Annotated in this window: 43 protein-coding genes; 29 read left to right on the top strand and 14 right to left on the bottom strand. The window is 70.6% G+C overall.

What is annotated here, in order from left to right; all coding sequences use genetic code 11:
- The 11 genes from VNT59_RS12740 to VNT59_RS12790 all read left to right on the top strand — a co-directional run.
- Window positions 1-302 (top strand): class I tRNA ligase family protein (locus VNT59_RS12740; RefSeq protein WP_325498783.1); only part of this gene is annotated, 302 nt, incomplete at its 5' end.
- A complete protein-coding gene (gene lptE / locus VNT59_RS12745; protein ID WP_325498784.1) occupies window positions 302-802 on the top strand; it encodes an LPS assembly lipoprotein LptE in 501 nt (166 codons plus the stop codon). The genes VNT59_RS12740 and lptE, both read left to right, overlap by 1 nt.
- A gap of 4 nt (window positions 803-806) precedes the next feature.
- Window positions 807-1292, top strand: a complete 486-nt coding sequence (locus VNT59_RS12750) for an Lrp/AsnC family transcriptional regulator (RefSeq protein ID WP_325498785.1) — start codon at window positions 807-809, stop codon at window positions 1290-1292.
- Window positions 1293-1470: 178 nt separating this feature from the next.
- Window positions 1471-2772 (top strand): ornithine--oxo-acid transaminase, encoded by a 1302-nt coding sequence (rocD, locus tag VNT59_RS12755; protein ID WP_325498786.1) that lies wholly within the window; start codon window positions 1471-1473, stop codon window positions 2770-2772.
- Between the two features lie 80 nt (window positions 2773-2852).
- Window positions 2853-3944 carry a DNA polymerase III subunit delta gene (gene holA / locus VNT59_RS12760; RefSeq protein ID WP_325498787.1) on the top strand — a complete coding sequence of 364 codons (1092 nt, stop codon included), beginning with the start codon at window positions 2853-2855 and terminating at the stop codon, window positions 3942-3944.
- 8 nt (window positions 3945-3952) lie between these two features.
- Window positions 3953-5233, top strand: a complete 1281-nt coding sequence (locus VNT59_RS12765) for a glutamate-5-semialdehyde dehydrogenase (RefSeq protein WP_325498788.1) — start codon at window positions 3953-3955, stop codon at window positions 5231-5233.
- A 139-nt stretch (window positions 5234-5372) separates the two neighbouring features.
- Window positions 5373-6674 (top strand): glutamate--cysteine ligase, encoded by a 1302-nt coding sequence (gene gshA / locus VNT59_RS12770; RefSeq protein WP_325498789.1) that lies wholly within the window; start codon window positions 5373-5375, stop codon window positions 6672-6674.
- Between the two features lie 130 nt (window positions 6675-6804).
- Window positions 6805-8673: a potassium transporter Kup gene (locus tag VNT59_RS12775; protein ID WP_325498790.1), complete on the top strand. Its 1869-nt coding sequence runs from the start codon at window positions 6805-6807 to the stop codon at window positions 8671-8673.
- Window positions 8674-8854: 181 nt separating this feature from the next.
- A complete protein-coding gene (locus VNT59_RS12780) occupies window positions 8855-9526 on the top strand; it encodes a GntR family transcriptional regulator (RefSeq protein WP_325498791.1) in 672 nt (223 codons plus the stop codon).
- A gap of 70 nt (window positions 9527-9596) precedes the next feature.
- Window positions 9597-10550 (top strand): glutathione synthase, encoded by a 954-nt coding sequence (gene gshB / locus VNT59_RS12785; protein ID WP_325498792.1) that lies wholly within the window; start codon window positions 9597-9599, stop codon window positions 10548-10550.
- 145 nt (window positions 10551-10695) lie between these two features.
- Window positions 10696-12990 (top strand): YncE family protein, encoded by a 2295-nt coding sequence (locus VNT59_RS12790; protein WP_325498793.1) that lies wholly within the window; start codon window positions 10696-10698, stop codon window positions 12988-12990.
- Between the two features lies 1 nt (window position 12991).
- Here VNT59_RS12790 and VNT59_RS12795 read toward each other — a convergent pair whose 3' ends face one another.
- Window positions 12992-13564, bottom strand: coding sequence for an ATP-dependent Clp protease proteolytic subunit (locus VNT59_RS12795; RefSeq protein WP_325498794.1), 573 nt, complete (start codon window positions 13562-13564; stop codon window positions 12992-12994).
- A gap of 92 nt (window positions 13565-13656) precedes the next feature.
- Window positions 13657-14421: a class II glutamine amidotransferase gene (locus tag VNT59_RS12800; RefSeq protein ID WP_325498795.1), complete on the bottom strand. Its 765-nt coding sequence runs from the start codon at window positions 14419-14421 to the stop codon at window positions 13657-13659.
- A gap of 136 nt (window positions 14422-14557) precedes the next feature.
- On the opposite strand from VNT59_RS12800, the gene VNT59_RS12805 reads away from it, so the two are divergent.
- The gene (locus tag VNT59_RS12805) at window positions 14558-16501 is read left to right on the top strand and encodes an acyl CoA:acetate/3-ketoacid CoA transferase (RefSeq protein WP_325498796.1); all 1944 of its coding nucleotides are present in this window, start codon (window positions 14558-14560) and stop codon (window positions 16499-16501) included.
- Here the strand turns inward: VNT59_RS12805 and VNT59_RS12810 are convergent.
- The 4 genes from VNT59_RS12810 to VNT59_RS12825 form a co-directional block, all read right to left on the bottom strand.
- Entirely contained in the window at window positions 16467-16697 is a 231-nt protein-coding gene (locus VNT59_RS12810) for a cysteine-rich CWC family protein (protein ID WP_325498797.1), read from the bottom strand. The two genes, VNT59_RS12805 and VNT59_RS12810, sit on opposite strands and share 35 nt — an antisense overlap.
- 155 nt (window positions 16698-16852) lie before the next feature.
- On the bottom strand, window positions 16853-19075 hold the full coding sequence (locus VNT59_RS12815; protein ID WP_325498798.1) for a malate synthase G: 2223 nt from the start codon (window positions 19073-19075) through the stop codon (window positions 16853-16855).
- A 21-nt stretch (window positions 19076-19096) separates the two neighbouring features.
- Entirely contained in the window at window positions 19097-19777 is a 681-nt protein-coding gene (locus VNT59_RS12820) for a haloacid dehalogenase type II (protein WP_325498799.1), read from the bottom strand.
- An 81-nt stretch (window positions 19778-19858) separates the two neighbouring features.
- The gene (locus VNT59_RS12825) at window positions 19859-20587 is read right to left on the bottom strand and encodes an IclR family transcriptional regulator (RefSeq protein ID WP_325498800.1); all 729 of its coding nucleotides are present in this window, start codon (window positions 20585-20587) and stop codon (window positions 19859-19861) included.
- An 84-nt stretch (window positions 20588-20671) separates the two neighbouring features.
- Here VNT59_RS12825 and VNT59_RS12830 point away from each other — a divergent pair, with 84 nt between their 5' ends.
- From VNT59_RS12830 to VNT59_RS12895, 14 genes are all read left to right on the top strand, one after another.
- Window positions 20672-21598 carry a hydroxymethylglutaryl-CoA lyase gene (locus tag VNT59_RS12830; RefSeq protein WP_325498801.1) on the top strand — a complete coding sequence of 309 codons (927 nt, stop codon included), beginning with the start codon at window positions 20672-20674 and terminating at the stop codon, window positions 21596-21598.
- A complete protein-coding gene (locus VNT59_RS12835; protein ID WP_325498802.1) occupies window positions 21591-22787 on the top strand; it encodes a CaiB/BaiF CoA-transferase family protein in 1197 nt (398 codons plus the stop codon). The genes VNT59_RS12830 and VNT59_RS12835 overlap by 8 nt, the downstream gene beginning before the upstream one ends.
- Window positions 22784-23773: a tripartite tricarboxylate transporter substrate binding protein gene (locus VNT59_RS12840; protein ID WP_325498803.1), complete on the top strand. Its 990-nt coding sequence runs from the start codon at window positions 22784-22786 to the stop codon at window positions 23771-23773. The genes VNT59_RS12835 and VNT59_RS12840 overlap by 4 nt, the downstream gene beginning before the upstream one ends.
- 74 nt (window positions 23774-23847) lie before the next feature.
- On the top strand, window positions 23848-24780 hold the full coding sequence (locus tag VNT59_RS12845) for a LysR family transcriptional regulator (RefSeq protein ID WP_325498804.1): 933 nt from the start codon (window positions 23848-23850) through the stop codon (window positions 24778-24780).
- Entirely contained in the window at window positions 24777-25235 is a 459-nt protein-coding gene (locus tag VNT59_RS12850) for a DUF2214 family protein (RefSeq protein WP_325498805.1), read from the top strand. The genes VNT59_RS12845 and VNT59_RS12850 overlap by 4 nt, the downstream gene beginning before the upstream one ends.
- 43 nt (window positions 25236-25278) lie before the next feature.
- The gene (gene argS, locus VNT59_RS12855) at window positions 25279-26952 is read left to right on the top strand and encodes an arginine--tRNA ligase (protein WP_325498806.1); all 1674 of its coding nucleotides are present in this window, start codon (window positions 25279-25281) and stop codon (window positions 26950-26952) included.
- 25 nt (window positions 26953-26977) lie between these two features.
- Window positions 26978-27598 (top strand): SPOR domain-containing protein, encoded by a 621-nt coding sequence (locus VNT59_RS12860; protein WP_325498807.1) that lies wholly within the window; start codon window positions 26978-26980, stop codon window positions 27596-27598.
- 58 nt (window positions 27599-27656) lie between these two features.
- A complete protein-coding gene (locus tag VNT59_RS12865) occupies window positions 27657-28310 on the top strand; it encodes a thiol:disulfide interchange protein DsbA/DsbL (protein ID WP_325498808.1) in 654 nt (217 codons plus the stop codon).
- A gap of 134 nt (window positions 28311-28444) precedes the next feature.
- Entirely contained in the window at window positions 28445-29071 is a 627-nt protein-coding gene (gene lptA, locus VNT59_RS12870) for a lipopolysaccharide transport periplasmic protein LptA (protein ID WP_325498809.1), read from the top strand.
- Window positions 29068-29859: an LPS export ABC transporter ATP-binding protein gene (gene lptB / locus VNT59_RS12875; protein WP_325498810.1), complete on the top strand. Its 792-nt coding sequence runs from the start codon at window positions 29068-29070 to the stop codon at window positions 29857-29859. Before lptA ends, lptB begins: the two co-directional genes overlap by 4 nt.
- A gap of 46 nt (window positions 29860-29905) precedes the next feature.
- A complete protein-coding gene (locus tag VNT59_RS12880; protein WP_325498811.1) occupies window positions 29906-31456 on the top strand; it encodes an RNA polymerase factor sigma-54 in 1551 nt (516 codons plus the stop codon).
- 11 nt (window positions 31457-31467) lie between these two features.
- Entirely contained in the window at window positions 31468-32688 is a 1221-nt protein-coding gene (locus VNT59_RS12885) for a THUMP domain-containing class I SAM-dependent RNA methyltransferase (RefSeq protein WP_325498812.1), read from the top strand.
- Complete coding sequence (locus VNT59_RS12890; protein WP_325498813.1) at window positions 32681-33103, top strand: PIN domain-containing protein; 423 nt, start codon at window positions 32681-32683, stop codon at window positions 33101-33103. Before VNT59_RS12885 ends, VNT59_RS12890 begins: the two co-directional genes overlap by 8 nt.
- A 65-nt stretch (window positions 33104-33168) precedes the next feature.
- The gene (locus tag VNT59_RS12895) at window positions 33169-33744 is read left to right on the top strand and encodes an NAD(P)H-dependent oxidoreductase (protein WP_325498814.1); all 576 of its coding nucleotides are present in this window, start codon (window positions 33169-33171) and stop codon (window positions 33742-33744) included.
- On the opposite strand, the gene VNT59_RS12900 is transcribed toward VNT59_RS12895, so the two are convergent.
- From VNT59_RS12900 to apaG, 7 genes are all read right to left on the bottom strand, one after another.
- Window positions 33741-34208, bottom strand: coding sequence for a CinA family protein (locus tag VNT59_RS12900; RefSeq protein WP_325498815.1), 468 nt, complete (start codon window positions 34206-34208; stop codon window positions 33741-33743). The genes VNT59_RS12895 and VNT59_RS12900 overlap by 4 nt on opposite strands.
- Window positions 34205-34735, bottom strand: coding sequence for a phosphatidylglycerophosphatase A (locus tag VNT59_RS12905; RefSeq protein WP_325498816.1), 531 nt, complete (start codon window positions 34733-34735; stop codon window positions 34205-34207). Before VNT59_RS12905 ends, VNT59_RS12900 begins: the two co-directional genes overlap by 4 nt.
- Window positions 34732-35301 (bottom strand): thermonuclease family protein, encoded by a 570-nt coding sequence (locus VNT59_RS12910; RefSeq protein ID WP_325498817.1) that lies wholly within the window; start codon window positions 35299-35301, stop codon window positions 34732-34734. The genes VNT59_RS12905 and VNT59_RS12910 overlap by 4 nt, the downstream gene beginning before the upstream one ends.
- A 57-nt stretch (window positions 35302-35358) precedes the next feature.
- Window positions 35359-36315, bottom strand: coding sequence for a thiamine-phosphate kinase (gene thiL, locus VNT59_RS12915; protein ID WP_325498818.1), 957 nt, complete (start codon window positions 36313-36315; stop codon window positions 35359-35361).
- Between the two features lie 26 nt (window positions 36316-36341).
- Window positions 36342-37502, bottom strand: a complete 1161-nt coding sequence (locus tag VNT59_RS12920) for a YbdK family carboxylate-amine ligase (RefSeq protein WP_325498819.1) — start codon at window positions 37500-37502, stop codon at window positions 36342-36344.
- Window positions 37495-38754, bottom strand: coding sequence for a cation:proton antiporter (locus tag VNT59_RS12925; protein WP_325498820.1), 1260 nt, complete (start codon window positions 38752-38754; stop codon window positions 37495-37497). The genes VNT59_RS12920 and VNT59_RS12925 overlap by 8 nt, the downstream gene beginning before the upstream one ends.
- 99 nt (window positions 38755-38853) lie before the next feature.
- Entirely contained in the window at window positions 38854-39234 is a 381-nt protein-coding gene (gene apaG, locus VNT59_RS12930) for a Co2+/Mg2+ efflux protein ApaG (RefSeq protein ID WP_325498821.1), read from the bottom strand.
- Window positions 39235-39274: 40 nt separating this feature from the next.
- Here apaG and rpe point away from each other — a divergent pair, with 40 nt between their 5' ends.
- Window positions 39275-39958, top strand: a complete 684-nt coding sequence (gene rpe / locus VNT59_RS12935) for a ribulose-phosphate 3-epimerase (RefSeq protein WP_325498822.1) — start codon at window positions 39275-39277, stop codon at window positions 39956-39958.
- Here the strand turns inward: rpe and VNT59_RS12940 are convergent.
- A complete protein-coding gene (locus VNT59_RS12940) occupies window positions 39948-40253 on the bottom strand; it encodes a hypothetical protein (RefSeq protein WP_325498823.1) in 306 nt (101 codons plus the stop codon). The two genes, rpe and VNT59_RS12940, sit on opposite strands and share 11 nt — an antisense overlap.
- A gap of 222 nt (window positions 40254-40475) precedes the next feature.
- On the opposite strand from VNT59_RS12940, the gene VNT59_RS12945 reads away from it, so the two are divergent.
- Together VNT59_RS12945 and VNT59_RS12950 are read left to right on the top strand one after the other, a co-directional pair.
- A complete protein-coding gene (locus tag VNT59_RS12945; protein WP_325498824.1) occupies window positions 40476-40598 on the top strand; it encodes a hypothetical protein in 123 nt (40 codons plus the stop codon).
- An 88-nt stretch (window positions 40599-40686) separates the two neighbouring features.
- Window positions 40687-42486 (top strand): catalase (locus VNT59_RS12950; protein WP_325498825.1); only part of this gene is annotated, 1800 nt, incomplete at its 3' end.

Below are 42486 nucleotides of genomic sequence, written 5' to 3' on the forward strand. Positions count from 1 at the left end.
CGGTCACGCCGCACATCGCCCATGCGCTGTGGTCCGAGCTCGGCTACGCGAAGCAGCAGGGCGAGCTGCTCGACGCGCCCTGGCCCACGGTCGACGCGCAGGCGCTGGTGCAGGACGAGATCGAGCTGGTGCTGCAGGTCAACGGCAAGACGCGCGGCTCGGTGCGCGTGCCGGCCGGCGCCAGCCGCGCGGAGATCGAGCAGATCGCCACCGCCAGCCCCGACTACCTGAAGTTCGCCGCCGGCGCGAGCCCGCGCAAGGTGATCGTCGTGCCGGGCCGGCTGGTCAACGTGGTGGTGTGATGGCCGCTCGACGCCTGATCCTCGCCGGCGCCGCCGCCACGCTGCTGGCGGGCTGCGGCTTCCAGCTGCGGCAGGCGCCGAACTTCGCCTTCAGCTCGATCTATGTCGCCACGCCGGCGGGCTCGTCGCTGACCAAGGAACTGCGCCGCAGCATCGGCTCCGCCGACAAGGTGCGGATGATCGAGGACCCGGCCGCCCAGGCGCAGGCGCAGGTGGTGCTGGACGTGCTGGGCGAGCAGCGCGAGAAGGTGGTCGTCGGCCTCACGCCCACCGGCCAGGTCCGCGAGTTCCAGTTGCGCATGCGCTTTCGCTTCCGGCTGCGCACGCCGCAAGGCAAGGAACTGATTCCCGAGACCGAGCTGCTGCAGCAGCGCGACATCAGCTTCAACGAATCGGCCGTGCTCGCGAAAGAGGCCGAGGAGAACCTGCTGTATCGAGACATGCAGACCGACATCGTGCAGCAGCTGATGCGGCGGCTCGCCGCCGTGCAGACGATCTAGCGCGATGGAGCTGGATCGCGCCGACCTGACGCTGCTCGATGCGCTGCAGCGCGACGGCCGGGCCACCATCCAGTCGCTGTCCGAGGCCATCCATCTCTCGGCGCGGGCGACGCTGAACCGGGTGCGCAAGCTCGAAGCCGAGGGCATCATCGAAGGCTATCGCGCGCTGGTGAGCCGGCGGGTGCTCGGCGAGCAGATCAGCGTGTTCGCGGAAGTGGCGCTGAAGGACCAGCGCCAGCCGGTGGTGCAGCGCTTCGAGCGCAAGATGGCCACCGCGCCGGAAGTGGTCTCGTGCCACGTGATCAGCGGCCGCTACGACTACCTGGTGCGCATCGCCTGCCCGCATCTGACGGAGTACCACCGCCTGATCAGCGCGTGGCTCGACGACCCGGCGCTCGGCATCGAGAAGATCGTCACCAACATCGAGCTCCAGACCATCAGGGAGTTCGCCGGCTTCCCCGTCCCCGGCGCGCCGCCCCGCCGCCGCTGAACCCCGGCCACGGCGCGGCCTGCGCGCCTGCAAGGCCGGCGCCGGGCGTCCTACACCGCTTCCGTTTCGGCAGTGCGGTACCCGCCGCGGTGCCGCCTCCGCCGTGCGGCACGCGCCGATTCACCGCGACGGCAGCGGCAGGCGGCCTAGACTGGTCCGACCAACCGAGGGACACGCCATGGACGCGACGAGCAGCACCGCCACCCACACTTTCATCGACCAGGAAGCCCGCTGGGGCGCGCGCAACTACCAGCCGGTGCCGGTGGTGGTGGACCGTGCCCGCGACTGCCTGGTGTGGGACGTGGAGGGCCGCGAATACATCGACATGATGAGCGCCTATTCCGCCGTCAGCCACGGCCACCTGCACCCGCGGCTGGTCGCTGCCATGCAGCGGCAGCTCGAACGGGTCGCGGTGACGTCGCGCGCGTATCACGGCACCACGCTCGGCCCGTTCCTCGAGCACCTGTGCCGGATCGCCGGCTTCGAGCGCGCGCTGCCGATGAACACCGGCGCGGAGGCGGTGGAGACGGCGATCAAGTGCGCCCGCCGCTGGGGCCACTTCGTCAAGGGCATCGCCGACGGCCGGCAGGAGATCCTGGTGGCGCGCGGCAACTTCCACGGCCGCACCAGCACCATCGTCGGGTTCTCCAGCGAACCCGATTACCGCGCCGGCTTCGGGCCGTTCGCCCCCGGCTTCGTCCATTTCGACTTCGGCGACATGGCCAGCGTGCGCGCGGCCACCACGGCCAACACCTGCGCCGTGCTGGTCGAGCCGATCCAGGGCGAAGCCGGCGTGATCCTGCCCCCGCCGGGCTTTTTCCGGCAACTGCGCGAATGGTGCACGCAGAACGGCATCCTGCTGATCGACGACGAGGTGCAGGCCGGGCTGGGCCGCACCGGCCGCTGGTTCGCGTTCGAGCACGAAGGCATCCGCCCCGATGCGCTGATCCTGGGCAAGGCGCTGGGCGGCGGCGTGCTGCCGGTCAGCGCCTTCCTCGCCGACGCCGCCGTGATGGACGTGTTCAGCCCGGGCAGCCACGGCTCGACCTTCGGCGGCAACGCGCTGGCCGCGGCGGTCGGCCTGGAGGCGCTGCGCATCATCGAGGACGAGGACTTGGTCGGGCGCAGCGCGCGGATGGGCGAGCACCTGCTGGCCCGGCTGCGCGGCGTGATGCAGGCCGGCCGCCCGCTGATCCGCGAGGTGCGTGGCCGCGGCCTGTGGGCCGCCGTCGACGTCGACCCGGCGCACGCGACCGCGCGCGAGCTGGTCGAGCGGCTGGCGGCGCGCGGCGTGCTGTCGAAGGAGACGCACGAGACGGTGATCCGCTTTGCGCCGCCGCTGACCATCACCCGGGACCTGGTCGACCGCGCCGTGGACATCTTCCAGGAAGTCGTCATGCGCAAGCACCGCGAGCTGGCGCTGGGGGCCGAGGCGCCGGTGACGGCGAGCGCCCGCGAGGCCGCGAGTATCGCTGCTTAGAAGGGAAATCGCAGGGCTGCAGTTCCAGACACCCGGGCGTGCCAACCGCGCGTTACGAAGACGCGTCGTAAACTGCCGGGATGCAGCTTTCCGCGGGCCAGCTCAGCCAGCATCTGAACAAGGGCCTGAAGTCCCTCTACACCCTGCACGGCGACGAGCCGCTGCTGATCCAGGAGGCGGCCGACGCGATCCGGGCCGCGGCGCGGGCGCAGGGCTACACCGAACGCAGCGTCCACACGGTGGCCGGCGCCCACTTCGACTGGAGCGAGGTGCTGGCCGCGGGCGGCTCGCTGAGCCTGTTCGCGGAGCGCCAGCTGGTCGAGATCCGCATTCCATCGGGCAAGCCGGGCAAGGAAGGCAGCCCGGCGCTGCAGCAGCTCGCCGAAAACGCCGCCGGCAACGACAGCACGCTGACGCTGGTGCTGCTGCCGCGCCTGGACCGCATGACCCGCGGCAGCGCCTGGTTCGCCGCGCTCGAAGGCGCCGGCGTGGCGGTGCAGGTCGATCCGATCGAACGGCACGCACTGCCGCAATGGATCGCCCAGCGGCTCGGCCAGCAGGGCCAGCGCGTGCGCGGCGGCGAGGAAGGCGCGCGCACGCTGCAGTTCTTCGCCGAGCGGGTCGAGGGCAACCTGCTGGCGGCGCACCAGGAGATCCAGAAGCTGGCGCTGCTGTATCCGGCCGGCGAGCTGGGCTTCGAGCAGGTCGAAAGCGCCGTGCTCGACGTCGCCCGCTACGACGTGTTCAAGCTGTCGGAAGCGGTGCTGGGCGGCCAGCCGGCGCGGGTGCAGCGCATGCTCGACGGGCTGCGCGCCGAAGGCGTGGCCGAGGTGCTGGTGCACTACACGCTGGCCGAGGACATTCGCGCCCTGCGCCGCGTCAAGGAGGCGATGGCCGCCGGCCGGCCGCTGCCGGTCGCGCTGCGCGAGCAGCGGGTCTGGGGCGTCAAGGAGCGCCTGTTCGAGCGCGTGCTGCCGCGCCTGACGCCGCTCGCGCTCGACAACCTGCTGCATTCGGCGCATCTGGTCGACGGCATCGTCAAGGGGCTGAAGGCGCCCGAATGGCCGGCCGACGGCTGGCAGGCGCTGCACCGGCTGGCCTTCACGCTCTGCCGCGAATGCGTGGCGCCGGCCGCGCCCGCCCGTGCAGCGGCCTACGGGGGCAGGGGATAATCAACGCGATGAACGCGCTGAACGTCGCCGAATACATGCAGACGCTGGGGCTGCAGGCCCGCCGGGCCGCGGCGCGCATGGCGTCCTCGGACGCGGCCAGCCGCAACCGCGCCTTGCGCGCGCTGGCGCGCCTGCTGCGCGAGCAGGTCGAGCCGCTGCAGGCCGGCAACGCCAGGGACCTGGAGCGCGCCGCGTCTGCCGGGCTGTCGGCGCCGATGATGGACCGGCTGCGGCTCACGCCCGAGGTGCTCGAAACCGTGGCCCAGGGCTGCGAGCAGCTGGCCGCGATGCCGGACATCGTCGGCGAGATCAGCGGACTGCGGCAGCAGCCCAGCGGCATCCGGGTCGGCCAGATGCGCGTGCCGATCGGCGTGTTCGGCATGATCTTCGAGAGCCGGCCGAACGTGACGATCGAGGCCGCCAGCCTGTCGATCAAGAGCGGCAACGCCTGCATCCTGCGCGGCGGCTCCGAGGCGATCGATTCCAACAAGGCGCTGGCCGCCCTGGTGCGGCAGGCGCTGGCGCAGGCCGGACTGCCGGCCGACGCGGTGCAGCTGGTGCAGACCACCGACCGCGAGGCGGTCGGGCAGCTGATCGCGATGCCGCAGTTCGTCGACGTGGTCATTCCGCGCGGCGGCAAGGGGCTGATCGAGCGCATCAGCCGCGACGCGAAGGTGCCGGTGATCAAGCACCTGGACGGCAACTGCCACACCTATGTCGACGATCCGTGCGACCTCGCCATGGCCGTGACCGTCGCCGACAACGCCAAGACCCAGAAGTACAGCCCCTGCAACGCGACCGAAGGGCTGCTGGTCGCGCGCGCCATCGCGGCGGCGTTCCTGCCGCTGATCGGCGCGGTCTACGCGGGCAAGGGCGTGGAGATGCGCTGCGACGCCGAAGCCGCGGCGCTGCTGGCCGGCGTGCCCGGCGCGCGCGTCGTTGCCGCAACCGAGCAGGACTGGTTCGAGGAATACCTGGCGCCGATCATCAGCGTCAAGGTGGTGGCCGACGTCGGCGAAGCGATCGCCCACATCAACCACTACTCCAGCCACCACACCGACGCCATCGTCACCCGCGATCACATGCATGCCCAGCGCTTCCTGCGCGAGGTCGATTCCGCCAGCGTCATGGTCAATGCCAGCACCCGCTTTGCCGACGGGTTCGAGTACGGCCTGGGGGCCGAAATCGGCATCAGCACCGACAAGTTCCACGCGCGGGGGCCGGTGGGCATCGAAGGGCTCACCTCGCTCAAATGGGTGGTGCTGGGCCAGGGCGAAGTGCGCAGCTGAGCAGTGCGCTGGCGGCTCGGGCTGAACCTCCGCGGCTGTCGAGGGTCTGACGGGCACGGGGGTTGCAGCCTGCCGAGCCGCCCTCATCTCCCTACAATCCTCCGGGGTCATCCCAGGACAAGGCAACAAAGAAGGCCGCATGGTTCCGCACCTCATCACGGCCCTGACCGGGCCCATCAACGAGCTCGAGCAGCGCGTGCTCGACTCCATGCCGGCCATCGAACGCTGGTTCCGCCTGGAATGGATGGAGCACACGCCGCCGTTCTACACCTCGGTGGACATCCGCAACGCCGGCTTCAAGCTGGCCCCCGTGGACACCAACCTCTATCCCGGCGGCTGGGCCAACCTGACCCCCGAAATGTTGCCGCTGGCGGTGCAGTCGGCGATGGCGGCCATCGAGAAGATCTGCCCCGAGGCGAAGAACCTGCTGGTCATCCCCGAGAACAACACCAGGGACACCTATTACCTGGCCAACCTCGCCCAGCTCAAGCGGATCTTCCACATGGCCGGGCTGAACGTGCGGATCGGCTCGATCGACCCCGACGTCAAGGAGCCGACCAGCGTCAGCCTGCCGGACGGCGATTCGGTGCTGATCGAGCCGATCGTGCGCAGCCGCCGCCGGCTGGGCCTGAAGGACTTCGATCCCTGCACCATCCTGCTGAACAACGATCTGTCGACCGGCGTGCCGGGCATCCTGGAAGACATCCACGAGCAGTACCTGCTGCCGCCCTTGCACGCGGGCTGGTCGGTGCGCCGCAAGAGCAACCACTTCCAGAGCTACGAGGAGATTTCGAAGCGCTTCGGCAAGCTGCTGGGCATCGATCCGTGGCTCATCACGCCCATGTTCAACAAGTGCGGCGCGGTGAATTTCGCCGAAGGCGACGGCATGGACTGCCTCACGACCAACGTCGACGCCCTGCTGGGCAAGATCCGAAAGAAGTACAAGGAATACGGCATCGGGGAGAAGCCGTTCGTCGTGGTCAAGGCCGACAACGGCACCTCCGGGCTGGCGATCGCCACCGTGCGCGAGGCCAAGGAACTGGAGGCGCTGACGGGCCAGGGCAGTGCCCAGATGTCCGCGATGAAGGAAGGCGGCCGGGCGCCGGTGCGCGACGTCATCGTCCAGGAAGGCGTGCTGACCAACGAGCGCATCGACCAGGCGGTGGCCGAGCCGGTGGTCTACATGATGGACCGGTACGTGGTGGGCGGCTTCTACCGGGTGCATGCCGGGCGCGGCAGCGACGAGAACCTCAATGCGCCGGGCGCCGGCTACGTGCCGCTGGCCTTCGCCGACAGCACCCGCCTGCCGCAGCCGGGCGCCAAGCCCGGCGCCAGCGCGCCCAACCGGTTCTACATGTACGGCGTCATCGGGCGCTTGGCGATGCTGGCCGCCAGCTACGAACTGGAGGCCACCGATCCCGACGCCGAGGTATACGACTGACTGGCCGCCGGCCGACGCGTTGTTGCGGTGCAACATGGGGCGCGGACAGCCCGTCCGGGCGAGCGCACAATAGCGCACCCAAAGCTGTCAACCCCGCCGGCCGCGTGCCACCAAGACGGGGACCGCCCCAGTGCAAACCTCGAAATCCTCACTCCCGGTGCTGACGCTGGGCGCCATCGGCGTCGTCTACGGCGACATCGGCACCAGCGTCCTGTACGCGATGAAGGAAGTGTTCGCGTCCGGTCACGTCCCGTTCACCCCGGGCAACGTGTACGGGATCCTGTCGATCTTCTTCTGGACCCTCACCGTCATCGTCTCGATCAAGTACGTGCTGCTCGTGCTGCGCGCGGACAACCACGGCGAAGGCGGCCTGATCGCGATGCTCGCCCTGGCCTCGACCTCGGTGAAGAACCGGCCCGAGCTGCGGCGCGTGCTGCTGGTGGTGGGCATCTTCGGCACCTGCCTGTTCTATGGCGACGGCGTCATCACGCCGGCGATCTCCGTGCTCTCGGCCATCGAGGGCCTGGAAGTGGTCTCGCCGCAGTTCAAGAACTACGTGGTGCCGCTGACGCTGGTGGTGCTGTTCTGCCTGTTCGCGCTGCAGAAGCAGGGCACCGGCGGCGTCGGCCAGTTCTTCGGCCCGATCACGCTGGTGTGGTTCGCGGCCATTTCGGTGCTCGGCCTCACGCACATCGCCAGCAACCCGGCGATCCTCAAGGCCCTGAGCCCGCACTACGCGCTGTTCTTCGTGTTCCACCATCCGGCGACGACGTTCATCGTGCTGGGGGCCGTGGTGCTGTGCGTGACCGGCGCCGAGGCGCTGTACGCCGACCTCGGCCACTTCAGCAAGAAGCCGATCCGCATCGCCTGGTTCGCCGTGGTGATGCCGGCGCTCACGCTGAACTATTTCGGCCAGGGCGCGCTGCTGCTGAAGAACCCCGAAGCGGTGAAGAACCCCTTCTACATGATGGGTCCGGAGTGGGCGACGCTGCCGCTGGTCGGCCTGGCGACGCTGGCCACGGTGATCGCGTCGCAGGCGATGATCACCGGCGCGTTCAGCGTGACCAAGCAGGCGATCCAGCTCGGCTACCTGCCGCGGATGCAACTGCGGCACACCAGCGTGCGCGAGACGGGCCAGGTATACCTGCCCTTCATCAACTGGGGCCTGTTCGTGGCGATCGCGATGGCGGTGGTGATGTTCCGCTCGTCCAGCAACCTGGCCGCGGCCTACGGCATCGCCGTCACTTCGGACATGCTGATCACGACGATCCTGACCTTCTTCGTGATCCGCTACGGCTGGAACTATCCGCTGTGGCTGTGCGTCGTCGCCACCGGATTCTTCTTCGTCGTCGACTTCACCTTCTGGGCGTCCAACCTGCTGAAGCTGCCGCAGGGCGGCTGGTTCCCGGTGCTGATCGGCGGCGCCATGTTCACGCTGATGATGACCTGGAAGCAGGGGCGGGCGCTGCTGAACGAGAAACTCAAGGCCGATTCGATCGACCTCAAGAGCTTCCTGGAGGCGGTGTTCGTCAATCCGCCGACCCGGGTGCCGGGCACGGCGGTGTTCCTCACGGCCGAACCCGGCACCGTGCCCAACGCGATGCTGCACAACCTGAAGCACAACAAGGTGCTGCACGAACACAACCTGTTCGTCACGGTGCGCAGCCACGAGGTGCCCTGGATCGGCATCAACAAGCGGGTGGAAATCGAGCCGATGGGCCACAGCTGCTGGCAGGTGATCCTGCACTACGGCTTCAAGAACGACCCCGACGTGCCGCGGGCGCTGGAGACGATCCGCGGCCACGGCTGCGAGATCGAACGCATGACGACCAGCTACTTCCTGTCGCGCGACACCGTGATCCCGAGCATCGGCGGCGGCATGGCGCCGTGGCGCGAGAAGCTGTTCGCCCAGATGCACCACAACGCCAGCGCGGCGGCCGACTTCCTGAACCTGCCGAACAACTCGGTGGTGGAGCTGGGCTCGAAGATCGAGATCTGAGCGCGGCGCGCCGCCTGGGTTCGACGCGCCGCCGCGGTCCCGGCCCCGGCGCCGGGGTTCGATTTCCCCGCATCGGGCGCGGCGAAGTGTCAACACTCCGGGCCGATGTGTCGGCAGATCGACCGCCATCGTGTACCTTCACCTGCCATACTCGACGACTTTTCGGGTAACGGATCGCCAGATGCCACAGACCAATACCGGGGCACGGGAACAGGGACGGCCCGCCGCGATCGCCGAGCAGATCAGGCAGTTGATCCATGCCGGCGAGTTCAGGCCGGGCGACCGGCTGAACGAGGCGGCGCTGGCGCTGCGCATGGGGACCAGCCGGGGCCCGATCCGGGAGGCGATCCGGATCCTCGCGGGCACCGGCATCGTGACCGCCGTGATCAACCGGGGCGTCTTCGTGCGCGAGGTCTCGATCCGCGAGGTGCTGGAGCTCTGCGAACTGCGGGCGCTGGTCTTCGGCTTTGCCGCCGAACGGGCCGCCGAGCACGTGACCGACCGGGACCGCGTCCGCTTCGAGTCGCTGCTCGACCAGATGGACGCGGCCTGCCGGGCCGGCGAGAACGATCGCTACGCCAACCTGGACCTGGAGTTCCACCGCCTGATCATGGCGCTGTCGCACAGCCAGCGGGCGCAGCGCCAGTACCAGGACTACGTGAACGAGCTGCACCTGTTCCGGCGCCAGCACTTCGGCCGGCCGGGCGACATGCGCACCTCGAACCTCGAGCACCGGCGCCTGTACGAGGCGATCAGCAGCGGCGGCGGGGCCAAGGCCAGGCAGCAGGCCGAACGGCACATCGACGCCGGACGCCATCGGCTGCTCAAGATGGTCGACGGCGCCGGGCCCTAGCACCGGCCCTGTCCGGCACCCCGGTTCCCCTTTTGTGCAACAGTAGCGGCGACGCATCGAACCTGCCGCCATGAACATCCTCTTCGTCGCCGATCCGCTGGAAGCCTTCCAGACCTACAAGGACACCACCTTCGCCATGATGCGCGAGGCCCAGCGCCGCGGCCACCGCATCGCCGCCTGCGAGCCGCGCCATCTGTCCTGGCGCTCCGGCGGCGTGGTGCACGCCCAGGTGCGTGAGATCGCGCTCACCGGGACCCTGGACGACTGGTTCGTGCAGGAGCGCGTGGGCACGCGCGCCCTGTGCGACTTCGACGCCGTGGTGATGCGCAAGGATCCGCCGTTCGACAGCGAATATTTCTACGCGACCCACCTGCTGGAGCAGGCCCAGCGCGATGGCGCCCGCGTCTTCAACGAGCCGTCCGCCTTGCGCGACCATCCGGAGAAGCTGGCGATCATGGAGTTTCCGCGCTTCACCAGCCCGACGCTGGTCACCCGCGATGCCGAGGAAGTCAGGCGCTTCCACGCCGAGCACCAGGAAATCATCCTCAAGCCGCTGGACGGCATGGGCGGGATGGGGATCTTTCGCGTCGGCGCCGACGGCCTCAACCTCGGCTCCATCATCGAGACGTTGAACCGGCACGGCGCCACGACGATCATGGTGCAGCGCTTCCTGCCCGAGATCGCCCAGGGCGACAAGCGGGTGCTGGTGATCGGCGGCAAGCCGGTCCCCTACTGCCTGGCGCGGATTCCGCAGGGCAGCGAGATCCGCGGCAACCTGGCCGCCGGCGGCAAGGGCGTGGCCCAGCCGCTGTCGGCGCGCGACCTGGAGATCGCGAACACGCTCGGGCCGGTGCTGGCGTCGCGCGGCCTGCTGCTGGTGGGGCTGGACGTGATCGGCGACTGCCTCACGGAGATCAACGTGACCAGCCCGACCTGCTTCCAGGAAATCGCGCAGCAGGCCGGCTGCAATGTCGCGGCACTGTTCGTGGATGCGCTGGAGCAGGCGCTCGCCGCGCGCGGTTGACGGCTGCGCCTCGTCACGGCCGCCGCCGACCGCTGCCGACCGCCCCGAGCCTGGTGTGACCGCGGCGGCGCGATCGCGGCCGTGACGCGCGCGCCCGGTCTGGCCCCGGGCGCCAAGGATGCCACTGCCGCCCTGGCGGTAGGAATTGATCTCCCTCATTGATATTCCCCTCGCCGGACCTAGCGTGAAACGGTTGCTGCGAAGGGATCCCATGTGCAAGCCGACTCGACTGGTCCGTAGCCTGGGCGCCAGCCTCACCCTGGTGCTCGGTGCATGTGGCGGCGGTGGCGGTGGAGGCGCGAGCGCACCACCGGCACCCGACCTCTCCGGCGTCTGGGCCGGACCGTGGCAAGGCAGCGACCCCGAGCTGGGCGCGGTATCCGGAACCTGGGAGACGACGATCACCCAGGACGCGACATCGGCCGGCGGCCCGGTGCTGCTGCTCGGCGATGTGGACTGCATGAACGGTGTCATGTCCGCGGCGCAGGATGCGCAAGGCCAGGTGGGCGGCTCCTTCGCCAGACCGCCGTGCGCGCCCAACACCTGGTCGCTGACGGCGCTCAACGTCGAGGCGGGCAGCGCCACCGGTGCCTGGCAGCAGCCGAGCAGGGCGGCGTCCGGAACCTTGACCGGGGTGCGCATCGCCCGTCTGGGCGGGCCGCGCATCGGCTTCGTTTCCCCGCGCGCCGGCCCGGTCGGCACGATCGTGACGGTCAGCGGCGAGGCCCTGACGCCGCTGGGCGTGCCGCCGCTCAGCTTCGCGGGTGGCGCGCAACCGCAACTGCTTTCGTCCAGCGCCAGCCGCGTCATCGCCCAGGTTCCGGCCGGAGCCAGGAGCGGGCGCGTCAGCGTGGAAACATCGGCCGGATCGGCGCAGAGCCCGGAGGATTTCAGCCTGCAGGCCAATGCGCCGGCGCCGGTGTCGACCCTTGGCGCCGTTCAGTTGGACGGGTGGGGAGCGGCGGTCGCGGCCAATCCCAACGGCTACCAGATCTACGCGGCCACCCAGGCCCTCGACCATTCCGCCCAGGGCAGCATCGTGGTCATCCGGCCCGCCACCCGGCAGGTCGTGCGGTCGGCCGCCGTGACGGCGGGAGTGCCGCGCAGCATCGCGGCCAGTCCGGACGGGCGATGGATCTACGTGGCGATTGCCGGCGGCGGCATCGAGGTGCGCGATGGCGCGCTCGCCGGCCTGGTGGCGACCATCCCCGCCGCCACCGGTAGCGCCTCGGCCAGCAATCCGCAGGGGCTGGCGTTGAGCCCCGATGGGCGGCTGCTGATGGTTTCGGAGGCCGCGGCCGGCGGACGGGTCGCCGTGATCGATACCCAGACCCGGGCCGAGATCGCGCATCTGTCGATGGACGCCGGGGTCGCGCCGCTCGGCCTGGCCTTTCATCCCGACGGCAGCCGCGGCTACGTGGCGGCGGCCCGCAGCGGCAACGGCTCGCTGATCGAATTCGACCCGCGCAGCGGGGCGGTGGCCGCGACGATCGCGGTCGGCGTGCGCCCGACGGGCGTCGCCATCACGCCCAACGGCCGGACCGCGGTCGTTTCCAACCAGGGCAGCGCGAGCCTGTCGCTGCTGGATGTGGCGACGCGCAGTGTGGTCCAGGTCCCGACCCGAGCCGGCCCCGCCGGCATCGCCATTTCGCCGGACGGTCAGCGCATCTTCGCTGCCTGCGGCGACGCCGGCGTGGTGGCGGTCCACGCGACGGATACCGGCGCCGAAACGAATGCCCCGGTGCCGGCCGGCCCCACGCCGGTCGCGCTGGCCATCGACGCCCGGGGCATGTCGGCGTACATCGCGAATTCGGGCTCGTCGCTGCTCAACGAGTTGGGCGGCTCCCAATCGCTGACGGTCGCGCTGGCCGGCAGCGGCATCGGGTCGGTCACGTCGTCGCCGGCGGGGATCGGCTGCGGGTCGACCTGCCAGGCGCGCTTTCCGACCGGACAGGTGGTCAGGTTGAGCGCCACCGCGAGCGGCGGCTCCCAGTTCACCGGGTGGAGTCCGGACTGCCCCGGCGGCGTCGTCCAGCTGGACGCCAGCACGACCTGCACGGCGACCTTCGCGTCCAGCACACCGCCGCCCAGCCGTCCCGCGGCCGGTGGGGGCTGCTTCATCGCGACGGCCGCCTACGGCAGCGCGCTGGAGCCGGAAGTCCAGGTGCTGCGCGATTTCCGGGACCGGTGGCTGGCGCCCACCGGTCCCGGGCGTGCGGTGACCGCGCTGTACTACCGCTACTCGCCGCCGATCGCGGAGTGGATCAGGCCCAGCGCCGCTAGACGCCAGGCGGTTCGGGCCGTGCTGTGGCCCATCGTCGTCGGCGTCGGGCATCCGGCCGAAACCGCCCTCGCCCTGGCTGGCGTGACGGCAGTGGCCGCCATGATCTGGCGTCGCCGCCGGACCCGCCAGGCCGACAAGGGTTCGCCGCTGGATTGAGCTAGCCGACGATGCCGGCGACCAGCGCCAGGTCGAGCGCCTCGTCGGCGGTCATGTACCAGTCCTTCTCCAGCACCCGGTCCATCAGTTCCTGGGCCTTCAGCCTGCTGCCCGCGACCAGCCGCTCGAAGCCGCGCCGTTCCAGCGCCTGCCCCATTTCCAGCTCGGCCAGCAGGTCCTTGGTCACCGCGATCGCGGAGCGCAGCGCGCCGGACAGCTGCACCGTGCGTTCCATCCGGCGCTCGTGCACCAGCAGGATGGTGTCGCGCGTGACGAAGCGGTGGGTGGCCGGCACGGCCGCCATCAGCGTGATGCCCGCGGAATAGACGTAGCTCTTGCCCAGGAAGAACAGCTCGCGCGACTGGCGCAGCAACTGGATTTCCTGCGCCAGGCGGCGCGCGCTGTCGGCCTCGCCGCCCATGGTGCTGAGCTCCAGCACGAGCGGGCGATCGCCCTTTAGCGAGTCGCTCTGGTCCAGGAAGTGCTGGACCATCTGCTCGTCGATGCCGCCGAGCAGGCGGATGTCCGGTTTGAGCGACGGCAATGATCGGCTGGTCTGGTGCTCGCGGCTCACTTTGCTTCCTCGGCGCCAAGCATCGCGCATCGCGCGGCGTTCGTGCAGGGCCCCGCTGCTCGCCGCTTCGTAGGAGCGCGCCGACGAACGGCTCAGGCCAGCGCCGCGCCGTCGGCGAACACCCGCAATTCCCCGGGCGCCAGCGCGGTCCACTGCTCGTTGGTCGTCAGCGGCGCGGTCACCACCACGGCCACCCGGTCCTGCGGCGTGGTCATCCGCGCGAAGTCGATGGCGAGGTCCTCGTCGGCCAGCTGGGCATGGGCGAACGGATGCTTGCGCTCGACGTAGAACAGCCGCGTCGAGCAATGGGTCCACAAGGCCTGGCCGTTGGAAAGCATGAAGTTGAAAGGCCCGTGGCGCGCGATGCGCGGGGTCAGCTCGCGCAGCGTGAGCGTCAGCTCCTGCACGCTCGGCACCCCGGCATGCGACTTGGCCAGCTCCTGCATCAGCCAGCAGAACGCCCGCTCGCTGTCGGTGGCGCCCACCGGCAGGAAGCTGGCGTGCAGCCGCGGCTGGAAGTGCTCCAGGTTGCCGTTGTGCGCGAACACCCAGTAGCGGCCCCACAGCTCGCGCACGAAGGGATGGCAGTTCTCCAGCGCCACCTCGCCTTGGGTCGCCTTGCGGATGTGGGCGATGACGTTGCGGCTCTTGATGGGGTACCGGCGGATCAGCTCGGCCACCGGCGAATCGCAGGCCGGCAGGTGGTCGACGAAGTGGCGCAGGCCGCGGCCCTCGAAGAAAGCGATGCCCCAGCCGTCGCCGTGGTGGTCGGTGCGGCCGCCGCGCTGCGCGAACCCCGTGAAGCTGAAGGTCACGTCGGTCGGCGTGTTGCAGTTCATTCCGAGCAGCTGGCACATGATGCTGATGGTGGCTTGGGTCGCGGCCGGGACAGCCGGCGCGGGCGCGGCCCTGTTCGGGGGCGCAGCGGGTGGTTCCCTTGTCTCGGCCGGGGCGGACGCCGATGATAGGCGTACTTGTCGAGGGAGCGTGTCAGTGCACACCCAATTGAACGACCACGCGGCGCCCGGCACCCGCCGCAACAAGATCGCCACGGCGGCCGAGGCCGTGCGCCTGATCCATGACGGCGACACGATCGCCACCGGCGGCTTCGTCGGCATCGGCTTTGCCGAGGCCGTGGCGGTCGCGCTGGAGGCCCGCTTCCTGGAAACGCAGGCGGAAACCGGCACCGGCTCGCCCAACGGGCTCACGCTGGTCTACGCGGCCGGCCAGGGCGACGGCAAGCATCGGGGGCTCAACCACCTCGGCCATCGCGGCATGGTCAAGCGCGTGGTGGGCGGCCACTGGGGGCTGGTGCCGGCGCTGCAGCGGCTGGCGATCGCCAACGAGATCGAGGCCTACAACCTGCCGCAGGGCGTGCTCACGCATCTCTTTCGCGACATCGCCGCCGGCAAGCCGGGCACGCTGACCCATGTCGGCCTGGACACCTTCGTCGATCCGCGTCACGGCGGCGGCCGCGTCAACGAGTGCACCACCGAGGAGCTGGTGCGGCTGATGGAGATCGACGGCCGCGAATTCCTGTTCTACCGGGCGTTCCCGATCTCGGTGGGCATCATCCGCGCCACCACGGCCGACCCGGACGGCAACCTGACGATGGAGCGCGAGGCGCTGACGCTGGAAGCGCTGGCGATCGCGATGGCGGCGCGCAACTGCGGCGGCATCGTCATCGCCCAGGTCGAGCGGGTGGCCGAGCGCGGCACGCTGCACCCGCGGCAGGTCAAGGTTCCCGGCGTGCTGGTCGACGCCGTGGTGGTGGCCACCGATCCGGCGCACCACATGCAGACCTTCAGCGAGCAGTACAACCCGGCGTACTCGGGCGAGATCCGGTTGCCGCTGGACCGGCTGGCGCCGATGCCGATGAGCGAGCGCAAAGTGATTGCCCGCCGCGCCGCGCTCGAGCTGAAGGCCAACAGCGTCGTGAACCTGGGCATCGGCATGCCCGAGGGCGTGGCCGCCGTCGTGGCGGAGGAGCGGGTATTCGATCTGGTCACGCTCACGGCGGAGCCGGGCGTGATCGGCGGCATCCCGGCCAGCGGACTGAGCTTCGGCGCCGCCGTGAACAGCCAGTGCGTGATCGACCAGCCCAACCAGTTCGATTTCTACGACGGCGGCGGCCTGGACGTCGCGGTGCTCGGGCTGGCGCAGGCCGATGCGCAGGGCAACCTCAACGTGAGCCGCTTCGGATCGCGGCTGGCGGGCGCCGGCGGCTTCATCAACATCAGCCAGAACGCCAAGACCGTCGTCTTCGTCGGCACCTTCACCGCCGGCGGGCTGGCCGTGCAGGTGGAAGGCGGCCGGCTGCTGATCGCGAGCGAGGGAACCAAGCGCAAGTTCGTGCAGCAGGTGGAGCACCGCACGTTCAGCGGGCGCGAGGCACGGCGGCGGGGCCAGCGGGTGCTGTACGTGACCGAGCGCTGCGTGTTCCGCCTGGCCGATGCCGGCGGGCTGGAGCTGGTCGAGATCGCCGCCGGCGTCGACCTCGAGCGCGACGTGCTGGCGCACATGGACTTCCTGCCGGCGATCGCGCCGGCGTTGGCCGTCATGGAGCCGGCGCTGTTCGGCGCGGCGCCCATCAAGCTGCGCGAACGGTTGCTCGCCAAGCCGCTGTCCGCCCGCTATCAGCTGGATCGCGCGCACCGGCTGCTGTTCATCGACTTCGAGGGGCTCGCCATCGACAGCCGCGAGGGCGTCGCCGCGATCGAGGACTACGTGACGCGGCTGCTCGAACCGGTGGTGAAGAAGCCGGAGGATCGGCTGGCCGTGGTCGTCACCTACGACAACTTCAGCATCCTGCCGGGCCTGGTGGACGACTATTCGGAGATGGTGGCCCGCCTCACCGAGCGCTTCTACAGCCGCGTCACGCGCTACGGCACCGGCGGCTTCCTCAAGGCGCGGCTGGAGGGCCGGCCGGCGGGCTGAGCTGCTTCGCCGCACAGGCGGCGCAGATGCAGGCCTGCCGCTGCGCGGCGGGGGGCACCTGCGCCAGCAGGTCGGCGCCGAAGTCGACGCCGGTGCACCAGCAGGCGCCTTGCTGCACGCCAGTCTCGCGTTCCACTTCCATGGCGCAGCGATTGGCTTGGCCGCAGATGGGGCAGCGCGCGGGGTCGAGGCTCATGAATGCGGAGTCAATGACGCAGAGGACGCGAAGGGTACGCAGAGAACGCAGAAGAATCCAGGAACAATTTTCTCTTGTTCATTCTTGCGTCCGTTGCGCTCCTTTGCGTCCTCTGCGTTCGGCTGTTGGGTTTGGCTTCGCCGTGTCCCGGCAGCTTACGACGCCGCCTTCACCTTCAGCCGCCACGCATGCAGCAGCGGCTCGGTGTAGCCGGACGGCTGCTCCTTGCCCTTGAACACCAGGTCCAGCGCCGCGCGGTAGGCGAACGAGGTTTCCCAGTTGCCGGCCATCGGCTTGTAGAACGGATCGCCGGCGTTCTGGGCGTCGACCACGGCGGCCATGCGCTGGAAGGTCTCGATCACCTGTTCCTTCGTCATCACGCCGTGGTGCAGCCAGTTGGCGATGTGCTGGCTGGAGATGCGCAGCGTCGCGCGGTCTTCCATCAGTCCGACGTTGTGGATGTCCGGCACCTTGGAGCAGCCCACGCCCTGGTCGACCCAGCGCACGACATAGCCCAGGATGCCTTGCGCGTTGTTGTCGATCTCCTGCTGCCGCTCGGCGGCGCTCCATTCGGCTTTGGCGGCGACCGGCACCGTCAGCAGGCCGGTGAGCAGTTGCTCGCGCTGGGCGTCGGCGTCGATCTTCTCGAGGTCCTGCTGCACCTGGGCCACGCTCACCTGGTGGTAGTGCAGCGCGTGCAAGGTGGCGGCCGTCGGCGAAGGCACCCAGGCCGTGTTGGCGCCGGCCTTCGGGTGGCCGATCTTCTGCTCCATCATCGCGGCCATCAGGTCGGGCATGGCCCACATGCCCTTGCCGATCTGGGCCCGGCCGCGCAGGCCGCAGCCCAGGCCCACCAGCACGTTGTTCTTCTCGTAGGCCTGGATCCAGGCGCTGGTCTTCATGTCGCCCTTGCGGATCATCGGCCCGGCCAGCATCGCGGTGTGCATCTCGTCGCCGGTGCGATCGAGGAAGCCGGTGTTGATGAAGGCAACGCGTGACGAGGCGGCGGCGATGCAGGCCTTCAGGTTGACGCTGGTGCGGCGCTCCTCGTCCATGATGCCCAGCTTGACGGTGTTCTCCGGCAGCCCCAGCACGGCCTCGACGCGCGAGAACAGTTCCGAGGCGAACGCGACTTCCTTCGGTCCGTGCATCTTCGGCTTGACGATGTAGACCGAGCCGGTCCGGGAATTGCGGATGCCCGCGACGCTGGCGTCGCCTCCTGATCCTTCGCCGTGGCCCTTCTGCAGGTCGTGCATGGCGATCGCCGTCGTGATCATCGCGTCCATGATCCCTTCCGGGATCTCCTTGCCGCCGCCCCACAGGATGGCCGGGTTGGTCATCAGGTGGCCGACGTTGCGCACGAACATCAGCGAACGCCCGTGCAGCGTCACCTTGCCGGCGCCGTCCGGCGCGGTGTAGACGCGGTCGGGATTCAGGCCGCGGGTGAAGGTCTTGCCGGCCTTGGTCACCTGCTCGGTCAGCGTGCCGCGCAGGATGCCCAGCCAGTTGCGGTAGGCCAGGGTCTTGTCCTGCGCGTCGACGGCGGCGATCGAATCCTCGAGGTCCAGGATGGTCGACAGCGCCGCTTCCAGCACCACGTCCGCCACGCCGGCGGCGTCGTCCTTGCCGATGGCCGAGCGGCGGTCGATGCGGATGTCGATGTGGATGCCGTTGTTGCGCAGCAGGACCGACGAAGGATCGGCAGCAGCGCCCTGGTAGCCGGCGAACTGCGCCGGGTCCTTCAGCGCCGCCGTGCCGCCGTTCTTCTGGGCGACGACCAGCTTGCCGTTCTCGACCCGGTAGCCGGCGGCCTCATGGTGCGAGCCGCCCGCCAGCGGGGCCGATGCGTCGAGGAAGCGGCGCGCGTATTCGATCACGCGCGCGCCGCGGCCCGGGTTGTAGCCCTCGCCCTTCTCGGCGCCGCCGGTTTCCGGGATCACGTCGGTGCCGTACAGCGCGTCGTACAGCGAGCCCCAGCGCGCGTTGGCGGCGTTGAGCGCGTAGCGCGCGTTGAGAATCGGCACCACCAGTTGCGGGCCGGCCTGCAGCGCGAGTTCGGCGTCGACGTTCGAGGTGGTCGACCTGGCGCCCGCCGGCGGCGGCACCAGGTAGCCGATCTTCTCGAGGAAGCCGCGGTAGGCCGCCATGTCGCGGATCGCCCCCGGGTTGGCGCGGTGCCAGCCGTCGAGCTCCTGCTGCAGGCGGTCGCGCTCGGCGAGCAGGGCGATGTTCCTGGGCGCCAGGTCGCTGACGATGGCGTCGAAGCCCTGCCAGAAGGCGCTGCTCGAAACGCCGGTGCCGGGCAGCACCTGCGCCTCGATGAAGCGGTGCAACTCGCTGGCCACTTGCAGGCCGTGGACGGAAACGCGGTCGGTCATGGTTCTCTCTCTCCGGGGAAGTCAATCGAAAAAGGCGAGCACGTCGCGCAGGCTGGCGCCGGTGCGGGTCGGCTGGGTGCCGAGCGCCTCGAACGGCAGGCCGCCGCGATTCACCCACAAGGTGCGGTAGCCGTACCAGGTCGCGGCCAGCGCGTCCCAGCTGTTGCTGCTGACGAAGGCGATCTGCCTGGCCGCCAGGCCGGTGGCGGCGGGCCCGAGCCCGTATGCCGCCGGGTGCGTCTTGTACTTGCGCACGCTGTCCACGCTGAGCACGTGATCGAGCCACCGGTCGAGCCCGGCGCTGCGGACCGCGACGCCCAGCATCCGCGGGTCGCCGTTGCTCAGGATGCCGGTGACGACACCGCGCGCCTTGAGCGCCTGCAGCACCTCGCGGCCCTCGGGGAAGGCCGACAGGTGCCGGTATTCGTTCATCAGCCGCTCTTCGCCGGCGGCGTCGAGTTCCAGCCCGAGCCGCTTGCAGGCATAGACCAGGGCGGCCCGGGTCAGCTCCCAGAACGGCCGGTACTGCTCGCCCTCACCGCTGCCGGTGACCAGCCGCGTGTATTCGATCTGCTTGTCGCGCCAGAGGACGCCGAGCGCCTCGCCGCGGCCGGGGAACAGCTGCTCGGCGGCCAGCGCCACGCTGTACACGTCGAACAACGTGCCATAGGCGTCGAACAGGACGGCGCGCGGCTTTTCCATGCCGCCACTGTATTGAACACTTTCCGCGCGATCTAGCTGTGCCGGCGGGAAGGATTTGTGACCCGGATGGTGGTAATCCGCCTACACCTGCCCGCTCAGGCGTTTCGCGCCGTCCAGCACCGGCTGGATGAAGCGTTCCTGGAAGCGGTGGCTGGGCATGGTCAGCGTGAGGGCCGCGGCGAGGCGGCCGTCGGCATGGAACACGGGCGCCGAGATGCCGGCGACCTCGGCCAGGCGGTCCCCGCTGCCCGCCATATAGCCGCGGTGCCGGATGCCGGCCAGCAGCTTGCGATCGGCGGCGCCGGCGGTGGCCGACCGTTCCGGGTCGAACGCGGTGAGCACCCGCCCGCCAGTGCCGCGCTCCAGCGGCAGCAGGTCGCCGGCGCGGATGTGGTCGCGGACCGGATGGGGCGAGTCGACGCGAAACAGGCACAGCCGCGCCGCGCCCTGGCGCACGTGATACGCCGCGCTCTCGCCGGTGGCTGCCACCAGCTCGCGCAGCACCGGCAGCACCACCCGATCGAGCGAGAACGATGTCGCGTGCAGGGCGCCCAGGCGCGCCGCTTCGCTGCCCAGCGCGTAGCTGCCGTTGTCCAGCCGCTGCAGCAGGCGGGCGTGCTCCAGCGAGGCCAGCAGGCGCAGCACGGTGCTCTTGTACAGGCCGGTGCGCGCCGACAGCTGCGCCAGCGTGAGCGCGAGGTCGCCGCCGCGAAAGGCCGCCAGCAGGCTCAGGGCCCGATCCACGGCCGCGACGCCGCCGGGGGCCGGCTGGCGGTCGGCGAGGGAGGCGGTCTGGGCTTTGCGCGGCATCGCTGGGTATTCTATTGGTCAGAACGGCGTTCTGATATGGTCGCGACCGGGGCTGCCGTCGGCGGCCGGTCCGGACAGGAAGCCATGAGCGAGGTGTTGATCAGCGAAGTGGGGCCGCGCGACGGCCTGCAATCCGTGCAGCGGACGATGGCCACGGCCGACAAATGCCGCTGGATCGACGCCCTGCACGCGGCCGGCGTGCGCGAGATCGAAGTCGGCTCGTTCGTGCCGGCGAAGCTGCTGCCGCAGATGGCGGACGTGGTCGAGGTCGTCCGGCACGCGCTGACGCTGCCCGGCCTCACGGTGATGGCCCTGGTGCCGAACCTGCGCGGCGCACGGGCCGCATTCGCCGCCGGCGTGCACAAGATCACGATCCCGGTTTCCGCCAGCGCCGCCCATTCGCTGGCCAACGTGCGCAAGACGCGCGAGCAGATGGTGGCCGAGGTCCGCGAGATCGCCGCCCTGCGCGGGGAGCTCGCGCCGCAGGTGAAGATCGAGGCCGGCATCTCGACGGCCTTCGGCTGCACCATCCAGGGGCCGGTGCCGGAAGACGACGTGGTGTGGTTGGCGGCGCAGGTCGTCGCCGCCGGCGCCGACGAGTCGGGGCTGTCCGACACCACCGGCATGGCCAATCCGGCCCAGGTGCGCCGCCTCTTCAACCGCGTGCGCGCCGAGATCGGCGAGCGCACCGGCGCGGCCCACATGCACAATACGCGCGGCCTCGGCCTGGCCAACTGCCTGGCGGCGTACGACGTCGGGGTGCGCACCTTCGACTCGTCGCTCGGCGGCCTCGGCGGCTGCCCCTACGCGCCCGGCGCTTCGGGCAACGTGGTGACGGAAGACCTGGTGTTCATGTTCGAGGCGATGGGCGTGCGCACCGGCGTCGACCTCGGCCAGCTGATCGCCGCCCGCGCGCCGCTGCTGGCCGGGCTGCCGGGCGAGCCGGTGTACGGCATGACGCCCGAGGCCGGGCTGCCCAGGGGATTCACGCAAGGAGCACTGCTTGTCTGAGAGCAAACGACTGCCCTACCAGGGCTTGCGGGTGGTCGAATTCACCCACATGGTGATGGGCCCCACCTGCGGCATGGTGCTGGCCGACCTGGGCGCGGAGGTGATCAAGGTCGAGCCGATCGAGGGCGACAAGACGCGCAAGCTGCTGGGCTCCGGGGCCGGCTTCTTTCCGCTGTTCAACCGCAACAAGAAGAGCATCGCGCTCGACCTGCAGCAGCCCGAGGGACGCGAGGCGGCGCTGCGGCTGATCGCCACCGCCGACGTGGTGAGCGAGAACTTCAAGCCGGGCACGATGAAGAAGCTGGGGCTCGATTACGAGTCGCTGCGCACGCTGAACGGGCGGCTGGTCTACGTCAGCCACAAGGGTTTCCTGCCCGGCCCGTACGACCACCGCACGGCGCTCGACGAAGTGGTGCAGATGATGGGAGGCCTCGCCTACATGACGGGCCGGCCCGGCGACCCGCTGCGGGCGGGCACCAGCGTCAACGACATCATGGGCGGCATGTTCGGCGCCATCGGCGCGATGGCCGCGCTCGCGTTGCGCGAGCAGACCGGCCAGGGCCAGGAGGTGCAGAGCGCGCTGTTCGAGAACAACGTGCTGCTCGTCGCGCAGCACATGATGCAGTACGCCGTGACCGGCAAGCCGGCGGCGCCGATGCCGGGGCGCATTTCGGCGTGGGCGGTGTACGACGTGTTCACCGTCCGGCACGGCGAGCAGATCTTCCTGGCCGCCGTCAGCGACACGCAGTGGAAGATCTTCTGCGAGGCGTTCGGCTACCAGGACCTGTACGCCGACGAGCGCCTGAAGACGAACAACGATCGGGTGCGCGCGCGCGAGTGGCTGATTCCGGTGCTGCGCGAGCGGCTGGCCAGCCATACGGCGGCGGAGCTGACCGAAGCGTTCGAGCGCAACGGCTTGCCGTTCGCGCCGATCACCAGGCCCGAACAACTGTTCGACGACCCGCACCTGAACGCCACCGGCGGGCTCGCGCCGCTGGCGCTGCCGGACGGGCGCGCCACCAAGGTGCCGCTGTTCCCGTTCACGCTCGGCGGCGAGCGCCCCGGCGTGCGGCTGCAGCCGCCGCGCCTGGGGGAACACACCGATGAGTTGCTGCGCGAGGTCGGCTACAGTGCCGAGCAGATCGCGCGGCTGGCTTCGGCCGGGATCGTCACCGGAGAGCGTTCATGAAGTTGTCGATGGGCAAGCGCAGTCTTCTCTCGGCGGCCGCGGCCGCGCTGCTGGCGGCGGCGTCGCCTTTCGCGGCGGCCCAGGCCGGCTGGCCCGACCAGCCGATCCGCCTGGTGGTGCCGTTCCCGCCGGCCGGCGGCACCGACACCATCGCGCGCCTGATCGCCGAGAAGATCACCGCCGCCCGCAACTGGGCGTTCGTGATCGACAACCGTCCCGGCGCCGGCGGCAACATCGGCCTCGACATGGTGGCGAAGGCCAAGCCCGACGGCGACACGATCGGGCTCGGCCAGACTTCCAACCTGGCCATCAACCCCACCCTCTATCCCAAGCTGCCGTACAACGCACTGAAGGACTTCGTGCCGGTGGCCCTGATCGCCGGCCAGCCCATGGTGGTGGTCGTCAAGGCCGGCTCGCCCTACAACACCCTGGGCGACCTGGTGGCGGCCGGCAAGGCCAAGTCCGGCGGCCTCTCCATGGCCTCGCCCGGCAGCGGCACCGTGGGCCACCTCGCCGGCGAACTGTTCGCCCAGCGCGCCGGCTTCAAGTTCCTGCACGTGCCGTACAAGGGGGCGGCGCCGGCCGTCACCGACCTGATCGGCGGCCAGGTCGATTTCTACCTGGCGACGCCGCAGGCGGTGATTCCCCTGGTCAAGGGCGGCAAGCTGCGCGCCATCGCCGTCACCTCGATCAAGCGGGTGCCGGTGCTGCCCGAGGTGCCCACCGTCGACGAAAGCGGCTACAAGGGCTTCGAAGCCAACGACTGGAAGGGCCTGGTCGCGCCCGCCGGGACCTCGCCCGAGATCGTCAAGCGGCTCAATGCGGCGGCCGAACAGGCACTGGCCCAGCCCGACACCGTCGCCCGCCTGCTGGCCGACGGCAGCGTGCCGCTGGGCGGCTCGCCCGAAGCCTTCGCCCGGTTCCTGCAGTCGGAAAACGCCCGCTGGGGCGACGCCGTGCGCAAGGCCGGCGTCAAGCTCGACTAGGCGCGGCCGCACGGTCCGGCCGTGCCGCGCCAGGGACGGATCGATTCCAACCCTGCATGCGCATAATCGGGCGCGTGGACAAACTCAAGCAGCTCGAGTCCTTCGTCTCGGTCGCCACCCGGGGCAGTCTGACGGCGGCGGCCCGGGCGGAGGGCGTCGCGCCGGCGATCATGGGCCGGCGCCTGGACGCGCTGGAAGAGCGGCTGGGCGTCAAGCTGCTGGTACGCACCACGCGCCGCATCAGCCTCACCCACGAGGGCAGCGCCTTCCTGGAGGACTGCCAGCGGCTGCTGGCCGACCTCGCCAATGCCGAAGCCAGCGTCAGTGCCGGCGGCGTCAAGGCCAGCGGCCATCTGCGGATCACCGCGCCGGCCGGCTTCGGCCGCCGCCACGTGGCGCCGCTGGTGCCGAAATTCCGCGAAGCGCACCGCGACGTCACCATCTCGCTCAATCTCAGCGACCGCGTGATCGACCTCGCGGCCGAAGGCTACGACTGCGCGGTGCGGGTCGGCGACCTGCGCGACTCCTCGCTGGTGAGCGTGCGGCTGGCCGACAACCGGCGCCTGTGCGTCGCCACGCCCGGCTACCTGGCGCGCCACGGCGCGCCGCAGCACCCCAGCGAGCTCGTCAAGTTCGACTGCCTCACCCTGTCGAGCGACGCGTCGCAGACGCGCGGCTGGGCCTTCCGACTGCCGACCGCCGACGGCGAGGAGGTCGTGCACCTCAAGCCCGGCGGACCGCTCGACTGCTCCGACGGCCAGGTGCTGCACGACTGGTGCCTGGCCGGCTGGGGCATCGCCTGGCGCAGCACCTGGGAAGTGGAGCACGACATCGCCAGCGGACGCCTGGTCGAAGTGCTTGCCCCCTTCGCCGCGCCGCCCAACGGCATCTACGCCGTCTTTCCCCAGCGCAAGCACCTGCCGCTGCGGGTGCGGCTGTGGATCGACTTCCTCAAGCACACCTACGGCCAGCCGGCGTTCTGGCAGGCCGGCGCCAGCACCCCATGACCCTCGAAGCCATTCTTGCCGCCGCCCACCTGCTGGCCATTCTCACCGCCGTGGTCTTCATCACCAGCGAAACGGCGATCTGCCGCGGCGACTGGCTCAACGACAAGGTCATCCGGCGGCTGGTTGCCGTCGACCGGATCTACCTGGGCGGGCTCGCGGCGGTGCTGCTGACCGGCCTGGCGCGCATCTTCTGGGGCATCAAGGGCGACGCCTGGTACTGGAGCAACTGGCTGCTGCACCTGAAGGTGGGCCTCTTCATCGCGGTCGTGCTGCTGGCGATCCAGCCGGCCCGCTCGTACCGGCGCTGGCTGGCGCAACTGGAGGCGAACGGCGCGCTGCCGGCCGAAGCCGAAGTGACGAGCACGCGGCGGCGGGCCTTTCTGGCGGCGCACCTGATCGCCCTGGTGCCGATCGCCGCCGCGTTCCTCGCCCGCGGCTTCGGCGGGGCCGGCTGAAGGCGGCGCCGGCCGGGGACGGGCCGGCCCGTAAAATCCCCCGATGCTCCTTGTCAAACAAGACCTGCTTCGCAGCCTCGCCGCGGAGCTGGAGAAACTCCTTCCCGGCGCCGGAGACAAGGCCGTCTTCGAGTCGCCCAAGGTCGCCGCCCACGGCGACCTCGCCTGCACCGCGGCGATGCAGCTGGCCAAGCCGCTCAAACGCAATCCGCGCCAGGTGGCCGAGGAACTGCGCGCCGCGCTGCTGGCCAGCGCGCCGTATGCGCAATGGGTCGAGGCGATCGAGATCGCCGGCCCCGGCTTCCTGAACATCCGGCTGCAGCCGGCCGCCAAGCAGCAGATCGTGCGCGAGGTGCTGGCGGCCGCCGACGGCTTCGGCCGGCAGCCGTCCAATGGGCGGCGCATGATGGTGGAGTTCGTCTCCGCCAATCCCACCGGGCCGCTGCACGTGGGCCACGGCCGGCAGGCGGCGCTGGGCGACGCCATCTGCAACCTGTATGCGGCGCAGGGCTGGAGCGTCTGGCGCGAGTTCTACTACAACGACGCGGGCGTGCAGATCGGCACGCTCGCCAACAGCGTGCAGCTGCGCGCCCGCGGCTTCAAGCCGGGCGACCCGCAGTGGCCCGAAGCGGCCTACAACGGCGAATACATCGCCGAGATCGCCGCCGACTTCATGGCCGGCAAGACCGTGCGTTCCGACGACCGCGAGTTCACCGCGTCCGGCGACGTCGACGACCTGGACGGCATGCGGCTGTTTGCCGTGGCCTACCTGCGCCACGAGCAGGACCTGGACCTGCGCGCCTTCGACGTGCGCTTCGACCACTACTACCTGGAGTCGAGCCTGTACACCAGCGGCAAGGTCGACGCCGTCGTGCAGAAGCTGCGCGACGCCGGCAAGACCTACGAGCACGACGGCGCGCTGTGGCTGAAGTCGACCGAGTACGGCGACGACAAGGACCGCGTCATGCGCAAGGGCGACGGCACCTACACCTACTTCGTGCCCGACGTCGCCTACCACGTGAGCAAGTGGGAGCGCGGCTTCGGCAAGGTGGTCAACATCCAGGGCACCGACCACCACGGCACCATCGCCCGGGTGCGCGCCGGCCTGCAGGCCGTGGGCGCCGGGATTCCGGCCGGCTACCCCGACTACGTGCTGCACACCATGGTGCGGGTGATGCGCGGCGGCGAGGAAGTGAAGATCTCCAAGCGCGCCGGCAGCTACGTGACGCTGCGCGACCTGATCGAATGGACCAGCAAGGACGCGGTGCGCTTCTTCCTGCTCTCGCGCAAGCCCGACACCGAATACGTGTTCGACATCGACCTGGCGCTGGCGCAGAACAACGACAACCCGGTCTACTACGTGCAGTACGCGCATGCCCGCATCTGCTCGGTGCTGGCGGCGTGGGGCGGCGATGCGGCGAGCCTGAAGGACGCGGACCTGTCGCCGCTTCAAAGCGCGCAGGCGCAGGCCCTGATGCTGCAGCTGGCGCGCTATCCCGAGATGCTTGCCGCCGCGGCCGCGGACTTCGCGCCGCACGACATCACCTTCTACCTGCGCGAGCTCGCGGCCACCTATCACAGCTACTATGATGCCGAGCGCATCCTGGTGGACGACGAGCCCGTCAAGCGGGCGCGGCTGGCGCTGGTCGCCGCCGCCGCGCAGGTATTGCACAATGGCCTGGCCATGCTCGGCGTCTCGGCGCCCAGCAAAATGTGAGCCCCTCGCGGGCAGGAAATCAGCAGTGAAACAAAGTCAGCGCGGCTCCATCATCGTGGGGATCATCATCGGCGTGGTGATCGGCCTCGCCGCGGCCCTGGCGGTGGCGGTGTACGTGACCAAGGTGCCGGTGCCGTTCCTCAATCGCGGCACCGCGCGTTCGGCGGAGCAGGACGCCGCCGAAACCCGCAAGAACCGGGACTGGGATCCCAACGCGCCGCTCTACGGCCGCAATCCGGCCAAGCCGCTGCCGCCGGCGCCGGCCGTCGCGGCGTCCGGGGCGCCCGCGCCCGCCGCGCCGGTCGCGACCGTTCCGGCGCCCGCGCGCGAGCCGGCCGCCAAGGCCAAGCCGGCCGACCCGCTGGGCGAGTTCGCGGCGGCGCGCTCGGGCGGCGCCGCCGCGGCCGACCCCTTCTTCTATTTCGTGCAGGCGGGCGCCTTCCGCACTCCCGAGGACGCGGAGGCGCAGCGCGCCAAGCTGTCGCTGATGGGGATCGACGCCAAGGTCACCGAGCGCGAGCAGTCCGGCCGGCAGGTGTTTCGCGTGCGGGTCGGCCCGTTCGACCGCAAGGAAGACGCCGACCGCCAGAAGGAAAAGCTGGAGTCGGGCGGCTTCGAGACCGCCCTGGTGCGCGTGCAGCGCTGACGCCGGAACCTTCCACGGCCGGCCGGCCTCTGACTGGGTGCAGCAAGGAGTGAATGCGATGGATCGACGCGATTTTTCCGTGGCCGCCGCGGCCGCGCTGGCCGGCGTGGCGAGCGGTCTGCCCGGCGCCGCGCTGGCGCAGGCAAAGCAGCCGCAGGAAGGCATCGAGTACATCACCCTCGACAAGCAGGTCGGCGTCGACGCGCCGGCGGGCAAGATCGAGGTCATCGAGTTCTTCTGGTACGGCTGTCCGCACTGCAATGCCTTCGAGCCACGCTTCGCCCCGTGGGCCAAGCGCCAGCCGGCCGAGGTCGTCGTCAAGCGGGTGCCGGTGGCCTTCCGCGACGACTTCGTCCCCGAGCAGCGCCTGTACTACACCCTGGAAGCGCTGGGCCGCGTCGACGACCTGCACGGCAAGGTGTTCCAGGCGGTCCACGCCAACCACGAGAACCTGAGCCGCGAAGACCTGATCCTGGCCTGGGCCGGCAAGCAGGGCCTGGATGCGGCGAAGTTCAAGGAGTTGTACAACTCCTTCTCGGTGGCCACCAAGGTGCGCCGCGCCACCCAGCTGCAAACCGCGTACAAGGTGCAGGGCGTGCCCTCGATCGGCGTCGCCGGCCGCTACTACACCGACGGCACGCTGGCCGGCAGCATGGACCGGCTGTTGCAGGTGGCCGAGTTCCTGATCGGCGCCGCCCGCAAGACGCGCTGAACCCGCCGGTCCATCGGCCCGCTGCGGGGCCCGGGCAAGTGCCCGCGATGGGCCGCCGCGGCGCGGCGCTGGGTACAATGCCAGCAAGATTCATGCCTTTGCATGCGGCCGCACCCAGCCGCGGGGACCAGCCTGTGCCGACACCACTCCATTCACCGCCCGCCGCCCTGCTGATCGCCCTGGCGCTGGCGCTGCCGGGCGCCGCGGCATGGGCCGAAAAGGCCGACCGCAACAAGCCGATGAACGTCGAGGCCGACGCCCTGCGCTACGACGACCTGAACCAGACCAGCGTCTTCACCGGCCGGGTGGTGATCACCAAGGGCACGATCGTGATCCGCGGCGCGCGGGTGGACGTGCGCCAGGACGCGGAGGGCTACCAGCACGGGCTGGTCACGGCCGAGCCGGGCAAGCTCGCGTTCTACCGCCAGAAGCGCGAGGGCGTCGACGAGTTCATCGAGGGCGAGGGCGAATCCATCGAATACGACGGCAAGGCCGACCGGGTGCGCTTCGTCAAGCGCGCGGAGCTGCGGCGCTTCCGCGGGCCGATGCTCTCGGACGAGATGGTCGGCAGCGTGATCACCTACGACAACAGCAGCGACACCTTCTCGGTCGACGGCGGCCCCGCCAGCGCGGCGCCCGGCGGCCGGGTGCGGGCCGTGCTGGCGCCGCGCACGGGCGCATCCGCGCCGGCTGCCGCCGCCCCCGCGGCGCCGCCGGCCAGCCTGCGGCCCAGCATGACGCTGGACGGGGGCAAGAAGTGACGCTGCAGGTGCAGCCGGCGGCCCGCGCGGCGGCGCCGGCCGCCGACGCCAGCCGGCTGGAGGTGCGCCACCTGCAGAAGACCTACGGCAGCCGCCGGGTGGTCAAAGACGTTTCGCTCGACGTCGCCAAGGGCGAGGTGGTGGGGCTGCTCGGTCCCAACGGCGCCGGCAAGACCACCTCCTTCTACATGATCGTGGGGCTGGTCCGCGCCGACGCCGGCGAGATCTCGATCGACGGCCGCTCGGTCGAACACATGCCGATCCATCGCCGCTCGCGGCTGGGGCTGTCCTACCTGCCGCAGGAGGCGTCGATCTTCCGCAAGCTGAACGTGCAGGAGAACGTGCGCGCGGTGCTGGAACTGCAGCGCCACCCGGACGGGCGGCCGCTCGCGCGGCCCGAGATCGACGAGCGCCTGACGGCGCTGCTGCAGGACCTGCGCGTGGACCACCTGCGCGACTCGCCGGCGCTGGCGCTGTCCGGCGGCGAGCGGCGCCGGGTCGAGATCGCCCGCGCCCTGGCCACGCAGCCGCGCTTCATCCTGCTGGACGAGCCGTTCGCCGGGATCGACCCGATCGCCGTGATCGAGATCCAGCGGATCATCGGCTTCCTGAAGTCGCGCGGCATCGGCGTGCTGATCACCGACCACAACGTGCGCGAGACGCTGGGTATCTGCGACCACGCCTACATCATCAGCGACGGCGAAGTGCTGGCGCAGGGCACGCCTTCCGAGATCGTGAACAACGCCGACGTGCGCCGGGTCTACCTCGGCGAGCATTTCCGGATGTGAGCATGATGTCCGTCACGTCCGGCCCCGGCGCCGCGCCAGCCGCGCCATGAAGCAGGGTCTTTCGCTGCGGGTTTCGCAGCACCTGGCGCTCACGCCGCAGCTGCAGCAGTCGATCCGGCTGCTGCAGCTGTCGACGCTGGAGCTGGCCCAGGAAGTCGAGCAGATGCTCGACGAAAACCCGTTCCTCGAGCCCAACCCGGACGAGCCCAGCCGCGCGGAAGTCGAGGCCGCGGCCGCGGCCGAAACGGCGCTGCGCGAGCACGAACGCGAGATCGAATTCCCCCATGACAGCGGCGCCGCGGGCGACGACAGCTTCGGCGAGGCCGATCCGCTGCCGGCGGCCGACGCCGAGGCCCCGGGCTGGGAAGGCGACGGCAGCACCGAGATGGTGGCCGACGACGGCGAATGGGGCGGCGGCGACGGCGCGCCGCGGCCGGCCGGCGGCGCCAGCGACGACGAGGTCGAGGCAACCGACCTGGCGTCGAGCGACGAAACGCTGCAATCGCATCTGCATCGCCAGGCGGCGTCGCTGCGGCTGTGCGACGAGGACCGCTGCGTGCTCGACTTCCTGATCGACTCGCTCAACGACGACGGCTACCTCGAGGAGCCGCTCGAAGCGCTGGCCGCCGAACTGGCCGGCACCGACCTCGAGCAGCAGGAGGAGCTGGTGCATCGGTTCACGGTCGCCCTGCGGCTGCTGCAGAACCTCGACCCGGCCGGGGTCGGCGCCCGCTCGCTGGCCGAATGCCTGTCGCTGCAGCTGCAGGCCGTGGACGACGCCGGCTGTCCGGCGCGGCGGGCCGCGCTCAAGATCGTCGCCCAGCCGATGGAGCTGCTGGCCCGCCGCGACGTCAGGCGGCTGGCGCAGCTGTGCGGCGAGAGCGAGGCCCACCTGAAGGCGGCGATCGGCCTGATCGTGCGGCTGGAGCCCAAGCCGGGGCGGCGCTTCGGCAACGTCGAGCGCAACATCGTCGTGCCCGACGTGCTGGTGACCAAGGTCGGCCGCGGCGGGCAGGCGCGCTTTCGCGTCCAGCTCAATCCGGACGTGATGCCGCGGCTGCGGGTGCACGACGTCTACGCCACGGCGCTGCGCACGCACCGCGGCGAGGGCCACCAGGCGCTGCAGCAGCGGCTGCAGGAGGCGCGCTGGTTCATCAAGAACATCCAGCAGCGCTTCGACACCATCCTGCGGGTGGCCACCGCCATCGTCGAGCGCCAGAAAAACTTCTTCGTGCACGGCGAGCTGGCGATGCGGCCGCTGGTGCTGCGCGAGATCGCCGACGAGCTGGGGCTGCACGAGTCCACCATCAGCCGCGTCACCACGGCCAAGTACATGGCCACGCCCTACGGCACCTTCGAGCTGAAGTACTTCTTCGGCTCGGCGCTGGGCACCGAGACCGGCGGCAACGCGTCGAGCACCGCGGTGCGCGCGCTGATCCGCCAGTTCATCGCCGCCGAGAACCTGAAGAAGCCGTTGTCCGACAGCCAGATCTCCGACATGCTCAAGGAGCAGGGGATCGAGTGCGCGCGCCGCACGGTCGCCAAGTACCGCGAAGCGTTGCGGATCGCCCCGGCCAGCCTGCGCAAGGCCCTGTAATCCCGATCCGAATGAACCAGCTGCAACTGTTCCTGCCGTGCGCCGCCGGCGTCGAGGGTTTCCTCGCCGACGAGGTGCACCGCCTCACCGGCCTCGCCGGCGACGACCTGCTCACCGGACGCGGCGGCGTCGTGCTGCGCGCTTCCTGGCGCGATGCCATGCTGCTGAACCTGCACAGCCGGCTCGCCCAGCGCGTGCTGGTGCAGCTCTCGCACACGCCGTACCGCAGCGAGCACGATCTCTACGAGGCGGCCGCCGCCGTGGCCTGGGAGATCTGGTTCGCCACGCGCCAGACCTTCAAGGTCGAGGTCACGGCGCAGCACAGCCCGCTCAAGAGCCTCAACTTCGCGGCGCTGAAGATCAAGGACGCCGTCGCCGACCGCTTCCGCGAGCGCGGCGGCGCCCGGCCCGACGTCGACACGCTGCGGCCGGACGTGCGCATCTACGCGCACCTGACCAGCGACGCCGCCACGCTCTACATCGACACGTCGGGCGAGCCGCTGTTCAAGCGCGGCTGGCGCGAGGACAAGGGCGAGGCGCCGCTGAAGGAAACGCTGGCCGCGGCGATGATCGCCGCCAGCGGCTGGGACGCGGCGGTGCCGCTGTACGACCCCTGCTGCGGCAGCGGCACCATCGCCATCGAGGCGGCGCAGGTCGCGTGCGGCATCGCGCCGGGCCAGCTGCGCCGCTTCGGCTTCGAGCAGCTGCTGCCGTTCCAGTCCCATGTGTGGCAGGCCCTGCTGGCTGAGGCGCGGGCCCGGCAGCACGCCCCCACGGCACCGGTCTTCGGCAGCGACGTCGCGTTCCGGATGGTCGATTTCGCGCAGCGCAACGCGGCCCGCGCCGGCGTGGCGCACGCCGTGCAGCTGCGCGGCGGCGACGCGCTGCAGCGGATGCCGCCGACCGAGCTGCCCGGCGTGTTGCTGGTGAATCCGCCCTACGGCGAGCGCATCGAGACCGCCGGTGTCGCCGGCCGCAGCCAGGGTGGGCGCGAGCGGGCGCAGGTCGACGACGGCGGCGATTTCTTCAGCCAGCTGGCGACCCACTGGAAGCGCCACTATCCAGGCTGGACCGCCTGGGTGCTGACGCCGGACTTCAAGCTGCCCACCCGCATGCGGCTGAAGGAGTCGCGCCGGGTGCCGATGTGGAACGGCCCGATCGAGTGCCGGCTGTTCCGCTTCGACATGGTCAAGGGCTCGGCCCGCGCCAGGGATGCAGAACCTGGTGCTTGACACCAACGTCGTGCTGGACCTGCTGGTGTTTGGCGACGCCGCCGCGGTCCCGCTCGACGAGGGGCTGACCGCCGGCCGCCTGCGCTGGCTGGCCACGGCCGCGATGCGCGACGAGCTGGCGCGCGTGCTGGGCTACCCGCAGATCGCGGCGCGGCTGCGAACGCTGGACCTGGACCCCGGCGCCGTGCTGGCGCGATTCGACGCACTGGCCGAGCTGGTCGCGCCGGCCGCCCCGGCGCCGGTCACCTGCAGCGATCCGGATGACCAGTGCTTCATCGACCTGGCCGTGCACCACGGCTGCATGCTGCTCAGCAAGGACGCGGCCGTGCTCGCGCTGCGCCGCCGCCTCGCCGCGCTGCGGGTGCACGCGGCGACGGCATTGCCGTCCGCTTCCTACAGCCCCAGCGGCACCTGATCGGGGACACTCGTTGGCCGGCGCCGCGTTCCCGCGGCGCAGCACCGCATTTCCAGGAGCATTCCATGATCCGCATCGCCATCATCCTCGGCAGCACCCGGCCCGGCCGCAATGGCGAAGCCGTTGCCCGCTGGGTCCACGGCATCGCCGGCAAGCGCACCGACGCGCAGTACGAGCTGGTCGACATCAAGGACTTCAACCTGCCGTTGCTCGACGAGGCAGTGCCGCCGTCGCAGGGCAAGTACAGCCAGCCCCATACCAAGGCGTGGGCCGCCAAGATCGACTCGTTCGACGGCTTCGTCTTCGTCACGCCCGAGTACAACCACGGCACCTCGGCGGCGCTGAAGAACGCGATCGACTTCCTCTACAAGGAGTGGAACAACAAGGCGGCGGGCTTCGTCAGCTACGGCAGCGCGGGCGGCTGCCGCGCCGTCGAGAGCCTGCGTCTGGTGATGGGCGAGCTGATGGTGGCCGACGTCCGCGCCCAGGTCATGCTGTCGCTGTTCACCGATTTCGAGAACTTCAGCACCTTCAAGCCGGCCGCGATGCACGAGCGGGCGCTGAACACGCTGCTGGACCAGCTGCTCGCCTGGAGCCGGGCGCTGCGCACGGTGCGCGTGCCGCAGGGCGCTCCGGCTTAGCGCAGCCGCGCCAGCAGGCCGTCCAGGGCGTGGCGCACGGTGGCGGCGCGGACCGCGGCGCGGTCGCCGTCGAAGCGCTGCCGCTCGCTGGTGAGCCGGCCGCCGACCACGAAGCCGAACCAGACGGTGCCCACCGGCTTGTCCGTGCTGCCGCCGGTCGGCCCGGCGACGCCGGTCACCGCCACGCTCACCTGGGCCCGCGAGTGCGCGACGGCACCTTCGGCCATCGCGCGCACCGTCGCCTCGCTCACCGCGCCGTGTTGCCGCAGCAGGGCCTCGGACACGCCCAGCAGGTCGGTCTTGGCGGCATTGGAGTAGGTGACGAAGCCCCGCTCGAACCAGGCGCTGGAGCCGGCGAGGTCGGTGCAGGCGGCGGCGATCATGCCGCCGGTACAGCTCTCCGCGGTGGCGAGCAGCCAGCCCCTGGCGAGCAGCAGCGCCGCGAGTTCCTCCACCCGGCTCACCAGAATCTCCACGCGGCGATAACGAGCAGGGTGCACAGCGCCGCCACCAGGTCGTCCAGCATGATGCCGAAGCCGCCGCGCCAGCCGAAGCCGTGGAAGAGCCCGTCGGCCCAGGCCACCGGGCCGGGCTTGACGGTGTCGAACAGCCGAAAGAGGGCGAAGGCGGCGAGCTGCCCCCACCAGCCGGCGGGCATCACGAGCCACAGCACGATCCAGAAGGCGACGACTTCGTCCCACACGATGTGGCCCGGGTCCAGCACGCGCATGCTGCCCGCCGTGACGCTGCAGGCCCACCAGCCGAGCGGCAGCGCGGCGGCGATCACCCAGCCGATGCCGGCAGCCGACAGCCAGCTCTGCAGCCACAGATAGGTCAGCCACCCGAACAAGGTGCCGACGGTGCCTGGCGCGACCGGCGACAGGCCCGAGCCGAAGCCGAGCGCGATCACGTGGGCCGGGTGCGCGCGCATGAAGCCGAACGTCGGCCGCAGCACCGGCGCCGATGGCAATGGATGGATCGGGGCGCTCATGGCGGGCAGGTGGAGGGCGCTGGCATGGGGCAATGGTAACGACGCGATGCGCCTCGATGCGGCGTGCAACTGCCGTGGCGGCGCCGAAAATCGCGCGGCCGCTGCGCACCGCCGCCGTGCCACAGGCCCAGCCGCTGGGCCATCGCGTGCGCCTGCTGGCGGGCGTAGGGGCCGCCGCCGCGGTAGCCGTCGGACCAGGCGTAGCCGCGTGCCACCAGCCAGCCGCCGAGGTCGTCGCTGCCGGCGCTGACCCGCGCCAGCAGCCGCTCGTAGCGATCGCGCGCCCGCGGCTGCACGGTCACCCGCCGGTGCAGCACCCGGGCCGCGAGCGCGTCGCGCGCCTCGCGGCCGAACGGCTGGCAGATCTCCGGCGCGTCGATGCCCTGCAGCCGCACCGCGCGCGGCGTGCCGCCGGCCTCGGGCCGCACCCACAGCGAGTCGCCATCGGTGACGTGCGTGACCTCGCCCTGGAAGCCGCGCGCGCCGGCCAGCCCCGGCGCCGCCAGCGCCGCTGCCAGCAGGAGCAGGCGCAGGAGCGGGCGCAGGAGCAGGAGCGGGCAGGTCAAGTTCATCCTGCAGCAACGGCCGGCACGGCGCCGGCGCCGACCGCCGGCGCGCCGGCCTCAGGCAAAGTGGTCGAAAGAGGCGAAGCGCTGCGGCATCGGATCGCCGGCCGCGTCGACCACCCGCAGGCCCGGCTCCGCTTCGATCCGCCCGATCCGCGTCACCCGCACGCCGGCGATCGCCGCGGCAGCGGCCACCGCCTGGCGCCGCTGCGGCGGGGCCGTGAACGCCAGCTCATAGTCGTCGCCGCCGGCCAGCACGCACTCGAGCCGGTGCTCGGCGGCGACCGCGCCGGCCGGCGCTGCCATCAGCTGCAGCAGCGCCTCGGCCTCGATCCGCGCGCCGACGGCCGACTGGTCGAGCACATGCCCCAGGTCGCCGGCCAGGCCGTCGCTGACGTCGATCGCCGCCGTGGCCACGCCGCGCAGCGCGACGCCGAGCGCCACCCGGGGCGTGGGCTGCTCGAGCCGGGTGCGCGCCGCCGTGAACAGCTCGGGCGGCAGCGCCAGCGTGCCGCGGAACACCTCCAGCGCCAGCCGCGCGTCGCCCAGCGTGCCGCTGGCGTAGATGTCATCGCCCGGGCGCGCCCCCGAGCGCAGCAGCGCCTGCCCCGGCGGGACCTGGCCGAAGACCGTCACGCAGATGTTGAGCGGGCCGCGGGTGGTGTCGCCGCCGACCAGCTCGCAGCCGTGCTGGTCGGCCAGTGCCAGCAGGCCGCGCGAGAACGGCTCCAGCCACGCATCGTCCGCCTGCGGCAGCGCGAGCGCCAGCGTGAACGCCAGCGGCTCGGCGCCGCAGGCCGCCAGGTCGCTGAGGTTGACGGCCAGCGACTTGTGCCCCAGCTTGCGCGGATCGATGGTCGACAGGAAGTGCCGGCCCTCCACCAGCATGTCGCACGAGACCGCGAGCTGCATGCCGGGCGCGAGCCCCAGCAGCGCGCAGTCGTCGCCCACCCCGAGCGGGTTGCGCGTGGCCGGGCGCTTGAAGTAGCGGTCGATGAGATCGAATTCACCCACGCCCGGATTGTCGCTCCGGCGCAGCCTCAGGCGGTGCGGAAGCGCAGCGCGGCCTGGCGCACCACTTCCGCCAGCAGCCGCTCGCGGGCGTGGCGCTCGCGCAGCCAGCGGGCGTCGTTGCTGGCGCGGGCGGCGTCGTCCGCCAGCAGCGCCATCGAGCCGGTCGCGCCCAGCCGCACCGCGTGGCCGGCGATGCGCTGCAAGGTCTCCAGGATGTGATCGCGCAGCGGCAGGTGCTGGCCGGTCGCGGGCTCGACGTAGACGGCGTCCAGGCCGAACCGGCAGGCCTGGAAGCGGTTGTACGTGTAGACCATGTAGTCGTCCTCGACCGGCAGGAACGGCTGCTCCTCGAGGAACCAGGAGGCCAGGCACTGCACGAAGCCGGCCAGCGCCACCGCGCGTTCGACCGTCAGCGGCGTGTCGAAGACGCGGATCTCGATCGTGCCGTACTCGGGCTTGGGCCGGATGTCCCAGTAGAAGTCCTTCATGCTCTTGACGACGCCGGTGCGGGTGGTCTTGGCGAAGAAGTGCTCGAACTCGTTCCAGTGCAGGGTGAACGGCGCGCGGCCCGACATCGGGAAGGCGAACACCGAATTCAGGCGGGCCGAATCGAACTGGGTGTCCTGCCCCTGCACGAACGGCGACGAGGCCGAGAGCGCGATGAAATGGGGGATGTAGCGCGACATCCGGTGCAGCATCAGCAACGCGCTGTCCGCGTCGGGGCAGCCCACGTGCACGTGCTGGCCGAAGATCGTGAACTGCTTGGACAGGTAGCCGTACAGCGCCGACAGTTCGCGAAAGCGCGGCTTGTCGTAGATGCGCCGCTCGTGCCACTGCTGGAACGGGTGGGTGCCGCCGCCGACCACGTCGATGTTGAGCTTGTCGGCGCACTTCACCAGCGCGTCCCGGATCTGGCGCAGCTCGTCGCCCACCTGCGCCGTCGACTGGCACACGCCGGTGGAGATCTCGATCATGCTCGAGGTCATTTCCGGCACCACCGAGCCGGGCAGCTTGTGCCCGGCCATCAGCCGCAGCATCTCGTCGGAATACGGCGCCAGGTCGTAGTCGTGGGTGTTGACCAGCTGCAGCTCGAGCTCCACGCCCAGCGACAGCGCCGCCGATTGGTGGAACGGCCCCAGGCTGGCGCCGGCGGTGTTGGCGGGCACGGCGTCCACCGGGCTATCCATGCAGTGCCCCGGGCCGGCCGGCGGCGGGTGTGTCCATGTGCAGCGGCACCGAGCTTTCGCCGGCGCGGTACAGCGCGAACGTGGCGATCACCGCGCCAAGCACCTCCATCAGCAGGATGGCCGGCAGCGCGATGCCGGCGATCACCGGCCCGAGGGTCAGCGACGAGGCCATGAACTGGGTCACCAGCAGCAGCGCGACGGCCGACATCGGCGCCATCGCGCCGGCGGTCCACAAGGCCTGCCGCCAGTCGGTGCCGCTGCCCCAGTTGGCGAGTTCGACGCCGACGACCTTGGCGCCCATCCGCGCCAGCACCAGCACGCCGACCAGCCCGGCCACCGCCGGATTCCAGGGCGCCTGCGCGGCGGCCAGCGACACCAGCACGAACATCAGCATCAGCAACAGCGAGGCCGCCGTCCCCAGCTGCCGCGGCCAGGCCCAGGGCCGCGGATTGAGCTGCTTGAGGATCATTCCGCCCAGCAGCGCGGCCAGCGGCGCCGAGCCGCCCAGATGGGAGGCCATCGCCGCGGCAGCGGCGATCAGCGAGAGCAGCAGCATCGAGGTGTTCTCGCTGGTCGGGATCATGAAGCGCAGCGCCGTGCGCAGCACCAGCGCCAGCACGGCGCCGACGACGAACGACACGCCCAGCACCACCAGCACCGGATAGAGCGTCTCCGACAGGCTGGTGTGCGGCCGGTGCATCACGCCGGCGCGGGCGCTGACCAGGGTCAGCGCGTACAAGGTGCTCAGGGTCGACAGCACCAGGGCGCGCTCGGTCACCGGGCCGGAGGAGCCGCTGTCCATCACGACCCGGCTCAGCACCGCCGGCGAGGCGGCCATGGCGATCAGCCCGGTGGCTTCGGCCACGGTGGCCGGCACGCCCATCCATTTGAGCGCATAACTCACCGCCACCGCGGTCAGCACGGCTTCGAGCAGGCTTTGCAGCAGCACCATCGGGTTGTGCCGGAACCAGCGCAGGGCCACCCGGCCGCCGGCCTCGAAGAGCACGACGGCGACGCCAAGTTCCAGCAGGAACAGGCCGATGCCCTGCAGCGGCCAGGCCGCGCCGGAAAAGCCGCCCAGGCCGGCCAGCGCCCCGATGAACGAGTAGCCCACCACCTTGGGCACCCCGGTATGGCGCTGCAGCAGGTGGCCGGCCGCCGCCGCCACGGCGAGCAGCAGCGCCCACTGGACGGTGGGCAGGCCGGCGGAGGGCCTGAGCCAGTCGGCCCAGATGGCCATGAGTTCGGACATTCGCGTTTCCCCCCGCGGCGACTGTACGGCGGCTCAGCGGCAGCGCATGTAGGACGGGGGCGCGAAGGCAGAGCTTGCGCGCGAACGCGCCTCGGTCCCTCAGTGGAGGACGCGGTGGCTGCCGTCGTCCAGCACGAACAGCGGGACGTCGACCTCGAAGCGCTCGCCGTCCTCGGCGACGCAGAAGTAGCTGCCCTGCATCGTGCCGGTCGGCGTGCGCAGGCGGCAGCCGCTGGTGTACTGGAACGCTTCGCCGGGCTTGAGCAGCGGCTGGTGGCCGACCACGCCCAGCCCCTTGACTTCCTGGGTGTCGCCGGCGGCGTCCACGATGATCCAGTGGCGCGAGATCAGCTGCGCCGGCACCTCGCCGCTGTTGGTGATGGTGATCATGTAGGCGAAGCTGTAGACGCCCTGCGCCGGTGCCGACTGGTCCGGCAGGTACTGCGGTTCGACGTCGACGCGGAAGCGGTACTTGGCCATGGCGCATGGTACCGCGTCGGCGATTTGCGAGAATCCGGGCATGACCAGCACCTGCCGCATCGCGCCTTCCATCCTCTCGGCCGATTTCGCCCGACTGGGCGAGGAGGTGCGCAGCGTGATCGCGGCCGGCGCCGACTGGATCCACTTCGACGTGATGGACAACCATTACGTGCCGAACCTCACCTTCGGCCCGATGGTCTGTGCCGCGCTCAAGCCTCATGCGGTGACGGCCCAGGGGGCGGCGGTGCCGGTGGACGTGCACCTGATGGTGCAGCCGGTCGATGCGCTGGCGCAGGCGTTCGCCCAGGCCGGCGCCGACTACATCAGTTTCCACCCCGAAGCATCGGGCCACGTGCATCGCAGCGTGCAGGCGATCAAGGCCGCCGGCTGCAAGGCCGGGCTGGTGTTCAACCCGGCCACGCCGCTGGACGTGCTGGACTGGATGATCGAGGACCTGGACCTGATCCTGATCATGAGCGTCAACCCCGGCTTCGGCGGCCAGGGCTTCATCGAATCGGCGCTGCGCAAGGTGGCCGACGCGCGCCGCCGCATCGATGCCTGCGGCAAGGACATCCGCCTCGAAGTGGACGGCGGCATCAAGACCGACAACATCGCCCGGGTGGCCGCCGCCGGCGCCGACACCTTCGTCGCCGGCAGCGCCATCTTCGGCCAGCCGGATTACGCCAGGGTGATCGGCGCCATGCGCGCCGCGCTCAAGGCCTGAACTTGCGCTCGCGGTCGGCCGCGCTGTCGCGGCTTTTCCGGTAGGCCTCCTCGATCACCGGCCCCTTGTCGGTATCCACCAACCCGCGCGCCACGTCATCGTGGGCCAGCTGGCCCGCGCGCTGCTGCGAAGGTTCGCTCGCTGCCTGGCTGTGGGCGGATTCGTCGCGCTCGTGCGGCATCCGCGGCGCCGGCTGCTGGGCCGGCCCCTGAGCCGTTTGGGTCTCGCCCTGGGGCGCCTTGCCGGCGGGGCTGGCGGGGCCTGGCGGCCGTGAGGTGTCGTTCCGGTTGGCCATGACTGCTCTCCTGTTGCCCCGATGCTCAGGCGGCGGCCAGGCCGGCGCGGTAGGACGGCCCGCGGCAGTTGCTGTAGGAACGGGCCGGGGTGCCGCCACGCCGCTGTGGGAGCCGTCCTACTCCAAGAGATGGCAGGACCCGACACGCCCGCCCGTCCGCTCACTACGGGGTTTCCACATGAGCTTGCCTAAGCTGATCGGACTCGCAGCATGGGAGATGTGATGGACCTGTTCGTCGGATTGCCGGAATGGCTGGTGTGGTGCGCCGCCGGCGTCGCGGGTGCGGTGGCCCTGGCCGCGCTCGCCAGCATGCTCGAGGCCGCGCTCGACCTGGACGCGGGCTGACACCTTCCTTCGCCGCACCGCCACGGCCGCCAGTGCGGCGAGCGCGGGCGGCCGCCACCATGACAAGAACAGAGCCACAGGAGCAGTAATGCCACAGTCCAAGCAGGAGGCCCAGCGCAAGTCGAAGGCGAGCGAGGCGCTCGCGGCCAAGCAGAAACAGCTGGAGTCTTTCAGCCAGGGACCGGAAAACCTGTTGACCACCGACCACGGCGTGGTCGTCCCGGACAACCACAATTCGCTGCGCGCCGGCGTGCGCGGGCCGGCGCTGCTGGAAGACTTCATCCTGCGCGAGAAGCTGCTGCACCTGGGCCGCGAGCGCATTCCCGAGCGGGCGGTCAATGCCCGCGGCGCCGGCGCGCACGGCTACTTCGAGCTGACCAAGTCGCTGGTCGAATACACGCGCGCCGACTTCCTGCAGGAGGTCGGCTCCCGCACGCCGGTGTTCGTGCGCTTCTCGTCGGCCGTCGGCGCCGCCGGATCGGCCGACACGGTGCGCGACGTGCGCGGCTTCGCCGTCAAGTTCTACACCCGTGAGGGCAACTACGACCTGGTGGGCGGCAGCATGCCGGTGTTCTTCGTCCAGGACGCGATGAAGTATCCCGACCTGCTGCATGCGTGGAAGCCCGAGCCGCACCACGGGATGCCGCAGGCCTCGAGCGCGCACGACACCTTCTGGGATTTCGTGTCGCTGATGCCCGAGAGCTCGCACATGCTGATGTGGCTGATGTCCGATCGGGCCTTGCCGCGCAGCTGGCGGATGATGGAAGGCTTCGGCGTCCACACCTTCCGCTTCGTCAACGCGAAAGGCGCGTCGCACTTCGTGAAGTTCCACTGGAAGCCGAAGCTGGGCAAGCACGCGCTGCTGTGGGACGAGGCGCTCAAGCTGGCCGGGCGCGATCCCGACTTCCACCGCCGCGACCTGCGGGAGGCGATCGAGCAGGGCCAGTTCCCCGAATGGGAGCTCGGCGTGCAGCTGATCGACGAGGCCAAGGCGCAGACGCTGGGGCTGGACGTGCTCGATGCCACCAAGCTGGTGCCGGAGGAACTGGCGCCGATCGTGCCGGTGGGCAAGCTGGTGCTCAACCGCAACCCCGACAACTTCTTCGCCGAGGTGGAGCAGGTGGCGTTCAACCCGGGCCACGTGGTGCCTGGCATCGATTTCAGCAACGACCCGCTGCTGCAGGGCCGGCTGTTCGCCTACACCGACGCCCAGATGGCGCGGCTGGGCGGCGCCAACTACCAGGAGCTGCCGATCAACCGCGGCGTGTGCCCGTTCCACAATTTCCAGCGCGACGGCGCGCACCGCATGACGCTGCACAAGGGCCAGGTGGCCTACGAGCCCAACTCGCTGGCCAGCGGCGCCGAGTTCCGCGTCGACGGCGGCCAGCAGGGCTTCCAGAGCGCCGAGGAGGCGATCGATGCGCCGAAGAGCCGGCGCCGCAGCACCACCTTCGACGACCACTTCGGCCAGGCCAGCCTGTTCTGGAACAGCCAGAGCCCGATCGAGAAGGACCACATCGTCGCCGCGTTCCAGTACGAGTTGTCGAAGGTGGAGGTGCCCGCGATCCGCCAGCGCGTTGTCGACAACCTGGCGCACGTCGATTCGAAGCTGGCGCGCAAGGTCGCCGAGCCGCTGGGACTGGTGCCCGACGCCAAGGCGGCGGCGGGGCGGGCTGGGTTTCGCGACGTGCCGGCGGCCAAGTTGCCGGTGGAGACCTCGCCCGCCCTCAGCATGGAAGGCAACGGCGCCAGCATCGCGACGCTGCGGGTGGCCGTGCTGGTGGCGGGCGGCGTCGAGATCGGCGCGTTGCGCGTGATCCAGCAGGCCCTGCAGGACGCCGGCGCCAGCAGCCGGATCATCGCGGCCAACCTGGGCAGCGTCGCCACC

The organism is Ramlibacter sp. (assembly GCF_035554825.1).
Taxonomy (GTDB): Bacteria; Pseudomonadota; Gammaproteobacteria; order Burkholderiales; family Burkholderiaceae_C; genus Ramlibacter.

Bases quoted from the DNA above. Each gene is read 5' to 3' on its own strand.
- VNT59_RS12765 (WP_325498788.1), top strand. From the start codon at position 3,953: ATGAACGCGCTGAACGTCGCCGAATACATGCAGACGCTGGGGCTGCAG.
- VNT59_RS12920 (WP_325498819.1), bottom strand. From the start codon at position 37,502: ATGGATAGCCCGGTGGACGCCGTGCCCGCCAACACCGCCGGCGCCAGC.
- apaG (WP_325498821.1), bottom strand. From the start codon at position 39,234: ATGGCCAAGTACCGCTTCCGCGTCGACGTCGAACCGCAGTACCTGCCG.
- VNT59_RS12895 (WP_325498814.1), top strand. From the start codon at position 33,169: ATGATCCGCATCGCCATCATCCTCGGCAGCACCCGGCCCGGCCGCAAT.
- VNT59_RS12815 (WP_325498798.1), bottom strand. From the start codon at position 19,075: ATGACCGACCGCGTTTCCGTCCACGGCCTGCAAGTGGCCAGCGAGTTG.
- gshA (WP_325498789.1), top strand. From the start codon at position 5,373: ATGGTTCCGCACCTCATCACGGCCCTGACCGGGCCCATCAACGAGCTC.
- VNT59_RS12820 (WP_325498799.1), bottom strand. From the start codon at position 19,777: ATGGAAAAGCCGCGCGCCGTCCTGTTCGACGCCTATGGCACGTTGTTC.
- VNT59_RS12880 (WP_325498811.1), top strand. From the start codon at position 29,906: ATGAAGCAGGGTCTTTCGCTGCGGGTTTCGCAGCACCTGGCGCTCACG.
- VNT59_RS12750 (WP_325498785.1), top strand. From the start codon at position 807: ATGGAGCTGGATCGCGCCGACCTGACGCTGCTCGATGCGCTGCAGCGC.
- VNT59_RS12830 (WP_325498801.1), top strand. From the start codon at position 20,672: ATGAGCGAGGTGTTGATCAGCGAAGTGGGGCCGCGCGACGGCCTGCAA.
- VNT59_RS12840 (WP_325498803.1), top strand. From the start codon at position 22,784: ATGAAGTTGTCGATGGGCAAGCGCAGTCTTCTCTCGGCGGCCGCGGCC.
- VNT59_RS12940 (WP_325498823.1), bottom strand. From the start codon at position 40,253: ATGGCCAACCGGAACGACACCTCACGGCCGCCAGGCCCCGCCAGCCCC.
- VNT59_RS12865 (WP_325498808.1), top strand. From the start codon at position 27,657: ATGGATCGACGCGATTTTTCCGTGGCCGCCGCGGCCGCGCTGGCCGGC.
- VNT59_RS12885 (WP_325498812.1), top strand. From the start codon at position 31,468: ATGAACCAGCTGCAACTGTTCCTGCCGTGCGCCGCCGGCGTCGAGGGT.
- VNT59_RS12925 (WP_325498820.1), bottom strand. From the start codon at position 38,754: ATGTCCGAACTCATGGCCATCTGGGCCGACTGGCTCAGGCCCTCCGCC.
- VNT59_RS12810 (WP_325498797.1), bottom strand. From the start codon at position 16,697: ATGAGCCTCGACCCCGCGCGCTGCCCCATCTGCGGCCAAGCCAATCGC.
- VNT59_RS12945 (WP_325498824.1), top strand. From the start codon at position 40,476: ATGGACCTGTTCGTCGGATTGCCGGAATGGCTGGTGTGGTGCGCCGCC.
- VNT59_RS12850 (WP_325498805.1), top strand. From the start codon at position 24,777: ATGACCCTCGAAGCCATTCTTGCCGCCGCCCACCTGCTGGCCATTCTC.
- rocD (WP_325498786.1), top strand. From the start codon at position 1,471: ATGGACGCGACGAGCAGCACCGCCACCCACACTTTCATCGACCAGGAA.
- lptE (WP_325498784.1), top strand. From the start codon at position 302: ATGGCCGCTCGACGCCTGATCCTCGCCGGCGCCGCCGCCACGCTGCTG.
- VNT59_RS12800 (WP_325498795.1), bottom strand. From the start codon at position 14,421: ATGTGCCAGCTGCTCGGAATGAACTGCAACACGCCGACCGACGTGACC.
- argS (WP_325498806.1), top strand. From the start codon at position 25,279: ATGCTCCTTGTCAAACAAGACCTGCTTCGCAGCCTCGCCGCGGAGCTG.
- holA (WP_325498787.1), top strand. From the start codon at position 2,853: ATGCAGCTTTCCGCGGGCCAGCTCAGCCAGCATCTGAACAAGGGCCTG.
- VNT59_RS12825 (WP_325498800.1), bottom strand. From the start codon at position 20,587: ATGCCGCGCAAAGCCCAGACCGCCTCCCTCGCCGACCGCCAGCCGGCC.
- VNT59_RS12905 (WP_325498816.1), bottom strand. From the start codon at position 34,735: ATGAGCGCCCCGATCCATCCATTGCCATCGGCGCCGGTGCTGCGGCCG.
- rpe (WP_325498822.1), top strand. From the start codon at position 39,275: ATGACCAGCACCTGCCGCATCGCGCCTTCCATCCTCTCGGCCGATTTC.
- VNT59_RS12780 (WP_325498791.1), top strand. From the start codon at position 8,855: ATGCCACAGACCAATACCGGGGCACGGGAACAGGGACGGCCCGCCGCG.
- gshB (WP_325498792.1), top strand. From the start codon at position 9,597: ATGAACATCCTCTTCGTCGCCGATCCGCTGGAAGCCTTCCAGACCTAC.